The sequence below is a fragment of the Streptomyces sp. MP131-18 genome, assembly GCF_001984575.1.
In the GTDB taxonomy this organism is placed as follows: domain Bacteria; phylum Actinomycetota; class Actinomycetes; order Streptomycetales; family Streptomycetaceae; genus Streptomyces; species Streptomyces johnsoniae.
Genome location: NZ_LZNS01000001.1, coordinates 3,631,495 through 3,688,464 on the forward strand (window position 1 = coordinate 3,631,495; position 56,970 = coordinate 3,688,464).

51 protein-coding genes, 1 tRNA gene and 2 pseudogenes (2 of these 54 cut by a window edge) are annotated in these 56,970 nt (G+C 72.0%); 17 read left to right on the plus strand and 37 right to left on the minus strand.

The annotated features are described in order from the left end of the window. Nucleotides 1–964 carry the 3' end of a serine/threonine-protein kinase gene (locus tag STBA_RS16165; protein ID WP_079251959.1) on the plus strand. Its footprint begins 1,286 nt before the window's first position, so only the last 964 of its 2,250 coding nucleotides appear in the window; its start codon lies beyond the left edge, outside the window; its stop codon occupies nt 962–964. A gap of 74 nt (nt 965–1,038) precedes the next feature. On the opposite strand, the gene STBA_RS16170 is transcribed toward STBA_RS16165, so the two are convergent. Beyond that, entirely contained in the window at nt 1,039–2,331 is a 1,293-nt protein-coding gene (locus STBA_RS16170; protein ID WP_077059928.1) for an adenylosuccinate synthase, read from the minus strand. Nucleotides 2,332–2,462: 131 nt separating this feature from the next. Between STBA_RS16170 and STBA_RS16175 the strand changes: the two genes are divergently transcribed. Next, nucleotides 2,463–3,212 carry a diacylglycerol kinase family protein gene (locus tag STBA_RS16175; RefSeq protein ID WP_077059929.1) on the plus strand — a complete coding sequence of 250 codons (750 nt, stop codon included), beginning with the start codon at nt 2,463–2,465 and terminating at the stop codon, nt 3,210–3,212. 15 nt (nt 3,213–3,227) lie between these two features. Here the strand turns inward: STBA_RS16175 and STBA_RS16180 are convergent, their stop codons facing one another. Beyond that, a complete protein-coding gene (locus STBA_RS16180) occupies nt 3,228–3,743 on the minus strand; it encodes a MarR family transcriptional regulator (RefSeq protein WP_253194769.1) in 516 nt (171 codons plus the stop codon). 82 nt (nt 3,744–3,825) lie between these two features. Here STBA_RS16180 and STBA_RS16185 point away from each other — a divergent pair, with 82 nt between their 5' ends. The 4 genes from STBA_RS16185 to STBA_RS16200 all read left to right on the plus strand — a co-directional run bounded on the left by STBA_RS16185 (nt 3,826) and on the right by STBA_RS16200 (nt 8,175). After that, nucleotides 3,826–4,761, plus strand: coding sequence for an ABC transporter ATP-binding protein (locus tag STBA_RS16185; RefSeq protein WP_077059930.1), 936 nt, complete (start codon nt 3,826–3,828; stop codon nt 4,759–4,761). Beyond that, nucleotides 4,758–6,416 (plus strand): ABC transporter permease, encoded by a 1,659-nt coding sequence (locus tag STBA_RS16190; RefSeq protein WP_077059931.1) that lies wholly within the window; start codon nt 4,758–4,760, stop codon nt 6,414–6,416. Before STBA_RS16185 ends, STBA_RS16190 begins: the two co-directional genes overlap by 4 nt. Nucleotides 6,417–6,592: 176 nt before the next feature. Next, nucleotides 6,593–7,138 (plus strand): hypothetical protein, encoded by a 546-nt coding sequence (locus STBA_RS37810; RefSeq protein WP_077059932.1) that lies wholly within the window; start codon nt 6,593–6,595, stop codon nt 7,136–7,138. 11 nt (nt 7,139–7,149) lie between these two features. Beyond that, nucleotides 7,150–8,175 (plus strand): class F sortase, encoded by a 1,026-nt coding sequence (locus STBA_RS16200; protein WP_077059933.1) that lies wholly within the window; start codon nt 7,150–7,152, stop codon nt 8,173–8,175. A 48-nt stretch (nt 8,176–8,223) separates the two neighbouring features. Here STBA_RS16200 and STBA_RS16205 read toward each other — a convergent pair whose 3' ends face one another. The 11 genes and pseudogenes from STBA_RS16205 to STBA_RS16255 form a co-directional block, all read right to left on the minus strand. Next, nucleotides 8,224–9,060 carry a tryptophan 2,3-dioxygenase family protein gene (locus STBA_RS16205; RefSeq protein WP_077059934.1) on the minus strand — a complete coding sequence of 279 codons (837 nt, stop codon included), beginning with the start codon at nt 9,058–9,060 and terminating at the stop codon, nt 8,224–8,226. A gap of 96 nt (nt 9,061–9,156) precedes the next feature. After that, nucleotides 9,157–9,570 carry a DUF3151 domain-containing protein gene (locus tag STBA_RS16210; RefSeq protein WP_077059935.1) on the minus strand — a complete coding sequence of 138 codons (414 nt, stop codon included), beginning with the start codon at nt 9,568–9,570 and terminating at the stop codon, nt 9,157–9,159. 65 nt (nt 9,571–9,635) lie between these two features. Further along, nucleotides 9,636–10,658 (minus strand): class II fructose-bisphosphate aldolase, encoded by a 1,023-nt coding sequence (fbaA, locus tag STBA_RS16215; RefSeq protein ID WP_077059936.1) that lies wholly within the window; start codon nt 10,656–10,658, stop codon nt 9,636–9,638. Nucleotides 10,659–10,866: 208 nt separating this feature from the next. After that, nucleotides 10,867–11,409: an orotate phosphoribosyltransferase gene (gene pyrE / locus STBA_RS16220; protein WP_077059937.1), complete on the minus strand. Its 543-nt coding sequence runs from the start codon at nt 11,407–11,409 to the stop codon at nt 10,867–10,869. Nucleotides 11,410–11,420: 11 nt separating this feature from the next. Continuing rightward, nucleotides 11,421–12,236, minus strand: a complete 816-nt coding sequence (locus tag STBA_RS16225; protein WP_077059938.1) for an aldose epimerase — start codon at nt 12,234–12,236, stop codon at nt 11,421–11,423. Between the two features lie 64 nt (nt 12,237–12,300). Beyond that, the gene (locus STBA_RS16230) at nt 12,301–13,308 is read right to left on the minus strand and encodes a hypothetical protein (RefSeq protein WP_077059939.1); all 1,008 of its coding nucleotides are present in this window, start codon (nt 13,306–13,308) and stop codon (nt 12,301–12,303) included. 151 nt (nt 13,309–13,459) lie between these two features. Continuing rightward, nucleotides 13,460–14,194: pseudogene (locus STBA_RS16235) on the minus strand (spermidine synthase); the annotation flags it as partial. Beyond that, nucleotides 14,191–14,763 carry a DUF2617 family protein gene (locus STBA_RS16240; RefSeq protein ID WP_077059941.1) on the minus strand — a complete coding sequence of 191 codons (573 nt, stop codon included), beginning with the start codon at nt 14,761–14,763 and terminating at the stop codon, nt 14,191–14,193. The pseudogene STBA_RS16235 and the gene STBA_RS16240, both read right to left, overlap by 4 nt. A gap of 331 nt (nt 14,764–15,094) precedes the next feature. Beyond that, nucleotides 15,095–15,859 (minus strand): AfsR/SARP family transcriptional regulator, encoded by a 765-nt coding sequence (locus STBA_RS16245; protein WP_077059942.1) that lies wholly within the window; start codon nt 15,857–15,859, stop codon nt 15,095–15,097. Nucleotides 15,860–15,965: 106 nt separating this feature from the next. After that, on the minus strand, nt 15,966–17,900 hold the full coding sequence (locus STBA_RS16250) for a TOMM precursor leader peptide-binding protein (RefSeq protein WP_079251960.1): 1,935 nt from the start codon (nt 17,898–17,900) through the stop codon (nt 15,966–15,968). Next, entirely contained in the window at nt 17,897–19,903 is a 2,007-nt protein-coding gene (locus STBA_RS16255) for a hypothetical protein (RefSeq protein ID WP_077059943.1), read from the minus strand. The genes STBA_RS16250 and STBA_RS16255 overlap by 4 nt, the downstream gene beginning before the upstream one ends. A gap of 395 nt (nt 19,904–20,298) precedes the next feature. Here STBA_RS16255 and STBA_RS16260 point away from each other — a divergent pair, with 395 nt between their 5' ends. Further along, the gene (locus STBA_RS16260; RefSeq protein WP_077059944.1) at nt 20,299–23,211 is read left to right on the plus strand and encodes a BTAD domain-containing putative transcriptional regulator; all 2,913 of its coding nucleotides are present in this window, start codon (nt 20,299–20,301) and stop codon (nt 23,209–23,211) included. Here the strand turns inward: STBA_RS16260 and STBA_RS16265 are convergent. The 4 genes from STBA_RS16265 to STBA_RS16280 form a co-directional block, all read right to left on the minus strand. Beyond that, nucleotides 23,184–23,507, minus strand: coding sequence for an MTH1187 family thiamine-binding protein (locus tag STBA_RS16265; protein WP_077059945.1), 324 nt, complete (start codon nt 23,505–23,507; stop codon nt 23,184–23,186). The genes STBA_RS16260 and STBA_RS16265 overlap by 28 nt on opposite strands. Next, the gene (locus tag STBA_RS16270; RefSeq protein WP_077059946.1) at nt 23,504–24,148 is read right to left on the minus strand and encodes a YbjN domain-containing protein; all 645 of its coding nucleotides are present in this window, start codon (nt 24,146–24,148) and stop codon (nt 23,504–23,506) included. The genes STBA_RS16265 and STBA_RS16270 overlap by 4 nt, the downstream gene beginning before the upstream one ends. A 110-nt stretch (nt 24,149–24,258) precedes the next feature. After that, complete coding sequence (gene clpB / locus STBA_RS16275) at nt 24,259–26,853, minus strand: ATP-dependent chaperone ClpB (RefSeq protein WP_077059947.1); 2,595 nt, start codon at nt 26,851–26,853, stop codon at nt 24,259–24,261. A gap of 189 nt (nt 26,854–27,042) precedes the next feature. Then, a complete protein-coding gene (locus tag STBA_RS16280; protein ID WP_079251961.1) occupies nt 27,043–27,828 on the minus strand; it encodes a trypsin-like peptidase domain-containing protein in 786 nt (261 codons plus the stop codon). Between the two features lie 341 nt (nt 27,829–28,169). On the opposite strand from STBA_RS16280, the gene STBA_RS16285 reads away from it, so the two are divergent. Genes STBA_RS16285 through STBA_RS37165 form a run of 3 tightly spaced genes read left to right on the plus strand, consistent with a single transcriptional unit; the run spans nt 28,170 to nt 31,320 of the window. Then, on the plus strand, nt 28,170–30,062 hold the full coding sequence (locus tag STBA_RS16285; RefSeq protein ID WP_253195239.1) for a peptidoglycan recognition family protein: 1,893 nt from the start codon (nt 28,170–28,172) through the stop codon (nt 30,060–30,062). Nucleotides 30,063–30,115: 53 nt separating this feature from the next. Further along, nucleotides 30,116–30,673 carry a TetR/AcrR family transcriptional regulator gene (locus STBA_RS37160; RefSeq protein ID WP_077059949.1) on the plus strand — a complete coding sequence of 186 codons (558 nt, stop codon included), beginning with the start codon at nt 30,116–30,118 and terminating at the stop codon, nt 30,671–30,673. After that, entirely contained in the window at nt 30,670–31,320 is a 651-nt protein-coding gene (locus STBA_RS37165) for a phosphatase PAP2 family protein (RefSeq protein WP_077059950.1), read from the plus strand. Before STBA_RS37160 ends, STBA_RS37165 begins: the two co-directional genes overlap by 4 nt. Here the strand turns inward: STBA_RS37165 and STBA_RS16300 are convergent. Beyond that, a complete protein-coding gene (locus STBA_RS16300; RefSeq protein WP_077059951.1) occupies nt 31,298–31,831 on the minus strand; it encodes a TerD family protein in 534 nt (177 codons plus the stop codon). The genes STBA_RS37165 and STBA_RS16300 overlap by 23 nt on opposite strands. Before the next feature lie 184 nt (nt 31,832–32,015). Here STBA_RS16300 and STBA_RS16305 point away from each other — a divergent pair, with 184 nt between their 5' ends. Next, entirely contained in the window at nt 32,016–32,717 is a 702-nt protein-coding gene (locus STBA_RS16305) for a hypothetical protein (RefSeq protein WP_077059952.1), read from the plus strand. A 54-nt stretch (nt 32,718–32,771) separates the two neighbouring features. Here the strand turns inward: STBA_RS16305 and STBA_RS16310 are convergent, their stop codons facing one another. The 9 genes from STBA_RS16310 to STBA_RS16350 form a co-directional block, all read right to left on the minus strand. Then, entirely contained in the window at nt 32,772–33,224 is a 453-nt protein-coding gene (locus tag STBA_RS16310) for a helix-turn-helix domain-containing protein (RefSeq protein ID WP_077059953.1), read from the minus strand. A gap of 4 nt (nt 33,225–33,228) precedes the next feature. Beyond that, nucleotides 33,229–34,422: a molecular chaperone DnaJ gene (dnaJ, locus tag STBA_RS16315; protein WP_077059954.1), complete on the minus strand. Its 1,194-nt coding sequence runs from the start codon at nt 34,420–34,422 to the stop codon at nt 33,229–33,231. 42 nt (nt 34,423–34,464) lie between these two features. Next, nucleotides 34,465–35,163 (minus strand): nucleotide exchange factor GrpE, encoded by a 699-nt coding sequence (grpE, locus tag STBA_RS16320; protein WP_077059955.1) that lies wholly within the window; start codon nt 35,161–35,163, stop codon nt 34,465–34,467. Continuing rightward, on the minus strand, nt 35,160–37,031 hold the full coding sequence (dnaK, locus tag STBA_RS16325; RefSeq protein WP_077059956.1) for a molecular chaperone DnaK: 1,872 nt from the start codon (nt 37,029–37,031) through the stop codon (nt 35,160–35,162). The genes grpE and dnaK overlap by 4 nt, the downstream gene beginning before the upstream one ends. Before the next feature lie 85 nt (nt 37,032–37,116). Beyond that, on the minus strand, nt 37,117–38,220 hold the full coding sequence (locus STBA_RS16330; RefSeq protein WP_077059957.1) for a PP2C family protein-serine/threonine phosphatase: 1,104 nt from the start codon (nt 38,218–38,220) through the stop codon (nt 37,117–37,119). Nucleotides 38,221–38,227: 7 nt separating this feature from the next. Then, nucleotides 38,228–38,977: a peptidoglycan recognition protein gene (locus STBA_RS16335; RefSeq protein WP_077059958.1), complete on the minus strand. Its 750-nt coding sequence runs from the start codon at nt 38,975–38,977 to the stop codon at nt 38,228–38,230. A gap of 14 nt (nt 38,978–38,991) precedes the next feature. Beyond that, nucleotides 38,992–39,636 (minus strand): NAD(P)-binding domain-containing protein, encoded by a 645-nt coding sequence (locus STBA_RS16340; RefSeq protein WP_077059959.1) that lies wholly within the window; start codon nt 39,634–39,636, stop codon nt 38,992–38,994. Nucleotides 39,637–39,696: 60 nt separating this feature from the next. Next, complete coding sequence (locus STBA_RS16345) at nt 39,697–40,674, minus strand: LCP family protein (protein WP_077059960.1); 978 nt, start codon at nt 40,672–40,674, stop codon at nt 39,697–39,699. Between the two features lie 125 nt (nt 40,675–40,799). Then, entirely contained in the window at nt 40,800–41,396 is a 597-nt protein-coding gene (locus tag STBA_RS16350; RefSeq protein ID WP_077059961.1) for an NAD(P)H-dependent oxidoreductase, read from the minus strand. A gap of 233 nt (nt 41,397–41,629) precedes the next feature. Here STBA_RS16350 and STBA_RS16355 point away from each other — a divergent pair, with 233 nt between their 5' ends. The 3 genes from STBA_RS16355 (at nt 41,630) to dcd (ending at nt 45,094) form a co-directional block, all read left to right on the plus strand. Next, nucleotides 41,630–43,732, plus strand: coding sequence for a (Fe-S)-binding protein (locus tag STBA_RS16355; RefSeq protein ID WP_077059962.1), 2,103 nt, complete (start codon nt 41,630–41,632; stop codon nt 43,730–43,732). Between the two features lie 2 nt (nt 43,733–43,734). Beyond that, nucleotides 43,735–44,445 (plus strand): Yip1 family protein, encoded by a 711-nt coding sequence (locus STBA_RS16360; protein WP_077059963.1) that lies wholly within the window; start codon nt 43,735–43,737, stop codon nt 44,443–44,445. A gap of 73 nt (nt 44,446–44,518) precedes the next feature. Next, on the plus strand, nt 44,519–45,094 hold the full coding sequence (gene dcd / locus STBA_RS16365; RefSeq protein ID WP_077059964.1) for a dCTP deaminase: 576 nt from the start codon (nt 44,519–44,521) through the stop codon (nt 45,092–45,094). Here the strand turns inward: dcd and STBA_RS38835 are convergent. Continuing rightward, nucleotides 45,008–45,247: a hypothetical protein gene (locus STBA_RS38835; protein WP_077059965.1), complete on the minus strand. Its 240-nt coding sequence runs from the start codon at nt 45,245–45,247 to the stop codon at nt 45,008–45,010. The genes dcd and STBA_RS38835 overlap by 87 nt on opposite strands. 144 nt (nt 45,248–45,391) lie before the next feature. On the opposite strand from STBA_RS38835, the gene STBA_RS16375 reads away from it, so the two are divergent. Continuing rightward, a tRNA-Gly gene (locus STBA_RS16375) sits at nt 45,392–45,465 on the plus strand. 63 nt (nt 45,466–45,528) lie between these two features. Here STBA_RS16375 and STBA_RS16380 read toward each other — a convergent pair. From STBA_RS16380 to STBA_RS16395, 4 genes and pseudogenes are all read right to left on the minus strand, one after another. After that, a pseudogene (locus tag STBA_RS16380) lies at nt 45,529–45,918 on the minus strand (tyrosine-type recombinase/integrase); the annotation flags it as partial. A 73-nt stretch (nt 45,919–45,991) separates the two neighbouring features. Further along, nucleotides 45,992–47,518 carry a tyrosine-type recombinase/integrase gene (locus STBA_RS16385; RefSeq protein WP_079251965.1) on the minus strand — a complete coding sequence of 509 codons (1,527 nt, stop codon included), beginning with the start codon at nt 47,516–47,518 and terminating at the stop codon, nt 45,992–45,994. A gap of 26 nt (nt 47,519–47,544) precedes the next feature. Next, entirely contained in the window at nt 47,545–47,718 is a 174-nt protein-coding gene (locus tag STBA_RS16390; protein WP_077059967.1) for a helix-turn-helix domain-containing protein, read from the minus strand. Between the two features lie 56 nt (nt 47,719–47,774). Next, nucleotides 47,775–48,551, minus strand: coding sequence for a transposase (locus STBA_RS16395; RefSeq protein WP_107485235.1), 777 nt, complete (start codon nt 48,549–48,551; stop codon nt 47,775–47,777). A gap of 753 nt (nt 48,552–49,304) precedes the next feature. Here STBA_RS16395 and STBA_RS16400 point away from each other — a divergent pair. After that, nucleotides 49,305–49,550, plus strand: coding sequence for a hypothetical protein (locus tag STBA_RS16400; RefSeq protein ID WP_143659495.1), 246 nt, complete (start codon nt 49,305–49,307; stop codon nt 49,548–49,550). Between the two features lie 414 nt (nt 49,551–49,964). Here the strand turns inward: STBA_RS16400 and STBA_RS16405 are convergent, their stop codons facing one another. From STBA_RS16405 to STBA_RS16420, 5 genes are read right to left on the minus strand one after another with little or no spacing between them, the layout of a single operon-like run. Then, entirely contained in the window at nt 49,965–50,432 is a 468-nt protein-coding gene (locus tag STBA_RS16405; RefSeq protein WP_077059969.1) for a DNA phosphorothioation-associated protein 4, read from the minus strand. Beyond that, nucleotides 50,432–52,489: an AAA family ATPase gene (locus tag STBA_RS16410; protein WP_077059970.1), complete on the minus strand. Its 2,058-nt coding sequence runs from the start codon at nt 52,487–52,489 to the stop codon at nt 50,432–50,434. The genes STBA_RS16405 and STBA_RS16410 overlap by 1 nt, the downstream gene beginning before the upstream one ends. Continuing rightward, the gene (locus STBA_RS37170; protein WP_143659496.1) at nt 52,486–52,668 is read right to left on the minus strand and encodes a hypothetical protein; all 183 of its coding nucleotides are present in this window, start codon (nt 52,666–52,668) and stop codon (nt 52,486–52,488) included. Before STBA_RS37170 ends, STBA_RS16410 begins: the two co-directional genes overlap by 4 nt. A gap of 28 nt (nt 52,669–52,696) precedes the next feature. Continuing rightward, complete coding sequence (locus STBA_RS16415) at nt 52,697–54,850, minus strand: DEAD/DEAH box helicase family protein (RefSeq protein ID WP_077059971.1); 2,154 nt, start codon at nt 54,848–54,850, stop codon at nt 52,697–52,699. Continuing rightward, nucleotides 54,850–55,665 (minus strand): hypothetical protein, encoded by an 816-nt coding sequence (locus tag STBA_RS16420; protein WP_077059972.1) that lies wholly within the window; start codon nt 55,663–55,665, stop codon nt 54,850–54,852. The genes STBA_RS16415 and STBA_RS16420 overlap by 1 nt, the downstream gene beginning before the upstream one ends. 503 nt (nt 55,666–56,168) lie before the next feature. On the opposite strand from STBA_RS16420, the gene STBA_RS35730 reads away from it, so the two are divergent. Continuing rightward, a protein-coding gene (locus STBA_RS35730) for an IS5 family transposase (protein ID WP_253194771.1) occupies nt 56,169–56,970 on the plus strand; the annotation gives its coding sequence in 2 pieces (ribosomal slippage) (nt 56,169–56,502 and nt 56,502–56,970; 810 coding nt in all) (it continues 7 nt past the right edge of the window).

A 56,970-nucleotide genomic window follows, 5' to 3' on the forward strand; every position in this document is an offset into this window, starting at 1 on the left:
AGGTCCCGGCGGTCCCGGCGGGCACGGCCCGGGCGGACACGGCGGACACGGCGCGCCCGGCGGGCAGCGCAAGAACATCACGTGGATCATCGTCGCCGCGGTCGTGGTCTTCGCCGTCGCGGCGGGTGTCGCGGTCGTCGCCCTCGGCGGCGACGACGAGGACCCGGAGCCGCCGGGGCCGACGGCGACGGGCCCGACCGTCGACCCGACCACCCCGGAGCCGACCGATCCCGAGCCGTCCGATCCGCAGACCACCCCGCCAGGGGACGCCACGGTGGGCTCCGAGTTCGTGGGCGACTGGGAGGGCGAGGTGATGGAGAACGGTGAGCCGAAGGGCTGGTACCAGCGGCTGGAGCTCACCGACGGCTCGGGCGGCGACGTCGTGGCCACCCAGTGGACCCTGCTCAGCACCCTGCTGTGCACCGAGGAGTCGGAGCTGGTCTCGGCCGGGGACGGCACGCTGACGCTCAACGGCGCCGGCGTCACCGACACGGTGCCCGACGACGACCCGTCCCGGTGCGAGCCGTACGGGGAGCAGACCATCGAGGTGCAGAACGACGGCTCGCTGCTGTGGACCGCGGGCGCCCTGTCTGCGGAGCTCAGCTCGTCGTACCTGAGCGCCGGCGGCGACGGCATGCCGCTGGGCATCTACGACCAGGTCTACTCGTCCTCGGACTACGAGATCACCACCGCCTACTCGGCGTCCGCGGGCGAGTTGGCGCTCACCTACACCAACGGCACCTGCACCTGGGAAGCGCCGCTGGTCTCGGAGCGGGAGGACGGGGCCTCGATCCTGGTCGGTCCGGGCGACACGACGAGCGGGGACTGCGACCCGCTGCCGTCCTACCGCCTGGAGTGGGAGCCGGTCGAGACCTTCGAGGACGCCGAGTCGATCGAGTTCACCCCGTACGGCGGCGACGGCACCGGCGGCTTCACGGCCGAGTACTCGGGGAGCGCCGACTGACACCGGGCAGGAGGACGGCCGCGGGCCGGCCGCGTGGCGAACACGCGGCCGGCCCGCGGCCGTCGGACGGTCGATTAGGTTTTCTGGACGAACGCGTTGATCTGAATGGTCTCGTCGCGCCCGGGGCCGACGCCGATCGCCGAGATCGGGGCGCCGGAGAGGTCCTGGAGGGCCAGCACGTAGGACTGCGCGTTCTTCGGCAGCTCCTCGAAGCTGCGGGCCTTGGAGATGTCCTCGCTCCAGCCCGGCAGGTATTCGTAGACGGGCTTGGCGTGGTGGAAGTCGGTCTGGTTGTACGGCAGCTCCGTCACGCGCCGGCCGTCGATGTCATAGGCGGTGCACACCGGGATGCGCTCCCAGCCGGTCAGGACGTCCAGCTTGGTGAGGAAGAAGTCGGTCAGCCCGTTGACGCGGGTCGCGTAGCGGGCGATCACCGCGTCGAACCAGCCGCAGCGCCGGTCCCGGCCGGTCGTCACGCCGAACTCGCCGCCGATGCGCCGCAGCGCCTCGCCGTCCTCGTCGTGCAGCTCGGTGGGGAACGGGCCCGCGCCGACGCGCGTGGTGTACGCCTTCAGGATGCCGATGACGCGGCTGATGCGCGTCGGCCCGACGCCGGAGCCGGTGCAGGCGCCGCCCGCGGTCGGGTTGGAGGACGTGACGAACGGATAGGTGCCGTGATCGACGTCGAGGAGCGTGCCCTGGCCGCCCTCGAACAGCACGACCTTGCCCTCGTCCACCGCGCGGTTGAGCACGAGCACGGTGTCGCACACGTACCCGCGCAGGCTCTCCGCGTACCCGAGCAGCTCCTCGACGACCTGGTCGGTGACGATGGCGCGGCGGTTGTAGAGCTTGGCGAGCACCTGGTTCTTGTGGTCGAGCGCGGCCTCGACCTTCTGGCGGAGGATCGATTCGTCGAACAGGTCCTGGACCCGGATGCCCTGCCGGTTGATCTTGTCCGCGTAGGCGGGGCCGATGCCCCGGCCCGTGGTACCGATCTTGCGCTTGCCGAGGAAGCGTTCGGACACCTTGTCCAGCGTCTGGTGGTACGGCGTGATCAGGTGGGCGTTGCCGCTGAGCAGCAGCCGGGAGGTGTCGATGCCGCGGTCCGCGAGGCCGCTCAGCTCGGAGAGCAGCACCTTGGGGTCCACGACGACGCCGTTGCCGATGACAGGGGTGCAGTCCGGGGAGAGAATCCCGGAGGGCAGCAGGTGCAGCGCGTACTTCTGCCCGTCGACGACGACGGTGTGGCCGGCATTGTTGCCGCCCTGGTAGCGCACTACGTAGTCGACCGAGCCGCCGAGCAGGTCGGTGGCCTTTCCCTTGCCTTCGTCACCCCACTGAGCGCCGAGCAGCACAAGTGCGGGCACAGGCGTACACCCCTTTCGAGCGGGGCATCTACGCAAGGGCTGCCCCGGATCGACGAAACCCCTGGCGCAATCGCGACAGGGGCTCTTGCACAGAGAGCTTACGGGAGACGCAGCCGGGAGGCGAACAGTCAGTGCTCATCGTCATCGACCCGACGGCGCGGCGGACGGATGGGGAAGCGGTACGGATCGCCAGAGACGTCCTGTGCGCGGGTCCCGGCGAGGTCAAGGTGTGCGTCCTGGAGGGGCCGCAGGCGCTGACGCGGGTGCTGGCCAGGCGGCGCGGGCGGCGGCTGGTGATCGTCGGGGACGACGGGGCACTGCTGCGGGCCGTGAAGCTGCTGCACCGCAACGGGGAGTTGGACATGAGCCCGCTGGCCATGGTGCCGGTCGGCCCGGGGCCGACGGTGGCGGTGGCGCGGACGCTCGGCGTGCCGACGGACGCGGTGGCCGCGTCGCGCGCGGTGCTCACCGGCATCGACCGGCGGCTCGACGTGCTGACGGACGACGCGGGGGGCGTGGTGCTCGGCCCGCTCGGCATCCCGGCGCCGCGGGCCCGCCCCTCGGGGGCGACGGCCCTGTGGTGGCGGACGGTTCACCGGCCGCGGCAGCGGCTGCGCGTGGAGGCGGACGGGCGGGTGCTCGCGGACGTGGACCGGCCGGTGGCGGGGGTGTCGCTGCGGGCGGCGGACGGCCTGGCCGAGGTGGTGGTGCGGCCGAGGCCCGCGGGCGCGGACGTCTCCGCGCGCGCGACCTCGGTGACGGTGTCGGGACCGGCGTTCAGCTACCGGGCGGACGCGGTCGACCTGGGGCCGACCCGGGCGCGGACGTGGACGGTGCTGCCCGGCGCGCTGCGGCTGACGGTCCCGGCCCGGCCCGGCTGACCGGCGCCCGGCCGATCAGCGGCCGGCCCCGCGCTCCTTCCAGCGGGTCAGGATCGCGTCGAACTCGGACGCGAGGAATTCGAGGAACTCGGCGGTGTCGGTGAGCCGTTCCCCGGCGGGGCTGTGCTCGCCGACGACCTCGATGCCCGCGTGCATGGTGGCGATCCAGCGGGCCAGCGCGGTGTCCCTGCTGGCGATGGCCTCGTACCAGATGTCGCGGTGGAGGCGGTAGCGCTCGCGCCGTGAGCCGGGCTCGCGCTCGCGGCTGATCAGGTGCATCTGCGCGAGGTAGCGGACCGCGCCGGAGATGGCCGCGGGCGAGATCTGGAGCCGCCGGGCCAGCGCCGCCGAGCTGAGCGTCGGCTCGTGCGAGATGAGCAGGCAGGCGAAGACGCGGGAGGCCATCCGCTGCATGCCCGCCTGGGTCAGGTCGGCCGCGAGGCGCTCGACGACGGCCGCCATGGCCTCCGTGTACGGCTCGCCCGCGAGCCGATCATCCGCTTCCCCGACAGTCGTATGGTGCTCGATCACCGTGCCATCCTGCCACCCCGCCTACGGCGTATTGACACTTCCTTAGCTTCACAACATTGTGAAACAACTGTAGGTTCGAAACATGACAGAGGCAACCAACGCCATCACCGTCAGCGGCCTGGTCAAGACCTTCGGCAGGACGCGGGCGCTGGACGGGCTCGATCTGGAGGTGGCGTCCGGCGAGGTGCACGGCTTCCTCGGCCCCAACGGCGCCGGCAAGTCCACGGCCATCCGCGTCCTGCTCGGGCTGCTGCGGGCGGATGCCGGCACGGCCTCGCTGCTGGGCGGCGATCCGTGGCACGACGCGGTCCAGCTGCACAAACGGCTCGCCTACGTGCCCGGTGACGTCGAGCTGTGGCCCAACCTGAGCGGCGGGGAAGCCATCGACCTCCTCGCGAAGCTGCGCGGCGGCCTGGACCCGGGGCGCAGGGACCAGCTCATCGAGCGCTTCGACCTGGACCCGACCAAAAAGGGCCGGACCTACTCCAAGGGCAACCGGCAGAAGGTCGCCCTGGTCGCCGCGCTCGCCTCCGACGCCGATCTGCTGCTGCTCGACGAGCCCACCGCCGGCCTCGACCCGCTCATGGAGGTCGTCTTCCAGGACGTCATCGGCGAGGCCAAACAGGCCGGCCGGACCGTGCTGCTCTCCAGCCACATCCTGGCCCAGGTGGAGAAGCTGTGCGATCGCATCAGCATCATCAGGCTCGGCCGCATCGTCCAGTCGGGAACGCTCAGCGACATGCGTCACCTGACCCGCACCACGATCGAGGCCGAGACCGAGCGGCCGGTCACCGGCCTGGCCGAGCTGCCCGGCGTACACGACGTCGACGCCGCCCACGGCACGCTCCGGTTCAGCGTCGACGGCCGGCACCTCGACGGCGCCGTCCGCCGGCTCGGCGAGTTCGGCATCCGCAGCCTGATCAGCCACCCGCCCACGCTGGAGGAGCTGATGCTGCGGCACTACGGCGACGAGCTGAAGGCCATGGAGAGCAACAACGGCGCGGGAGCGGCCCGATGACCGCCACCGCGACCAGGCCGCCCGCGGTGGCCGCGCCGCGCGGGCCCGGCCACGGCAACGCCCTCGCCGGCACCGGCACCCTCGTCCGCTTCAACCTGCGGCGCGACCGGATCAGGCTGCCGGTGTGGATCGGCTCCCTGCTGCTGGTCACGCTGGCCTCCGTCTCCAGCTTCACCTCCCAGTACCCCGAGGCCGAGGACCGCGCCTCGGTGAAGGAGACCCTGGAGGGGCCGGCCGGGCTCGCCATGACGGGCCCCGAGCACTACCTCGCCGGCGACTACACCTACGGCGCCATGACCGCCCACCAGATGATCGGCTTCATGGGCATCGCCATCGGCATCATGAGCGTCCTGACGGTCGTCAGGCACAGCAGGACCGAGGAGGAGACCGGCCGCGCCGAGCTGCTGCGTTCCAGCGTGGTCGGCCGGCACGCCCACATGACGGCCGCGCTGATCGTGGCCGCCGCCGCCAACGCCGTACTCGGCCTGCTGCTCGCGGCCGCGCTGACCGGGCTCGGCGTCGACAGCATCACCGCGAACGGCTCCCTGCTCTACGGCGCGGGCAGCGCCGCGGTCGGCATCACCTTCGCCGCCGCCGCCGCCCTGACCGCGCAGATCACCCCGTTCGCCCGCGGCGCCGCCGGGCTCGGCATGGCCGCGGTCGCCGTCGCCTACACGCTGCGGGCCGTCGGCGACGTCGGCACCGGCGCGTTCGCCTGGCTCTCCCCGATCGGCTGGGCGCAGCGCACCTACCCCTACGTCGACGACCGCTGGTGGCCCCTCCTGCTGAACGTGGCGCTGGCCGCCGCGGGCGTCGCCGCCGCCTTCTGGCTCAGCACGCGCAGGGACGTCGGGGCCGGGTTGCGCCCGCCGCGCCCGGGCCGTGCCGTCGCCGGCGGGACGCTCACCACGCCGCTCGGCTTCGCGGTGCGGCTGCACCGCGGGGTGCTGACCGGATTCGCCGCGGGCGGGCTGCTGTTCGGCCTGATGTACGGCTCGATCCTGGGCGACGCGGAGGACCTGCTGGCGGAGAACGACCAGCTGCGGCGCACCGTGGAGCAGCTCGGCGGCGACCTCGTCGAGTCCTTCGCCTCCGTCATCATGAGCCTCCTCGCCGTCGTCGCCGCCGCGTACGTGGTGATGGCGACGCTCAGGGCCCGTTCCGAGGAGACCGCGGGCCGGGCGGAGCCGGTGCTGGCCACGGGGCTCTCCCGGGCGAGGTGGCTGGGCGGGCACCTCGCCGTCGCGCTCGTCGGCGGCACGCTGATCATGGTGCTCGCCGGGGTCGGCTTCGGCGTCTCCGGCGCCGCGTCGGCCGACGACACCGGCCTGCTGGGCAGCCTGACGCTGGCCTCGCTCGCCTACGCCCCCGCGCTGTGGACGACGGCGGGCATCGCCGCCGTGCTGTTCGGCTGGTTCCCCTCGGCGTCGGCGGCGGCCTGGGCCGTACCGGCCTACGGCTTCTTCGTGACGGCCCTCGGTGAGGTCGTCGACCTGCCGGACTGGCTGTACAACCTCTCGCCCATCGGCCACGTCCCGCAGGTGCCCGCCGCCGACCTCAACTGGGCACCGCTGGTCGTCCTGACGGCGCTGGGCGCGGTGCTGATCCCCATCGGCCTGCTCGGCTTCCGGCGCCGGGACCTGGACACCAAGTGACGGCCGTCGGCTGAAGACCCGTCAGCCACGGCCGGCGGGCCGCGTTCCCCTCGTGCGGAGCAATGCGGCACCCGCGGGGACGCCTTCCGGATGCGCTTCTCGTCACACACTGTTCGCATGGGTGACAACCCGTCACGCCACCCCGCGTGCGGCAGCCGACCGGAGGTCAGTCACCCATGAAGCCCCTGCACCGTTTCGCCAGCCGCCTCACCGCGACCGCGGTCCTGTCCCTGCTCCCCCTCGGCGTCGCCGCCGCCCCGGCCGCCGCCCACGACGACGCCAGACCCGGCTGGGACCACGCCTCGCCGCTGACCATCTCGCCCAGCGCGGGCGGCTCCGGCACCTCGGTCACCGTCAAATCGTCCTGCCACCCCAGCGGCCCGGCCACCTCGGACGCGTTCGAGCGGCACATCACGCTGCGGAAGGCCCACGAGAACAAGTGGGTCGGTACCGGCCGCATCAAGCGCAGCGGCCTCCAGGTCGGCAGGAGCTACCCCGTGACCGTCCGCTGCACCGACGGTGTGACGCTGAGCACGTCGTTCACCTTCACCGCGGGCACCCCGTCCGGCGGCGCCTCGGCCGGCTTCGGCGGCTCCGGCTCCTCGGACAGCGGCGGCACCCAGGCCACCGCGCTCGCCATCGGCGGCGGCGTGACCGTCGCCGGCGCCGCCGGTTACGTGTTCCTCGCCCGCCGCCGCCGCGCCGCCGGCACCCACTACTGAGGGCCGGGCGCGTGACCCGCCCCCCACGGCCGGCCCGGCTCGCGGCGCTCGCCCGCACCCGGCAGCTGACCGGCGCGGCCCGCCGCGCCGGCGAAGTACCTGCGAAGATCCGCCGCCGCGCGCCGCGGCTCGCGGCGGCCGGCCGGACCCTGGCCCAGCGCGCCGTCGCGGCCGGCCGCGGCGCCGTCGCCGCACGCCGCCGCCCGCGGCCGGCCGCGCCCGCACCGGGCCGCCCCGCGGCGCGGACTCGGCAGCAGCGGCTGTCGGTGCGCAGCCGGCGGCTGGAGGTGGCGGCCGCGGTCGCCGCCGTCGCCATCGGAGTGGCCGCCGGGGTGCTCGCGCCCGGCTCAGGCGACGACGTCCGCGAGGCGCGCGCCTCCAGCAGCATCGCCGAGGGAGTGTCCCGGCCCGGCGCGGTGGACGCGCCCGCCGCGGCGCCGGACGCGGGATCGACCGCGGACCTGGACGCCTCCATATCGGGCCAGCCCTCGGACGTGGTGGCCGCGCCGCTGGCGCGGGCCGACCCGACGCGGGTCCGCATTCCGCAACTCGCCACCGACGTCGAGGTCTTCGGCGCCGACCTGGCACCGGACGGGGCGCCGCCCTCGCCCTCGGTCGAGGATGCGATGCGCGCCGCCTGGTACGCGGGAGGCGTCGCGCCGGGTGAACGCGGCGCCGCCATCCTCGTCGGCCACCTGGACACCTACGACGGGCCGGCCGCCTTCGCGGGGCTCGGCTCGCTCCGGCCGGGCGAGAACATCGAGATCGACCGCGCCGACGGCCGAACGGCCGTGTTCACGGTGGACTCGGTCGAGCAGTACCCGAAGTCCGACTTTCCCGACCAGCGGGTCTACGGCGCGGTCGGCACCCCGCAGTTGCGGCTGATCACCTGCGGCGGCCGGTGGACGCAGGACGGCGGCTACGACTCCAACATCGTCGCGTACGCCCGGCTGACCGCCACTGCCGGCCAGGACACCGCCGCGCCGCCCACGCCCGCGCCGGAACCGGTGCCCGTGCCCGGCGTTCCCGCCGGGTGAACGGCCCCCCGCGCCGCGGCCCCGACCGGGCCGCGGCGCCGCACGCTTTCACACCCGGCCGCGCGCCGTCCACAGTTCGGGGAACACCCACCTGCGGGCCCGCTTCTCCAGCCACTCCACGCCGGACGAACCGCCGGTGCCCGCCTTGCCGCCCATCGCGCGGCGGGTCGCCACCAGGTGGTCGCACCGCCAGCGCCACACCAGCTCGGCCACCTCGGTCAGCGCCTCGCCCAGCCGCAGCGGTCCGCTCTCCGCACCGGTCCCCCGGCCGCCGTCGCCGCCGGCCGCGTAGATCCGCCGCCACGCCGCCTCCACCGCCGGATGCGGCTCGTACCGCCCGGTGCGCTCCCGGTGCAGCACCTCGTCGGGTATCGCCGCGCCGTGCCGGGCCAGGTACGCCAGCGCCTCGTCGTACAGGCTCGGCGCGCGCAGCGCCCGTTCCAGCTCGGCGTGCGCCCGGGGCGTGCCCTGGTGCGGGACCAGCATCGAGGGCGACTTCTCGCCCAGCAGGAACTCCACGTGCCGGTACATCGCCGACTGGAACCCCGAGCCCTCGCCGAGCGCGGAACGGTAGGCATTGAACTGCCGCGGTGTCAGCTGCGCCAGCGGCTCCCACGAGGCGTTCAGCGCCCGCAGCTCGTGCGCCGAGCGGCCGAGCGCCGCCAGCGCCGCGGGCAGCCGGTCCGCGCGCAGCGCGTCCACGGCGGTGCGCCACTCGTGGACGAGCACGGTGAACCACAGCTCCATGACCTGTGTCGTGACCAGGAACGCCATTTCGCCCGGATCGTCGGTCAGCGGTCGTTGGAGGTGGGTCAGCACGTCCGCCTGGACGTAGCGCTCGTAGGGGGTTTCGTTCTGTCCGAAATCGGTCACCGGTTGCGACATCGTTGTCTCCTCACGGCTTGGTCGCCGTCAGGGTACGGGTGCCGACGGACAAGGCGCCCCGCTTCGTCACGGGGCGCCCTCGGTGGGAGATCTCCGTCAGGACAGGGTGTCGGCCGCCGTCGGGGAGCTGTCGCGGAGGAACTGCGCGCAGCGTTCGTACTCCTCCTGCTCGCCGATGGCCGCCGCGGCACGGGCCAGCGCATGGAGTGCGCGCAGGAAGCCGCGGTTCGGCTCGTGCTCGAACGGGATGGGGCCCTGGCCGCGCCAGCCGCTGCGCCGCAGCGCGTCGAGGCCACGGTGATAGCCGGTGCGCGCGAAGGCGTACGACTCGATGCTGCGGCCCTCGGCGAACGCGTCGTCCGCCAGCTGGGCCCAGACCAGCGAGGACGCCGGGTACTTCGCGGCCACCTCGGCGGGGGCCGTACCGGCCGCGAGCAGCTCGCGGGGCTCCGGATCGTCGGGCAGGTGCGTCGGGGGCGGGCCCCCGAGCAGGTCTTCGTGAATGGCCATGATGTCCAGTCTGCCGGGTCCGCGGTGGAAGGCCCAGTTGCTTCCTGTGCCTCCTGGCGGACGCGTTACTTGAGCCGGGTGCCCGTGGAGCGCAGGTCGCCGCACGCCTGGGTGACCCGCTCGGCCATCCCGGCCTCGGCAAGCTTGCCCCAGCTGCGCGGGTCGTACGCCTTCTTGTTGCCGACCTCGCCGTCCACCTTCAGCACGCCGTCGTAGTTGCGGAAGGCGTGGTCGACGATGGGCCGGGTGAACGCGTACTGGGTGTCGGTGTCCAGGTTCATCTTCACCACGCCGTTGCCGAGCGCGGTGGCGATCTCCTCGCGGGTGGAGCCGGAGCCACCGTGGAAGACGAAGTCGAACGGGCTCGCCTTGCCGTGCTTCGCGGCCACGCCCTCCTGGAGGTCCTTCAGCAGCTCGGGGCGCAGCACGACGTTGCCCGGCTTGTACACGCCGTGCACATTGCCGAAGGAGGCGGCGAGCAGGTACCGCCCGCGCTCGCCGAGGCCCAGGGCCTCCGCGGTGCGCAGGGCGTCCTCGACGGTGGTGTACAGCTTGTCGTTGATCTCGTGGGTGACGCCGTCCTCCTCACCGCCGGTCGGGGTGATCTCCACCTCCAGCACGATCTTGGCGGCGGCGGCCCGGGCCAGCAGCTCCTCGGCGACCTCCAGATTGTCGCGCAGCGTCTCGGCCGAGCCGTCCCACATGTGGGACTGGAACAGCGGGTTCTCGCCGCGGGCGACGCGCTCCTCGGAGATGGCGAGCAGGGGGCGCACGTAGCCGTCCAGCTTGTCCTTCGGGCAGTGGTCGGTGTGCAGCGCGATGTTCACCGGGTACTTCTGCGCGACGACATGCGCGAACTCGGCCAGCGCCGTGGCCCCGGAGACCATGTCCTTGCTGTACTGGCCGCCCAGGAACTCGGCGCCGCCGGTGGAAATCTGAACGATGCCGTCGCTCTCCGCCTCGGCGAAGCCGCGCAGCGCGGCGTGCAGCGTCTGCGTCGAGGTGACGTTGATGGCCGGGTAGGCGAACTGGCCTGCCTTCGCCCGGTCGAGCATCTCGTTGTAGACCTCGGGGGTCGCGATGGGCATGTCCGCTCCTTGTGTTCTTGCCGTGTGCGTGGCGTTCGACTGCCCGAATATCCTCCCAGACGCCCGCAGCCACCGGGACAGCGCGCGACAGTTTCACGTGAAACAATCACGCAGGGTGATAATCGCTGGCCGGGGCGGCCACGTCGCACCGCGCGCCCGGCGCGCCGCGGGGCCGCAAGCCGGGGGCAGGCACGAGCCAAGCCGCGCTTCAGGCGTCGGCGAGCCCCAGATCGTCCAGCGTGAACGCGGAACGGTAGGCGAGCCCCGTCCGCGCCACGGCCGCCGCCGCCCCGCGGTCGACGATCACCGCGACGGCCACCACCTCGGCCCCCGCCTCGCGCAGCGCCTCCACGGCCGTCAGCACGGAACTGCCGGTGGTGGAGGCGTCCTCGACCGCGAGCACACGGCGCCCGGCCACGTCGGGGCCCTCGATCCGGCGCTGGAGCCCATGGGCCTTGCCCGCCTTGCGCACCACGAACGCGTCCAGCCGCCGACCGGCCGCCGCGGCGGCATGCAGCATCGCCGTGGCCACCGGGTCCGCGCCCAGGGTGAGCCCGCCGACCGCGTCGTACTCCAGGTCCGCGGTCAGGTCCAGCATCGTCCGGCCGACCAGCGGCGCGGCCTCGCCGTCCAGGGCCACCCGGCGCAGATCGACGTACCAGTCGGCCTCCCGCCCGGAGGAGAGCACCACCCGGCCGTGCACCACGGCCTTGTCCTTGATCTGCTGCAACAGCTCGTCACGCACGCTCATGGCACCCGACCCTACGGCAGCGTCCGCCAGGTCCAGGTCGTGGAGATCTCCAGCGGTTCCAGCGGGGTGACCAGGCGCGGGTGTGTGTTGAGGCCGTTGGGTGGCCCCGACTGCGGCTCCACGCACACCGCCTCGGCCTGCTCGTCGTAGATCACCGCCCACGGGCTCCGGCTGCGGACGTTCAGCTCCAGGTGCCCCGGCCAGGTCAGGGTGACGTCCACCCCGTCCGGCATACCGAAGCAATCGTCCCAGGGGCCGGGCCCGGGCGCGGTGCGCCGGCCGGTCGGCAGGTGGTCGGCGCCCCGTTCCTCCTGCCACTCGGCGTCGAAGCCGATCTCCACGCCGGGGCCGCCGGGGCGCAGGCTGCGCAGGAACCACGGATGCCAGCCGGCCTGGGCCGGGAAGGAGTCGCCGTCGGTCTCCACGCCGAGCGTGCATGTCAGTCCGCTGCCGTCCTCGGCCAGCTCGACCAGCTGGGTGACGCGGCCGGCGTACGGCCAGGGCTCCGCCAGTTCACAGATCAGCGCCGCCGAGGTGTCATCCGCCCGGACGGTGCGCCAGGGGCGGCGGCGGACGGTGCCGTGAATGGCGTGCGGGGCGGCGTTCAGCGGCAGTTCGTGCGCCGTGGCGCCGTTCCTGAACCGCCCTTCCCTGGTCCTGCCGCACCAGGGCGCCATGATGAAGGAGCCGAACCGTTCGCCTTGGCGCAACAGCTCGGTACCGCCGACCCGCAGCGAGGAGATACGGCCGCCCTGATCGGGGCGCAGCGTCAACTCGGCGTCGGCGGCGCGGAGTCGTACTCCGCGATCGGAGTCGTGGGTGGTCACCCCATGACGATAACGATTCGATGTACGTAAATCATAATGGCGCCCTTGTGTGGGGCGCCCTGCGTCACCGGCGGCGGCGAATGGCCCGCGTCAGCACCACGGCCGTGGCCACGGCCAGCGCGGCCGCCGGGGCCGCCCAGCGCAGCGCCGCCGCGGGGCCGGGGGCGCCGCCGGGCGTGGGCTCGGGGGCGTACCGGCCGCGCGGCGGGGCGTGATCCACCTCTTCCGCGCTGCGGCCGATCATGGTGCGCCGGGCGAAGTCCGCTTCGGGCTCGTGCACCGGAAGATCCTCCTCGTCATCGAGACCCGGGTCGAGGTCACGGTCGAGACCGGAGTCGAGGTCGGCATCGAGGTCGCCGCCGTCGAACCCGCGGTCGGACCCCAGACCCGCGTCGGCGACCGCGTCGGCGTCCGGATCGCGGCCGGGGCCGGGCTCCGCCCCCAGCACGGCGTCGAAGGCGGCGTCGTGGTCGGACTCGGCGCCGGCCCCCGTCTCGTTGCCGCCCGCGCGCGCCGCACGCCCGGACCCGGCGCCGGGCTCGGGCTCCGGCTCGGGGGCGGACGGAATGCCGGGAATGACCCGCTCGTTGTCGTCCGGCTCCCCGATGCCGCCGGCCGCGGGGGCGGGCTCGTCGGCCCGCGCCAGCTCCTCGGCCAGCGCCTCGGCGAAACGATCCAGCAGGCGTCGGCCCGCCGCCTGCCGCTGACCTGCGTCGAAGGTGCCGATGCGCCCCTTCCCCTCGACGGTGCCGTGGAAGGTCAGCGCGGTGCCGGAGCCGTCCTCGACCTCGCGCGGCACGACGCTGAGCATGAGCGCCGCCTCGCCGGCGCCCCTGGCCTCGGTGCCCTGCGCCTCGACGGTGAGGCGGTCGCCCCGGGCCGTCACCGACATGGAGCCGCGGTAGGTGATGCTGGAGGAGCCGATGCGCACCCGCAGCCTGCCCTCGGGTGCGGCCGGGTCCGCGCCGGGCTCCAGATGGAGCCCGGGAACGCACCGGACCACCCGCTCGGGCGCGGCGAGCGCGCTCCGCACGGCTTCGGCGGAATAGGGCAGGAAGACCTCGTGCTCCATGGCGCGGAGCCTACCCACTGCCCGGCACATAAGGCACCGGTCGCGCCAAATGCCACCGCCCGCGCCGTGGCGCTCACGGTGGGGTCACGGCGAGGGCCGCGGCGCGGGCGTGCTGCGACTCGGGCGCCGGGCTCTCGCTGATCCGCTCGGCCGCCGCCCGCTCCAGCGGATCGACGGCCGCGGAGCAGGACACCAGGACGGCGATCACCCCCGCGTTCAGCAGCATGAGCCGGCGCCGCGCGGCGCGGGAGAGGTCTCCGCGGAACAGCCACAGGACTATGACCGCGCCGGCCAGCGCGTTGACCACGCCGGTGCACAGCGCCGCGCTGAGCTGCCCGAGCAGCGGCAGCAGCAGGAACGGGAAGGCGAGGCCGCCGAGCAGCGCGCCCACGTAGTCGGCGGCGGACAGGTCGGCCACCGCGCGGCCGGCGTCCTGCTCCCTGATGCGCTGGATCAGCGTCATCAGCAGCGGCATCTCCGCGCCGATCAGCACGCCGATGGCGAGGGAGAACGCGAGCAGCGCCGGTCTCGCCTCGCCGAACAGCAGGAAGGAGACATACAGCACGGTCGCCGAGCAGCCCCCGACCAGCGCGAGCAGCGACTCGATCAGCCCGAAGTTGAGCGCGGCGTGCTCCCGCAGGCGCTTGGCGGCCAGTGAGCCGATGCCCATGGCGAAGACCATGAGGGACAGCACGATGGAGGTGTGGGTGACGGTGTCGCCCACCAGGTAGTCGGCGAGCGCGATGAGTTCGAGTTCGTACACGAGGCCGCAGGCGGCGCAGACGAAGACGGCGACGAGGACCACGAGGCGCCCGGCGCCCGCCGATACGGGGAGCACGGCGGTCGCTGAGCGCGGGGCGGCCGCCTGCCCGGTTGTATCGATCATGAACCGAACGTTACGTCACACTTCGGGTTGGCCTTGTCACCCACAGGAGTGGACTTGGGGTGATCCGTCGCACCGCTCACCCGGGTTCTCGTCGCCACCAGACACCGCTCCTGCGGGTACGCGTGCCAGGTCCGCCAGTGGAACTGACCGCCCCTGCGCTGGACCAGAAGCGCGGTGAACGCGTTCGGATCACCGGGAAAGAGGCCCGCGAGGCCGTACGGGTGTTCGGCGACCAGGGCAAGCAACTCCTGGGCGCGGCCCGCGAACGAGCCCACGCTCAGGCTCTCCACGCGGGCCGCGAACTCGTATTCGAAGTTTCCCAGGCGCTTGGACACACCGAGCGGCAACGGGGTGTTGCTGCCCGGCATGCAGGCCACGGTTTCTGAGCAGGTGCCCTCGCGGCAGTCGAGCAGCACCTGATGGGAGGCGCCGAGCACGCGCAACTGGATGTGTGCCCCGGCAAGTTCGACGTCGAGAGTGGCGAGCGAGGGCAGCGGCTCCCGGCCGAGGGCCCAGGCCAGGTCGCCCGCTCGGGTGTCGGTGAAGGCGGTGTAGATCGTGGTGAGCATGGGTCGGCTCCCGCATGCGCGCAGTTGAGGGCGGCGCGGACCGACCCTCCGGAGACAACGGGACCACCGAATCACGTAACACGCCGCCACCACAGCGTTTTTACCCAACTTAGCCAGGTTTCCATCCCGTCGGGGACAGGGTGGTCAGGTGTTCACCCCGCACCCGCCCGCCATACGAACAGTTGAGCCAGGCCGTCCGCGAACTGCTCGTATCGTCCCCGCGGTTGATTCACACATCACACGGAACGCCGACTTCGCGCCCCCCTCCTCCACATCTCGACCGCACCCCGCCCGCCGCGGCGCGCGCCCCCGCCCCCGGACCGCCGGCGGCTCAGCAGGTGGGCAGCGGCAGATGGCTGAGGATCGCCTGCTGCATGCCCCGCAGTTGAGGCCCGGGAAACAGGCCGTGGTCCACCAGCCGCCGGTTCGCCTGCTGGTAGACGGCCAGGGCCGCGCTGCTGTCGCCCGCGCCGTGCAGCGCCCGCATCAGCAGCTGGTACGCCGCCTCATCGGTCGGGCTGCCCACCAGGTGCTGCCGCAGAACGTCCTGCGCCCTGGCGTACTGCCCGGCTTCCAGGGACAGTTCGGCGACCTGGAGCAGCGCGCGCCGCCGGTGGCCGTTCATCCGCTCCACCCAGCTCTCCAGCAGCGGACCGTGCTCGATGCCGCTGAGCGCCGGCCCGCGCCACAGGCCGAGGGCGCCCTCCAGCAGCTCCCGGCGCTGCCGCGGGCAGGCCGTCACCTCGGCCCGGTCGACGAGCCCGCGGAACTCCTCGGCGTCCACGCGCGCTTGCGGCAGGGCCAGTTCGTAGGCGCCGAGCCCGGTCCGCACCGCGGCGGCCCCGACCTCGCGGCGCAGCAGCCCGATGTAGCCGCGGATATTGGCGACCGCGGAGTCTGGCGGCCGGCCCCGCCACAGTTCCGCGCCGATCCGTTCCAGCGTGACGGGCCCCTCCGCGACGAGCAGGAGCGCGAGCAGCGCCCGGGGCTTGGGCCACATGGGCCGCGGCAGGGCGCCTTCCCTGATGAAGGTGAAGGGCCCGAGCAGCCGGAATGCGTGCGCCCTGGTGCCGGGGAGCGCAGTGGGCGTGGACACCTGAATCCCCCGTTCCGAAGTCTCCGAACATGCAACGGGGTTCAGCCTGCCGCCCGCGGCTGAGCGAAAGCTTGACGGAAGCTGACCGCCGCCGTTCAGCGCGGATTCAGGCGCCGGGCGCGCTCCCCCGGCCGCCGAACGGGTGCGGGTGCGGGTTCACGTCCGCGGGCGGCAGCGGGCTGGTGCGGTGCCCGAGCCGCACCGGCACCTCGGCGAGGCGCGGCAGCCGGTCCATGCGCCGGCGCGCGTGCCCGTAGGTCAGCGGCACCGTACCGGGCACCAGCACGTTCACGCAGGCCAGGCCGCCCGCGGCGTGCTCAGCCGCGGTCTGGTCGACCACCACGACGTCCATACCGCCCGCGGTGTAGCGGCCGACGGCCTCGAGCAGGTGGCCGAGCAGGTCGTCCCCGGCGAACCCACCGCGCTCCGCGCCGATGTCGACCGGCTTGCGGCTGGGCGCCGCGCTGGTGAGGAAGCGCAGCCTGGCCGCGGCGCCCGGGTCGCCGTACAGCAGCGCGTGCTGTTCGGCCGTCCGCACCAGCTCGGGCGCCTCGGCCATGCGGCGGGCCAGCTCCGCCGCGCCCGCCTCCGCGTAGCCGTCGAGCAGGGCGGCGAGTGCCGGGCCGAGGTCGTGCAGCGCGCGGCGGATCGCCTTCTCCGGGTCGGGGTGGGCGCCCCCGGCGCACGCCACGGCGGGCCCGCCGTTCCCCGCGGGGTTCTCGGCCAGCGCCCACACGCAGGGGATGCCCTGCTCCGCCGAGACGTCGAACGCCCGGACGCGGTAGCCCGTTTCGGCGCGAACGGTGGCGGCGAGCAGCGGAACGGCGCGGTCGGCCGCCGCCGCCAGGTCTATCTCGGCGGCGGCGAGCCTGGCGTACCACGTCATCAGCAGCGCGTCCCGCCGGGCGACCTGGAGCAGGCCGTGGAGGATCGCCTCCTCCAGGCTGCCGCCCACCGCGCTGCCGCCGGGCCCCTCGGCCTGCCCGCCCGCGGCCGGGTCGCGGTAGGCCAGGGACTGCGGCACCAGCACGCTCTCGCGCCTGGCGAACGACCAGCCCCACACCCAGGCGAGCGGGCGGTCCTGACACGGCTCCGGCGCGAACGGGTCGGCGGCGCGCGGGTCGAGGGCCCGGTCGCCCAGCTCCCGGAAGGTGGCCGTGACGGCGGCGGACCGCCCGCCGGGCGCGTTCCCGTACCGTTCGACGGCGCCGAGCAGGGCCGACAGCCGGCTGGTGCGGGCCGTCGGCGCGTGACCGCGGCCCGCGGTCACGCGGCCGGTGCGGAAGCCGACCGGGGCGGACGTCACGACCAGGCCGCCGACCCGGTGGCCGTCGAGGGAGGCGATGAGGCCGACCTGGTCGTCGACGTAGGCGTCGGTCAGCTCGCACAGGGCGTCGCGCAGCGGCCGGGCGCGGAAGCGGCCAGGACGGTGGGCCGACCGGGCCGTGAGGGCGGGGACGGCGCCTTCCGCGGTGTCCGCGGGCACGTCGCCGCACACCTCGCACAGCGGCTCGGGCAGGAAGGGGTGCCGGGTGACGGACAGATCGTCCAGCGCGACGCGCAGCAGCGCCTTGCGGGTGCGGGGCGCGCCCGGCTCGGCGCCCGACAGGCGTTCCGCCTCCTCGGCGACGAGCCCGGCGACGAGCCCGGCCGCGGTGCCCGTCAGCCACGAGGGGGCGGTGGCCGCGAGCGCGCGGCCGTGCCGCCGCCGGACGGCGTCGCGTTCGTCCTGGTCCGGGCGGATGCGGCGGGCGCGGGCCGTGGCGCAGTCGGCGCAGCCGGTGCCGCCGGGGACTTCGAGCGGGCCTACGACGGCGTGGCTCAGCTCGGTGCGCACCGGCAGCCAGCCGATGCCGTGGTCGGCGGCGGTGCGCCGCGCCGTGTCGTGCAGGGCCGTGTCCCAGCCCTCGTGCACGGCCACGAGCAGCGTGCGCGGCCCCGCGGTGCCGCCGCTTCTGGCGAGGACGGCGTCGTACAGCGCGCCGCCGGAGCCGAGCACACAGATTCTGGCGCGGGTGGGCATGGCCTCGGGGCTGGTCACAGCACCACCACGTGAACGAGATAGGGCATCAGTTCCGCGACCGCGGGGTCGTGGTCGAGCGGCACCGCGACCGCGGTGTGGCCGAGGGCGTCGAGCCGCGCCGCCACCGCGGCGACGTCGAGCGGCGGGTTGACGGCCGGGGTGTGCGCGTCCCGCGAGCGCAGCGCGTGGGGCAGCCCAGGCACGACGGGGAACGGCGCGTATCCGGTCTGGAGGTGGGCGCGCGCCTGCACGCCGAGCAGCACCTGGCGCAGCCCGTCGGTCAGGGCGGCGGCGGCGGTGAGCCCGGCGGCGCAGGCGACGGTGACGGGCCCGCGGCAGAACGCGTAGGTGGGCACGCCGAGTTGCCCGGTGACGTCGTAGGTCTCCGGCAGTTCGTCCAGCTCGGCGAGGATGTCCCGGCAGCGGGCGCCCTCCCGGCCGAGCGGCGCCTCGTCGAGCGGCACACGCGGGTAGGGCCGCGTGGTCTCCCGCATCCGTACCAGTGTCAGCAGGCGGCAGTGCGCGAGGAGTCCCGCGGTGACGGCCTCCTGCCAGTCCTGGCCGCCGACGACGGGCGAGAACGGGTCGTCCGAGGGGCGCCAGGGCCGCAGCCCGGGGAACGCGTCCGCCACCGGTACGCGGTGGACGCGGCCCGGGTCGGCCAGTTCGTAGCCGAGCACCGCGGGCCCCTGCGGCTCGTCGGGCCCCGCGGCGCCGGCCCCGTGCTCCCCGTTGCCGCCGTCGGCGTGCCCCGGCAGTCTCCGCGCGTCGAACTGGCCTGCGGCGTACCGGGCCAGGGCGGAAAGCGCGGCCTGGTGGCGGGCCTGGAGTTCGCCGAAGCCGAAGCCGATGGCGCTCAGTTGCGGGCGCCGCGTCACCACGGCGCGGGCGACGTGCAGCGGGGACTGCGCCCAGTCGGTGTCGACGAAGCGGAAGATGCCGAGCCGGTCGTCGGCACAGCTCGCGGCCCGCTGCGCGAACGCCTGCCCGCTCAGCCGCGGGCCGCGGCGCAGCGCGCGGATGCGTTCGGCGAAGCGGGGCCGGTCGGGCGCCGGGGCGGGCAGCGCGACGGGGTGCGGCAGGAACGGCCGGCGCCGCCCGGCGAGCGTGGCGAGGTCGATGGTGATCAACTCGCTCCGGTCCGGGGCCGGTTCGGCGCCGGTGACGACGTGGAACACGCTCTGGACGAGGCGGGCGGCCACGGCGAGACGGGCGGCGGGTCCAGGGGCGGCGGTCACCGTCTCGGCGGGCGCGGCGAGCCGGGGCAGCGCGGCGGCCCAGCGGCCGGGCGCGCCGCCGGTTCCCGTCCAGCGCTGGAGGGGGATCAGCCACGCCTCGGGCCCGCGCACGACGGCCTGGGCGAGCGGCACCCCGGTGCGCGCGGCGCACCGTTCGACCAGCAGGGCGCGGTCGGCGGGGCGGCTGGTGACGTGCAGCACCAGGTCGGCGCGGTCGAGCAGCGCCGTCATCGCCTCGGCGTCGCGCGGCTCGGGATGCCGTTCCCACGTCAGCCGCTGGCCCGAGTCCCGCGGCCGCGGCCGCGGCCCGCCCCCGTCGTCGAACGCGACGACGCGCACGGTGCGCAGGCCGGAGGCGACGGCGGCGCCCGCGACGGCCTCGAGCAGCGGCCCCTCGCCGGCGACCAGCGTGCGCTGGGCGCGGTGGCGGACGAACGCGGCGGTGGCGTCGTCCTCGGTGAACCCGGTGATGTGCGCGATCTCCTGGGCGTACTCCTCGGCCTCGGCCGCGGTCAGCTCCGCGTGCCGCGTGGGCGCGGCGTCGCGCACGACGCCGGCGGCGCGCAGCCGCCGCAGCATCCGTTCGACGAACTCCTGCTGGTCGGGCGGCAGTCCTTCGGTCAGCTCCGCGACGGTCCTGCTGCCGTCGAGGCTCGGAAGCAAACGGTCGAGCCAGGGGCCCACGGCCTCGCCCGCGAGCCGGACGGCTCCCCTCGGGGTGAGCAGGTACGCGCCGTCGCCGGTGGCGGCGTGGTAGACGTCGTGTCGCACGATCGGCTTCATGACGGGGCTCCCTCGTCCCACGCGGCCTTCGCAGTGGTGTGCATCATCTGACAGAGAACTCCAACGTCCTTGAGTACCGCTCTGGTCCCGACGGACGACGCTGCCCTACGGACGCCCGGGCGACACCCCCCTTTTTCAAGATCCGTCACGTGCGGCGTGATCTGCGTACTGCCTGCACGAGATCGACTCCTTCTGGCCGAGCGGCGAAGAAACCCGACCGCAAGCATCGGCGAACAGGCTTGTCGGATACCTTGACAGGTTCTGAAACGGCGCTTCAGCCACCCCCGCGCCGTTGCTTCCGCACGCGCGTCCCCGACGGTATACAGCCGGGAACCTCCCGGGGGATGCGCGCGCCGGCACGCCGGAACGCGCCGAGGGATGGGGACGGATGACGCATGGTTGAGATAAGGCTGCTCGGCTCCGTGGAGCTCAGGGCGGCGAACGGCGCCCGGCTGGACCCGGGCCCTCCGCAGCAGCGGTGCGTACTGGCCGTACTGGCCATGTCGCCCGGCCGGGCGGTGACCGCTGAGACCCTGATCGACCGGGTCTGGCCGCGCCAGCCGCCGGAAAACGTCCGCGACGTGCTCTACACCTACATATCCCGGCTCCGCCGGGTGCTGCGGCGCCTGGGGGACGGCGCCGGGAGCCCCGTGCTGCGCCGGGGGGACGGGGGATACCTGCTCGACGTTCCGCAGGACGCCGTCGACCTGCACCGGGCGCGCCGCCTGGCCGCGCAGGCCGCGCACGTCACGGGCGACCAGGGCGGCACGGCCGGCGCGGGCGGCGCGGACGCCGAACGCGCCGCCGAACTGCTGGCCGAAGCCGCCGCGTTATGGCGCGGTACACCGCTGTCCGGGCTGCGCGGTGAGTGGGCGGAGGGCGTCAGGGGCGGCCTCGAACGCGAGCTGGTCACCCTGCTCACGGACCGGTTCGCGCAGGAACTGCGGCTCGCCCGGCACGCCGACGTGGTGCCCGCCCTGTCGGCGGCCGTGCTCGACCACCCGCTGGCGGAGCCGCTCGCGGAACAGCTGATGCTGGCGCTGTACCGCTCCGGGCGGCAGGCGGACGCCCTCGCCGCCTACACCAGGACCAGACAGCGGCTCGCCGCCGAGCTGGGCGCGGAGCCGGGCGCCGCGCTGCGGCGGCTGCACCAGCGCATCCTGCGCCGCGACCCCGGTCTCGGGGCCCGGGCGGCGGCCACGGACGCGCGGCCCAGTCAACTCCCGCCGGACGTCACGTCGTTCACCGGCCGCGCGGCGGAGATCCGCGAGCTCGACGGGCTGCTCCCGCGCGAGGGCGAGGGCGGCAGGAGCGCCGCGGTGATCGTCACCGTCAACGGCAGCGCGGGCATCGGCAAGACGACGCTCGCGGTCCACTGGGCCCACCGCGTCGCCGCGCACTTCCCGGACGGCCGGCTCTACGTCGACCTGCGGGGGCTCGGCGCGACCGGGGAGCCGCTCGACGCCTCGGACGCGCTGCGCGGCATCCTCTCCGCGCTCCGGGTGCCGCCGCAGCGCGTCCCGGCCGATCTGGACAGCCAGGCCGCGCTCTACCGCAGCCTGCTGGCGGGGAAGCGGATGCTCGTCGTGCTGGACAACGCCAGGGACACCGCGCAGTGCCGCCCGCTGCTGCCCGGATCGCCCGGCAGCCTGGCCGTCGTCACGAGCCGCAACCGGCTGCTCGGCCTGGTCGCCTCGCTCGGCGCGCGGGCGGTCAACCTGGACCTGTTCACCCGGGACGAGGCGTGGCAGATGCTCGCCGACCGGCTCGGCCCGCGGCGGCTCGCCGCCGACGCGCGGGCCGTGGACGGCATCATCGACACGTGTGCGCGGCTGCCGCTCGCCCTGGCCGTGGTCGCGGCGCAGGCCGCCGCCGCCCCCGAGCGCCCGCTCGCCGAACTGGCCGACGGCCTCCGCGGTCCCGAGCCCCTGAACGCACTCGCGGGGGAGGCGGGGGAAGCGGCCGAGGAGGCCGGGGCGGCCGGGGCGGCCACGGACATCAGGGCGCTGTTCTCCTGGTCCTACCGGGCGCTGAGCCCGGCAGCGGCCCGCCTGTTCCGGCTCGGCGGGCTGCATCCGGGCCCCGACCTGACGCCGGTCTCGGCCGCCGCGCTGACCGGGCTCCCGCCGCGTTCCGCGCGGGCACAGCTGGCCGAGCTGAGCCGCGCGCAGCTGCTGACCGAACGCGAACCGGGCCGGTACGCCATGCACGACCTGCTGCGGGCCTACGCGCGCGAGCTGACGGCGGCCACCGACGACGCGGCGGAACGGCGCGCCGCGACGCGGCGGGTGCTGGACTACTACCTGCACTCGGCGCACCGCGCCCACCAGCAGCTCGGCCCCTCCTGGCGGCAGCCCACCGACCTCGGCACACCGCGGGACGGCATCGCCGTCGAGACGTTCGCGGACGAGGCCGCGGCGGTGGCCTGGTTCACTGCGGAACGGGCCTGCCTGCTGGACGCGTTCGAAGGGGCGGCGGCCGAGGAGTTCGACACGCTGGTCTGCGCGCTGGCGTGGGTCCTGACCGGCCTCCTCGACCGGCAAGGCCACTGGCACGACCTGGCCCGCGTCCAGGACACCGCCTTCGACGCGTCCCTGCGCCTGGGCGAACTCGGCGAGCAGGCCCGCGCGTTGAACAACAAGGCGCGGCTGAGCACCAGGTTCCTGCACTACGACGAGGCGCTGAGCCTGCTGCGGGACGCCCTTGACCTGCTGGAGGCGATCGACGACCGGCAGGGGCAGGCGGAGACGCATCAGCATCTCGGCTTCGTGCTGGAGAACCGCGGACGGCTGCCCGAGGCGCTCGGCCACGAGCGCCGCGCGCTCGCGCTGTACCGCGCGGCGGGCAACAGGCCGGACGAGGCACGTTCGCTGAACGTCGTCGGCTGGCTGCTGGCCCGCCTGGGCGAGCACCGGGAGGCGCTGGACTACTGCCGCCAGGCGCTCCGGCTCCAGCAGGAGGGGGACGACGCGCTCGGCCTCGCCGCGACGCTGGACTCCCTCGGCTACGTCCAGCACCACCTCGGCGCGTGGCCGGACGCCCTGCGCGCCTACGAGCGGGCCCTGTCCCTGCTGCGCGGCCCCGGGCTCGGGGACCGTTCCCTTGAGGCCGCGCTGCTCCAGCGGCTCGGCGACACGCACCGCGCGCTCGGGAACGACGCGGCGGCGGGCGAGGCGTGGACCGACGCGCTCCGCATCATGGAGGAGCTCGGCAGCCCGGACGTGGCGGAGGTGCTGACCCGGCTGCGCGATCTGGGCGTGGGCCCCGAACGGCTGCGGGCCTACCCCTCCTCGCGGCCGCCGGGCTGATCGGGCGCGGCAAGCAGCTGTTCGACCCGCTCGACCTTGCCGGTGAGGCCGTCGGTGACACCGCTGCGCAGGTCGGCCTTCAGCACGAGGCTGACCCGGCCCGCGCGGGCGGTGACGGCCTCCACGGCCTGCTTCACCACGGCCATCACCTCGTCCCACTCGCCCTCGACACTGGTGAACATCGCGTCGGTCCGGTTGGGCAGCCCGCTCTCCCGGACCACGCGGACCGCCTCGGCGACCTCGGCCCCGACGTTCTCACCGGTGCCGATGGGCGTCACGGAGAACGCGACGATCACGGCGCGGTCCCCGTGCCCTCGCCCGTGGGGCCTCCGGCGGTCCCGGCGTCCCCCGAGTCCCCGGAAGCCGCGGGGTCCCCGGCGCCCTCGGCGTTCCTGGCGTCCTCCGTGGGCTCGTCGTCCTCGTCCTTGGCCAGCCCGAACCGGTCGACGAGCCACTTGTCGAACTCGCCCGCGGCCCGCACCCAGCTGACCACGCTGGCCACGAAGTGGTCGAAGCCGACCCCGGCCCCCAGCAGCAGCTGGAAGTCGCCGACGAGCCGGACCGTGCCGTCGTCGCTGGTGTGCGTGTAGACCTTGGGCCAGAGCGTCGAGTGGTTCCACTCGTCGATGGCCTGGAGCAGCCGCGGCTTGTCGTCGACGGTGTGCTGCCGGTCGTAGAAGGTGCGCACCGTCAGCACCCGCTGCCGCTCCTCGCCGCGGAACATGAAGTACACGCGGTAGTGCTTCCACGGCGCGAGCAGATCACCCGACTTATCCACGGTGTGCTTCAGCTTCATACGGTCCAGCAGCTGCTTGACCAGCTCCTGGTTCGGCATGATCGGCCCTGTGGGCCTGCCCGCCTGCTGCGGCTGGCCCTGCTTGTCCGGCTTGCCCGGCTTACCCCCGAAATTCGGGATGGCGGACGGATCGACAGACACAGGTGAGTCCCTTCGTGCGGATGGGGAAGCCTCCCCATCCTCTCCCACACCCGCCCCGGTCTGGCAACCGCGGGAACGGCGCCGTCCGGGGCGGGGGCGGGCGCGGGCCGCTACTCCCGGCCGTCCGCCGTTATCACCAGGCCGCCGTCCAGGGCCGCGTCCACGCGGACCGTATCGCCGTCCCTGACCTCGCCGGCCAGGATCTTCCTGGCCAGCGGGTCCCCGATCGCGGTCTGCACCAGCCGCCGCAGCGGCCGGGCGCCGTAGGCCGGGTCGTTCCCCTCGTCGGACAGCCAGCGCAGCGCCGGCTCGGTGACCTCCAGGGCCAGCCGCCGGTCCGCGAGCCGCCGCTGGAGCGCGTCGGTCTGGAGCCGCGCGATGCGGCTCAGCTCCGGGCCGGTGAGCGCGGAGAACACCACCAGGTCGTCGAGCCGGTTGAGGAATTCGGGCCGGAACGCGGTCCGCACCGCCGCCAGCACCTCCTCGCGCTGCTGCTCCGGCTTGGTCAGCGGGTCGATCAGGTGCTGGCTGCCGAGGTTGGAGGTGAGGACGAGGATGGTGTTGCGGAAGTCGACCGTGCGGCCCTGCCCGTCGGTCAGCCGCCCGTCGTCGAGCACCTGGAGCAGGATGTCGAAGACCTCGTGGTGCGCCTTCTCCACCTCGTCCAGCAGCACCACCGTGTACGGGCGGCGCCGCACGGCCTCGGTGAGCTGGCCGCCCTCCTCGTAGCCGACGTAGCCGGGGGGCGCGCCGACCAGCCTCGCCACCGAATGCTTCTCGCTGTACTCGCTCATGTCGATGCGGACCATCGCCCGCTCGTCGTCGAAGAGGAAGTCCGCGAGCGCCTTGGCCAGCTCGGTCTTGCCGACGCCGGTCGGGCCGAGGAAGAGGAACGAGCCGGTGGGCCGGTCCGGGTCGGCGACGCCGGCCCGGCTGCGGCGCACCGCGTCCGAGACCGCCCGCACGGCCTCGTGCTGGCCGATCAGCCGGCGGCCGAGCTGCTCCTCCATGCGCAGCAGCTTCTCCGTCTCGCCCTCCAGCAGCCGCCCGGCGGGGATTCCGGTCCAGGCGGACACCACGTCGGCGATGTCGTCCGGGCCGACCTCCTCCTTGACCATCGTGTCCCGCTTGGCCTCCCGCTCGGCCTCCGAGGCGGCGGCCAGCTCCCGTTCGAGCGCGGGGATCTCCCCGTACAGCAGCTTGGAGGCGGCCTCGAAGTCGCCGTCGCGCTGCGCGCGCTCGGCCAGGCCCCTGGACTCGTCCAGGCGCTCCTTCAGCTCGCCCACCCGGTTGAGCCCCTGCTTCTCCTTCTCCCAGCGGGCGGTCAGGCCGCGCAGGTCCTCCTCGCGGTCGGCCAGCTCGCGCCGCAGCCGGGCCAGCCGCTCCTGGGAGGAGGCGTCCGACTCGTTGGCCAGGGCCAGCTCCTCCATCTTCAGCCGGTCGACCGAACGCTGGAGCTCGTCGATCTCCACCGGCGAGGAGTCGATCTCCATGCGCAGCCGGGACGCCGCCTCGTCGACCAGGTCGATGGCCTTGTCGGGCAGGAACCTGGAGGTGATGTAACGGTCGGACAGCGCCGCGGCGGCGACCAGCGCGCCGTCCGCGATCTGCACCTTGTGGTGCGCCTCGTACCGCCCCTTCAGGCCGCGCAGGATGGCGATGGAGTCCTCCACGCCCGGCTCGGCGACCAGCACCTGCTGGAAGCGGCGCTCCAGCGCGGCGTCCTTCTCGATCCGCTCCCGGTACTCGTCCAGCGTCGTGGCGCCGACCATGCGCAGCTCGCCGCGCGCCAGCATCGGCTTCAGCATGTTGCCCGCGTCCATGGCGGAGTCGCTGCCCGCGCCCGCGCCGACGACCGTGTGCAGCTCGTCGATGAACGTGACGATCTGCCCGTGGCTGTCCTTGATCTCGCCGAGCACGGCCTTCAGCCGCTCCTCGAACTCGCCGCGGTACTTCGCGCCCGCCACCATCGCGCCCAGGTCGAGGGCGACCAGCCGCTTGTTCTTCAAGGACTCGGGGACGTCGCCCTTGACCATCCGCTGCGCGAGCCCCTCGACGACGGCGGTCTTGCCGACGCCGGGCTCGCCGATGAGCACCGGGTTGTTCTTGGTGCGGCGGGAGAGCACCTGGACGACGCGGCGGATCTCGTGGTCCCTGCCGATGACCGGGTCAAGACGGCCCTCGCGGGCCGCGGCCGTGAAGTCGGTGCCGAACCGTTCCAGCGCCTTGTAGGTGCCCTCCGGGTCGGCCGTCGTGACGCGCTGGCCGCCGCGGCTGGCCTCGAAGGCGTCGAGCAGCTTGCGGTCGGCCGCGCCCTGGGCGGCCAGCAGCTCGGCGGTCTGCCCGCCCTTGGCGGCCAGGCCGATCAGCAGGTGCTCGGTGGAGACGTAGGAGTCGCCCAGCTCCTTGGCGCGCTGCGCGGCGTCGGCGACGACGGCCAGCAGCTCCCGGTTGGGCTGGGGCTTGGCCACGGACGCGCCCTGCACGCTGGGCAGCCCGGTCAGCAGGCGCTCGGCACCGGAGCGCAGGGCCGCCTGGTCGGCGTCGACGGCGACGAGCAGGTCCTGGATGTTCTCGTTGTCCTGGCCGGTCAGCAGGGCGAGCAGCAGATGCGCCGGGGTGATGTCCGGATGCCCGCCGGTCAGCGCGCGGTCGTTGGCCGCGCTGATCGCGTCCCGGCTCCTGTTGGTCAGCTCGGCGTTCACTTCAGCGGTACTCCTCCGTAGGTCCCGTGTGCGTGCGCATGCATGAGTCTGCCAGACGCAACGTGCGATAAGTTGAGTCTATTCCACTCAAGCCGGTTTCGGGGCCGCACCGGGCACGGAAGACGGCGGAGCGGCGGGACCGCGGCGCCTCGGCCGCTCGGCCGCTCGGCCGCTCGGCCGTTCAGCCACTCAGCCGCCGCCCGCCGCGGCGAACAGGCTCCGCGCCCCCTCCGGATACGGACGGCCCACGACGTGACCCTGCCCGCTGCCCACCGACATCACGGCCACGAGCGTGCCGGACCCGGTCGCCGGGTCGTAGTCCGTGAGCCACGGGCCGCCGCTCGACCCCGCGGTCAGGTCGCAGCCGGACAGCAGCAGTCCCCCCAGATTCGGCTCCTCGGCCTCGCCCGCGGTCAGCACGTCCGTCTCGCCCGCGCAGTAGTGCAGCGTCTCCCCGTCGTAGGGCTCGACCGCCGGATAGCCGAGGACGGCCACCCGACCGCCCTCGGCCACCGGCTCGAACGCGAGGCGGTTCGCGCCGTGCACCTCCTGGACGGTGCGCCCGTCCCGGCGCCCGAGCGTGAGGAACGCGTAGTCGTGCGGCAGGATCGCCGAGGTCTCGCGCGTCACGTCCCAGCCCTCGGGCGTGTGGAAGCCGGTGACGAGCCAGCCGTCCTCGCGGTAGGTGTCGCGGCCGTGGTGGTAGCCGGGCACGAACCACACCTCCTTCGGAGGCTCGGGACCGGCCGCGGTGCGCACGCAGTGCGCGGCCGTCGCGACGACGCTGCCGTTCGGCGCGTCGACGACGGCCCCCGAGCAGAGACCGAGCCGCCCGCCGCCCGCGTCCCACATCAGCTTGCCGACCGTGCCGACGGGCCCCTCGGCCCACGGCTGCGCGGCGGCGGCCGGGCGGGCACCGAACGCGAGCAGCACGGCGGCGAGCGCCACGGGTATCGGGGAACGCGCAATTCTCATGAGCCCACCCTGTGTTCACGGAACGGACATGTCCAGCTACCGTCCGCCGATCGAGTGGGGTCGCGGCCGGGGTTGACGACGGCCCCGCGGCGTAAAGTCCCGGCAAAACCCGGGGACTTCAGCGGTGTGGACCAGTGCCGCACCGCAGGCGGCGACGGGGCGCGCGCGAAAGCCGCGTCCGGGCTTCCTCCCGCGCATTGACGCCGCCGTCCGCGGCCATCAACATGATCATGCCCATGGCGACCCAGCCGTGCCCCGGGAGGCCCGCCTTGCGACGCACCCGTCCCCCCGTCCGCCGTTCCGCCGTGGCCGCCGCCACCGCGCTGGCCGCCGCCCTGCCGCTGCTGACCACGGCGGGACCGGCCGGCGCCGACTCCGACGCCACGGGCCTGGCCCGCGCGTTCGCCGACGCGGCGGAACGTCACGGCGTGCCCGAGAGCGTGCTGCTCGGCGTCTCCTACCTCACCTCCCGGTGGGACGGCCACGACGGCGCGCCCAGCGTCTCCGGCGGCTACGGGCCGATGCACCTCACCGACGCGGCCACGGCCCTCGCCGCATCCGAGCCGACCGGCGGGCACCACGCGCACGGCACCGAGGACGCGCGCGGCGACACCTCGCGGCCGCTCCCGCCGCCGTCCCCAGGACCGCGGGACGCCCCCGACACCCGGGCCGTCCCGGCGGACCTCCGCACCCTGGCCGAGGCGGCCGAGCTGACCGGCCTCGACCCCGCGGAGCTGCGGACCGGCAATGCGGCGAACGTCACCGGCGGCGCCGCGCTGCTGGCCGCCGCGCAGCGCGACCTCGGCCACCCCGCGAGCGGCGACCCCGCCGACTGGTACGGCGCGGTCGCGGCCTACGCGGGCGCGGGCACCCGCGAGGCCGCGGAGTTCTTCGCGGACGAGGTGTACGCCGTCATCAACGAGGGCGCCTCCCGCGTCACCGACTCCGGCGACCGCGTCACGCTCCCGCCGCGCGCCGTCGTCCCCGACACCCGCACCGCCGACGCGCTCGGCCTGCCCGCCGCCCCGCGCGACCCGCGCGTCGAGTGCCCGCGTTCCGTCTCCTGCGCGTGGCTGCCCGCCCCCTACGAGGAGCTGGCCGGCGGCGGCTACGGCAACCATGACCAGGCGCGGCGGCCCGCCTCGCAGTCCGTCGACTACATCGTCATCCACGACACCGAGGCCACCTGGGAGACCACCCTCGACCTCGTGCAGGACCCCGAGTACGTCTCCTGGCACTACAGCCTGCGCTCCCGGGACGGGCACATCGCGCAGCACGTCGCGGGCGAGGACGTCGGCTGGCACGCAGGCAACTGGTACGTCAACGCCAAGTCCATCGGACTGGAGCACGAGGGCTTCCTGACCGACCCCGACGCCTGGTACACGGAGGCGATGTACCGCACCTCCGCGCGCCTGGTCCGCCACCTGGCGCGGGAGTACGACATCCCGCTGGACCGCCACCACATCCTCGGCCACGACAACGTCCAGGGCCCGACCGACGCGAGCGTGCCCGGCATGCACACCGACCCGGGGCCCTACTGGGACTGGTCGCACTACTTCGACCTGCTGGGCGCCCCGTTCCGCGCCACCGCGGGCCCGCGCGGCGGCCTGGTGACCATCGCGCCGGACTACGAGACGCACACCCCGGCGTACGAGGACTGCGAGGGCGCCGGCTCCCCCTGCGCGCCGCACGGTTCGGCCGCCGTCCGCCTGCACACCGCGCCCGCGCACGACGCGCCTCTGGTCCGAGACCCCGGCACGCACCCCGGCGACGGCGAGTCCTCCACCGGCGTGAACGACGTGGGCGCCCGCGCCTCCGCGGGCCAGCAGTTCGCCGTCGCCGAACGCCGCGGCGCGTGGACGGCGATCTGGTACCTCGGGCAGAAGGCGTGGTTCCACAACCCGGCGGACGCGCCGACCGCGGTGAACGCCCGCGGCTGGGTGGTCACCGGCAAGGACGGCGCCGCGACCATCCCGGTCTACGGCCGCGCCTACCCGGAGGCCGGCGCCTACCCGGCGGACGTCCCGGTACAGCCGGTCGTGCCGCTGTCGTACGAGATACCGGCCGACCAGGAGTACGCGGTCGGCCTGCGCACGGACAGCGAGTACTACCGGGCCGTCACGTTCGACCCGGTCGGACACCAAGTCGTGCGCGGCGAGGAGTACTTCCAGATCCAGCTCGGCCACCGCATCGCCTGGGTACGCGCCGACGACGTCGAACTGCGCCGCTCCTGACGCCAGGTCGATCCTTGAGCTGCGCGGCGTGGGGCGCAAGTACACTCACGCCGATGAGCAGGAAGCCGGTCCTCGGGGACCACCTCGCGACCTCCGTGCTTGACGCCGCCGCCACCGTGCTGACCGAGCGGGGCGCATCGGCCTCCATGGCCGACATCGCGAGCGCCGCCGGCGTCGGGCGCGCCACGCTCTACCGGTACTTCCCCACCCGCGAGGCGCTGCTCGCCGCGCTCTGCGAGGCCGCGCTCGACGAGCTGGCGGAACGTATCGCCGCCGCGCGCCTGGACACCGTACCGGTCGCCGAGGCCCTGGCCAGACTCACCCGCGCCTTCCTCGGCACGGGCAGCCGCTACACCGCGTTCCTGCGCTCGGGCGGCGGCTCCGTGCCCCGCGACGAGGTGGACCGGCGGCTGGGCACGCCGGTGCTCAACCTCTTCAGGCGCGGCGCCGCCGAGGGCACGCTGCGCGGCGACGTGCCGCCCGAGGTGCTGCTCGCGCTGTACGCCGGCCTGATCGAGGCGGCCGTGCCGCTGGCCTCGCGCGGCGGCCTCGGCGTCGAGCGGACCACCGAGGCCGCCACGGGCCTGTTCCTGAACGGCGCGGTGGTGTGACCGTGCCGCGCCGCCACCTCTTCGCGTCCGTGGCCGCCACGCTGCTCGCCGCGCTGATCCTCTTCGCCGCGGTCCGGGACGGTGCGCCGTTCGGCCCCGACACGGCTCTGCACCGCTGGGTGCTCGACCACCGCACGTCCGCCGGCATCGACGTGGCCACGTTCGTCACCGACACGGGGAACCGGGTGGTCCCGCACCTCCTGGCCGCCCTGGCCGGGGCGCTCACCGTGCCGCGGGCGTGGTGGCTCGGCGCGGTGGCGGGCTTCGCGGCGCTGCTCACCGGGCAGTTGCTGCGCCTCCTCCTCGTGCACGCGCTGGACCGGCCGCGGCCCCCGGCGGAGAGCTGGACCGCGCACGTCAACAACCCGTCGATGCCGTCGGGGCATTCGACGACGGCGGCGCTGACGGCCATCGGCCTGGCCGCCGCGCTGCTGCCGTACTGCCACCGCACGGCGACCCGGGCGCTGGCCATCGCGGTGCCCGCGGCCTGGGGCGCCTCGGTCGGGCTCACCCGCGTCTACCTGGGCGTGCACTGGCCCACCGACGTCCTGGCGGGCTGGCTGTTCGCCGCCGCCCTGACCCTGCTGGTGCTGCCGCCGCTCGGCCGCCGCCTGCGGCGCTCGGTCAGGCCGGCGGAGCTCCCATGACGCGGCTGAACTCCTCGGGCCCGGAGACGTCGAAGCCGCGCACGTCCTTGCGGAACGCCCAGCCGGCGGAGCCGTCGCGGGCGAACTCGGCGACCGTCGCCGCCGTCGCGCCCGCGACCGACGCGAAATCGTCCTCCGCCAGCTCGATGTAGCCCTCCACGACGCGCACCCGCGTGCCCGCGACGTCGCCGAACGTCGTCCGCCCGCCGCGCTGCTGGATCACCACCCCCACGACCACCCGGCCGTAGGACTCGGCCAGCCGCTCGAACTCGAAGCTCATGATCTCGTCGAAGCCGAAGCCCTGACCCGTGGTGCTGTCCCGGCTCAGCGTGATGGTGCCGTCCGGGGAGCGGCTGTCGAAGTGCACGAGGTACACCGGCGCGCCGTGCGGGTCGTCCGCGCGGTAGGTGGCGGCGATGATGTCGAGGTCGTGGGCCGCCGCACCGGACGGGCTCGGGTCCCACTTGATCTGTACGTCGGCCTTCTCGATTCCCTTGCTGGGACCGCTCACCTGACATCCCCTCCAACTGCCGCAGCCGATGACTCCCTTGTCATCGTCCCACGCTGAAGCGGCCGACAAGCAACGCTTGTTACGTCCTGAGCCAGAGCGCAAGCCCCGGGGCACACGCCCGGCGCTCGGCCCCGCGCACCGACGTTCGCGAGGGGGGCGCAGCCCCGGAGGGGAAGCGGCATGAGTGACAACGAGGCGGACCGGACGGCGGCGACGGCAGACGGGGCAGGCGGACGGGCCTGATCACCGTGGCGGCGGGAACGGGGGCACCGCGGAGCAGGTCGGCGACACGGCGGGCCAGGACGCCGGGCAGGAGACGGGCCAGGACGCGGAGGAAGGCGCCGCGGACGGTACGTACGAGCTGGTGCTGCCGGAGACGAGCGGGGACTTCTCGCTGACGGACGCCGAGGCGGCGCCGCCCGAGCTGCCCGAGGCGCAGACGGCGGCCCTCGGCATCACCCTCGCCGGGGCCGCCGCCGGCATCTGCACCACGGCCGGTCCCCTGGGCGGCGAGGAGGGCGAGTCGATGATCGTCACCGGTCTGTGGGGCGAGATCGCCGACCCGGAGGCGGCCATCGCGGGCATCCACGCGATGCACGAGCAGCTGCACGCCGCGAGCGGCACCACGTCGACGGTGAGCGAGCCGGAGCGCGTCACCCCGGACGGGCTCGGCGACGCGATCACGGAGTGCCAGATGTTCGACCTCGGCGAGGGCTCGGAGGAGGGGCAGAACGGTCTCGCGCCGATGTGCGTGTGGACCGACGGCAGTTCGGTGGGCACGACGATCTTCGACAGGTTCCCCGCGGCGGACGTGGCCGGGGCTCCGCGGACGTCACCCCCGAGGAGGCCGCGGCCCACGCGGCGCAGATCCGCAACGACGCCATGACGCCACGTCGCAGGGCGGCTGACGCCACCCGCACGCCCGGCGGACCGCCGCCGGTCAGCGCCCCCGCTCGGGGCGCCAGACCACGATGGCGGCGGACTGCCGAACGTCCTGGTAGGGCACCAGGTCGCGGCGGTAGGACGCGTGGACCTGCGCCTCGCGCTGCCGCATGGCGACCGCGGCGCCCTCCACGGCCTGCTGGAGCTCGACCACCTTCGCCTGGAGCGCGGCGACCTGCGTCTGGAGCTCGATGATCCGCTTGATCCCCGCGAGGTTGATGCCCTCGTCCTGGGACAGCCGCTGCACCTCGCGCAGCAGCTGGATGTCGCGCGCCGAGTACCGGCGGCCGCGGCCCGCGGTCCGGTCCGGCGAGACCAGACCGAGGCGGTCGTACTGCCGCAGCGTCTGCGGGTGCAGCCCGGAAAGCTGAGCCGCGACGGAGATGACGTAAACCGGAGTTTCTTCGGTCAGTTCGTAGGGGTTGCTGCTCTGTCCGTTCCGGCCGTTCATCTCATTACTCTCCCTTCGCGGCCTCGAACAGCCCCGCCCTGGGGTCCTCGCCCTCTGCCGCGGCGCGATAGTCCTCCAGGGCCTTCTTCGCCTCGTCGCCCAGATCGCGCGGTACGGCCACCTCGATGGTGACCAGCAGGTCGCCGAGGGTGCCGTCCTTGCGCACCGCCCCCTTGCCGCGCGCCCGCATGGTCCGGCCGCCCGGCGTGCCGGGCGGCAGCTTCAGCGTCACCGGCGGACCACCCAGCGTCGGTACCTTGATCTCACCACCGAGCGCGGCTTCCGGGAAGGTCACCGGCACGGTGATCGTGAGATTGTCCCCGCGCCTGCCGAACACCGGGTGCGCGTCGACGTGCACCACCACGTACAGGTCGCCGTGCGGCCCGCCGCGCTCGCCCGGCGCGCCCTTGCCGCGCAGCCGGATGCGCTGCCCGTCGTCCACGCCCGCCGGGATGCGCACCTGCATCGTCCGCGAACTCGTCGCACGCCCGCTGCCCTTGCACACCTGGCACGGGTCCTGGGCGATCAGCCCGCGCCCGCGGCAGTCGACGCAGGGGTCGGTGAGCGAGAAGCCGCCCCCGCCGCCGCGGCTGACCTGCCCGGTGCCGACGCAGGTCGGGCACACGCGGGGCGTCCCGTTCTTGTCGCCGGTGCCGGAGCACGCCTTGCACGCCGCGCTGGAGGACATCCGCAGCGGAACGGTCGCGCCGGAGACGGCCTCGGTGAAGCTGAGCGTCACCTCGGACTCGATGTCCTGGCCGCGGCGCGGCTGGGTGCGCGTACCCGGCCCGCCGCGGTTGAACAGGCCGCCGAAGACGTCCCCGAGCCCGCCGCCGAACCCGCCGGCCCCGGCAGGACCGGTACCGGCAGGACCGCCGCCCGGCTGGCCGCCGCCGAACAGGTCGCCCAGGTCGAAGTTGAACTGGCCGCCCCCGCCGGGGCCCTGCCGGAAGGCACCGTTGCCGAACAGCGCGCGCGCCTCGTCGTACTCCTTGCGCCGCTTCGGGTCGCCGAGCACGTCGTACGCCTCGGACACGTCCTTGAAACGGTCCTCGGCCTTGGCGTCGCCCGTGTTGGCATCGGGGTGGTTCTCCCGGGCGAGCTTGCGGTACGCCTTCTTGATCTCGGCCTCGGTGGCGTCCTTCGGGACGCCGAGAACCTTGTAGAAGTCCTTCTCGATGAAGTCCTTGGTGCTCATCCCCGGCGCCCCTCCTTCCGCGTCGGCCCGCTCACCGCGGCGTCAGCCCTCGTCCGGGCCACCGCCGTCGTCCTTCTCGGCAGCGCTCTCCTCCTGCTCGGCCGGCTTGCCCGGCTGCGGCTCCGCGACGCCGACCCGGGCGGGACGGATCGTGCGCTCGCCGATGCGGTACCCCGGCTGGAGGATCTGCACGCACGTCGTCTCGGTGACGTCCGGCGAATAGCTGTGCATCAGGGCCTCGTGCACGATCGGGTCGAAGGGCTCGCCCTCCTTGCCGAACTGGGCGAGGCCCATCTTCGCCGCGACCATCTCCAGCGACTCGGCCACCTGCTTGAAGCCGCCGAGCAGCTCACCGTGGTCCCGCGCGCGGCCGATGTCGTCGAGCACCGGCAGCAGCTCGGTCAGGAGATTGGCCACGGCCACCTCCTTGACCGCGACCCGGTCGCGCTCCACGCGGCGGCGGTAGTTCTGGAACTCCGCCTGGAGCCGCTGGAGGTCCTGCGTCCGCTCGTGCAGCGCGGTGCGCGCCTGGTCCAGCTGGGCCGTCAGCGCGACGTCCTGCAGGATCTGGGGGTCCTGCGCCGAGGGCTGCGGGTCCGGCGTGCCGCCGTCCCCGCCGGGGGCGGCCTCGCCGCCCGGCTGTTCCTGGGGACCGGTGGCCCCTTCGGGCACCTCCGGGGTCGCCGCCTCGGCGTCGGGGACCTCGGGCTCCTTGTCGAAGCCCTGCGGGTCCTGGGTCACGCCGCACCGCCCTTCGGCTTGTCGTCGTCCACGATCTCGGCTTCCACGACGTCGTCGTCAGCGGCCCGGTCGCCGCCCTGGCCGGGCGCGCCCGCGCCGTCCCCGCCGGGGGTGCCGCTCGGGCCTTGCGCCGACTGGGCGTCGGCGTACATGGCCTGGCCGAGCTTCTGGCTGGTGGCCGCGACCTTCTCGGACGCCTCGCGGATGGCGGCCGTGTCCTCGCCCTTCAGCTGCTCCTTCAGATCGGCGATGGCGGCCTCCACCTCGGTCTTCACCTCACCGGGAACCTTCTCCCCGTTCTCCTTGAGGAAGTTTTCCGTGGTGTAGACGAGCTGCTCCGCCTGGTTCCGCGTCTCGGCGGACTCGCGGCGCCTGGCGTCCTCGTCGGCGTACTGCTCGGCGTCGCGCATCATGCGCTCGATGTCGTCCTTCGGCAGCGCGGAGCCGCCGGTGACGGTCATCCGCTGCTCCTTGCCGGTGCCGAGGTCCTTGGCGGAGACGTGCATGATGCCGTTCGCGTCGATGTCGAAGGTGACCTCGATCTGCGGCACGCCGCGCGGCGCCGGGGGCAGCCCGGTCAGCTCGAACATCCCGAGCTTCTTGTTGTACGCGGCGATCTCGCGCTCGCCCTGGTAGACCTGGATCTGCACCGACGGCTGGTTGTCCTCCGCCGTGGTGAAAATCTCGGAGCGCTTGGTCGGGATCGTGGTGTTGCGCTCGATCAGCTTGGTCATGATGCCGCCCTTGGTCTCGATACCGAGGGACAGCGGGGTGACGTCGAGCAGCAGGACGTCCTTGACCTCGCCCTTGAGCACGCCGGCCTGGAGGCTGGCGCCGATGGCGACGACCTCGTCCGGGTTGACGCCCTTGTTGGCGTCCTTGCCGCCGGTCAGCTCGCGCACCAGCTCCGCCACGGCGGGCATCCGGGTCGAGCCGCCGACCAGCACCACGTGGTCGATCTCGGACAGGTGGATACCGGCGTCCTTGATCACATTGTGGAACGGGGTCTTGCAGCGCTCCAGCAGATCAGAGGTGAGCTGCTGGAACTGCGCACGGGACAGCTTCTCGTCCATGTGCAGCGGGCCCTCGGCGGAGGCCGTGATGTAGGGCAGGTTGATCGTGGTCTCGGTGGACGAGGACAGCTCGATCTTGGCCTTCTCGGCGGACTCGCGGAGCCGCTGGAGCGCCATCTTGTCCTTGGACAGGTCCACGCCGTGCGCGTTGGCGAACTGGCGGACCAGGTGGTCCACGATGCGCTGGTCCCAGTCGTCGCCGCCGAGGTGATTGTCACCGTTGGTGGCCTTGACCTCGACCACGCCGTCGCCGATCTCCAGCAGCGACACGTCGAAGGTGCCGCCGCCGAGGTCGAAGACCAGGATGGTCTGGTCGTCCTTCTCCAGGCCGTAGGCGAGGGCGGCGGCCGTCGGCTCGTTGACGATGCGCAGCACGTTGAGCCCGGCGATCTCGCCGGCCTCCTTGGTGGCCTGCCGCTCGTGGTCGTTGAAGTACGCCGGGACGGTGATCACCGCGTCGGCGACCTTCTCGCCCAGGTAGGACTCGGCGTCCCGCTTCAGCTTCTGGAGAATGAAGGCGCTGATCTGCTGGGGGTTGAAGTCCTTGCCGTCCAGGCCGATCTTCCAGTCCGTGCCCATGTGGCGCTTGACGGAACGAATCGTCCGGTCCACGTTGGTAACGGCCTGGCGCTTGGCCACCTCGCCGACGAGCACTTCGCCGTTCTTCGCGAAGGCGACGACGGACGGCGTGGTCCTGGCGCCCTCGGCGTTGGTGATGACGGTGGGCTCACCGCCTTCGAGAACACTGACGACGGAGTTCGTCGTGCCCAGGTCGATGCCGACCGCACGTGCCATTTCGGTATCCTCCAGCTACTAGCTTGAGTGCAACTGACTCAAGACTGCCGCAGGCGGCCGCCCCCGTCAAATACCCTGAGCCGGGTCAGCTCAACTCTTGTCGTCGGCAGAGGCTCAAGGCCAGCAGCGCCACGTCATCCTGGATCGCACCGGCGAACTGGGTCACGTCCCGCCACACGAACTCCACAAGACCCGAGGTGGGCACCCGCCCCGCGGGCCACTCCCGCCCCACCGCCCCCGTGAGGCGGCCCGTCAGCGAGTAGAACGCACCCGCCGCGTCCCGCGCCTCCGTCACACCGTCCGTGTAGCCGAGCACCACGTCCCCGGGGCGCAGCGCCGCCGACGCGGCCCGCGGCGGAGCGGTCCCGGCCACCCCGAGGCCGAGCGGCGGGCCCGGCTCGGCCGGCAGCTCCCGCGCCCGCCCGTCGCGGATCAGCAGCGGCAGCGGATGCCCGCAGCTCAGCAGGCGCACCTCCCCGCCGGCCTCGGGGAACTCCAGCAGCAGCGCCGTCGCGAACAGCTCCGTCGGCTCGCTCGCGTTCTCCGCGTCCACGAGCAGCCTGCGGTCCATGCGCGCGGCCACCGCGCCGAGGTCCGCCTCGTCGAGCACCGCCTCCCGGAACGCGCCGAGCAGCGCCGTCACCGTACCCACGGCCGCGAGCCCGTGCCCCTGCACGTCCGCCACCAGGGCCCGCACCCCGTACGGGCTGGTCCGCACGTCGTACAGATCGCCCCCGACCAGCGCCCCGACCTGCGCCGCCCGGTAGAGAGCCGCGCACCGCACCCCGTCCACCCGTTCCGGCAGCGGCGGCAGCACGGCGCGCTGCACCTCCTCGGCGACGTTGCGCACCACGACGAAGTCCCGCACGTACCGCGTCCTGATCCAGGACACCACCACGCCGCCCACCGAGATCGCGCCGACCGCCCCCAGGTCCGCGTCGCTGACGTGCGGCGGCCTGGTCGCCGGCAGCACGAGCAGCAGCAGGGCGAGCACCGACAGGAGCGTCGTCATGCGCGGCCCGTACACCAGTCCTGTCAGCGGCGGCAGCGCCGCGAACAGGAACGCCAGCTGCACCCAGCCGGGCGCCAGCCACTCCGCCACGCCCACCCCGGTGAGCAGCACGAGCGGCAGCACGCGCAGCCAGCGGGGCTGGAGGCCGTCGGCGCTGCGCGCGGCGGGGCTCGCCATCGAAACGTCAGCGTCCGGCCGAGATCCGCAGCGCCGCCGCCTTCGCGCGGATGGCGGGCAGCTCGGCGTGCAGGGCGTCCCCCGGGCAGTGGGTCTGCACGATGTCCCGGTGCCCGGAGACGACGTGCAGCTCGGCCGGGTCCCCCTCGGGGACGCGGCTGTCGTCGTTCGTCGAGACCATCTCCACCCGCCCGCGCGGGTCGGTCCCCGGGCGCAGCTTCCACGCCGCGATGCGGGCGATGGCGGTGACCAGTGCGGCCGGCACGTCGCCCGCGTCGCCGAAGTCGCCGAGCGCGGCGATGCCGACGCTGTCCATGTTGAAACCGGTGGTGTGCGCCCCCAGCACGAAGCGGTCGAGGCCGCCGGAACGGCCCTCGTAGATCTTCCCGCACTTGTCGACGACGAAGTTGTAGCCCAGGTCGTCCCAGCCCATCCGGTGCACGTGGTCCGCCTGCATCCCGCGCAGCATCTCGGGCACGTCCGCGCAGTCGTAGTCGTCGGGGTGGCTGGTGTGGTGCACGAAGACCGCGCGGGCGGGGCCCGTGTAGGTGACGGCCTCGTGCCGCAGGTCCTCGTCGGCCCCCCAGGCGGAACGCGTGACCACGGCCGGCGCGGCGGCGGCCCGCTTCACCGGCGGCCAGCGGTGCTCGGCGGCGGGCGGTGCGGGCGTGGCCGCGGTCAGCTGCGGGGCGTCCCAGGTGACCACGGCTGCCACCGGCAGGATCGCGGCCCACAGGGCTATTCGGCGTGACCACACGGCGCCTCCCCGGCTCAGGGCAGGATCTTCACGGCGCTCGACCAGCCCAGGCCGAGTCGCTCCTGGGCGGCCATGTGGAGGAACTGGAAGCCCTCCAGCTCGCGGGCCCGGCGCAGCGGCCCCACGTCGAGCGGGCGCAGGCCCCCCGCGGCGGCCAGGTCGGCGACGGCGCCCTTGCCGTCCTCGTCGTCCCCCGCGATCAGCACGTCCAGCGGCTTGCCGTCGACGCGGCCGGCCAGCAGCGTGGTGGCGAAGGTGGTGTTGAACGCCTTGACCACCGGCGTTCCCGGGGCCGCGTCGGCGGCGATCTGCTCGGCGGCCGAGGTGCCGGGGGGCACCGCCAGCGAGTCGAAGGTCGAGAAGTCCACGGGGTTGCTGATGTCGACGACGACCGAGCCGGCGAGCGCGGTGCCGTACTCGGCGACCGCCTCGCGCCCGGCCGGCCAGGGCACGGCCAGCACCACGAGGTCGGCGTCCTCGACGCCGATGGCGTCGGACGCCGTGATCTCGCCGTCCGGCGCGGCCTCGCGCAACTCGTCCGCGAGCCCGGCCGCCTTCCGGGGCGTCCGGTCGATCAGCCGCACGGTGTGCCCGCCGGCCAGCGCGATGGTCGCCACGCCGCGGGCCATGGCGCCCGCGCCCACGATCGTCACAATCATTTCTCCATGCCAGCACGCCCCCGAAAGCCCCGCATCTCGGTCGGCGGCTCAGGCGGCGGCTCAGGCGGGGTGCGGCAGCGCCCGGTCCTGCCGCAGCGCGGCGAAGAGGCGGCCGGCCGGGGCGGCGTCGAGGGCGAGGCGGTCCGGCCGGGTGGGATGCGGAACGGTGGGCACGGTGCGGAACGTCACCCCGCCGTCGGGGACGGCTCGGACGTCCTTGACCAGGCCGTGCAGCTCGTCCAGCGAGTCGAGCCCGGGGTCCGCGGTGATCGCCGAGGTGACGGCCTTCAGCAGCGGGTACAGCTGCGCCGGTTCTGTGACCGTGCCCTGTGCGGTGATGCGCTCGTGGAGCAGGCCGAGGAGGTGCTGCTGGCGCTGGAGCCGGTTGAGGTCGCTGCCGTCGCCGACGTGCACCCGGGCCCTGGCGTAGGCCAGCGCCCGCTCGCCGTCGAGGAGGTGCCGCCCGGCGGACAGGTCGTGGCCCACGTTGGGGTCGCGTTCGTCCTCGGCCAGCTCCACCTCGACGCCGCCGACCGCGTCCACCACATCGGCGAACCCGTCGAAGCCGAGCACGAGGTGATGGTCGACGCGGATACCGGAGAGCCGTTCGAAGGTGAGGATCGTGCAGGCCGCGCCGCCGTGCTGGAACGCCCAGTTGAACTGGTCCCGGGCGGCCTCGCTCCGCTCGCCCCCGGCCGTCCGGCAGGCCGGGATGTCCACGACGATGTCACGCGGCACGTGCACCGCGTCCGCCCGGCGCCCGTCGCCGGAGAGGTGCAGCAGCAGCACGGTGTCGGACCGCGCGTTGCCGGTGCCGGAGCCCCGGTCGTGCCCGATCACCAGGATGTTCCTGCCCTCGCCCGGCTCCGCGGCGGGCCGCCCCGCCGCGTCCCGGTCCAGCGCCTCGGCGGCGGCGTGGTCGGTGCGGATGTTCCCGTTCAGCTTCTGGTACGCCCACAGCGCCGTGCCGGCCGTGATCGCCAGGAGCGTCCCGAAGGCCAGCAGCAGCCACCACAGGATTTTCTGACCGCGCGTCATGCGCCCATCCTGCGCGGCCCGCCGGACGCCATAAGACATTTGGGATTATTTGTCGATGGCTTCCTCCGAACGGACGCGCGGCACGACGCCAATCGGCCGACCCGCCGCGCCCTGCACGCGGGCGTTCACGAGGCGTAGGGGCGGCTCGCGCGGGCGGTGCGGAGCGCGTGGCCCCACCAGGCGAGCTGGTCGAGCATGGCCTTGGCGGCGCCGTTGCAGCCCGCGGGCTCCAGCGGCAGGCCCTCGTCGTCGAAGCGCGACCAGGCGTCGTGGAAACTGACGGTGTCCCGGACGGTGACGGCGTGCAGTTCCGCGAAGACGGGCCGCAGGTGCTCAACGGCCCGCAGGCCGCCGGAGAGCCCGCCGTAGGAGACGAAGCCGACCGGCTTGGCCTGCCATTCGCCGTGGTGCCAGTCGATGACGTTCTTGAGCGCCGCCGGGTAGCTGTGGTTGTACTCCGGCGTCACGACGGCGAACGCGTCGGCCGCGCCGAGCCGTTGCGCGAACGCGGTGTGCGCGTCGCCCGGCTCGCCCATGCCGAGCGGCAGGGCGGCGGCCGGCTCGGCGAGGTCGACGAGATCGACCGTCATGTCCTCGCGGGCGGCGGCCCGTTCGGCGAACCAGCGGGAGACGGTCGGCCCGAAGCGTCCCTCGCGGACGCTGCCGATGATCACGGCGAGGCGCAGCGGCCGTGCGTCGTGGGTGTCGTGGGCGATGGACATGGCGTATCCCTTCGGTCGGGGCGCGACGGAATGGCGCGACGGGATACAGCCTGGAACTTAAAGCTATGTTGAAGTCAAGCCCCGCCCGCGGCACCGCCACCTCACCGAGGGCATGGGCCCGGCGGGAGCGGGCAAGTTACTGTCCAGTAAGATGGCGCTGGGCTATCTTGCCAGCACGCCCGTCAGCCGTCCGCCCGCACGTCAATGAAGATCCGCAGGTTCGAGGAGCCGCCATGCAACTCGCCGCCATCGTCGTCTCGCTGGTGCTCACCGCGGTCGCCGTCGCGCTGCTCGGCCGGGCCGTGCTGCACCTCTTCCGCACCCTGCGGCTCGGCCAGCCCGTCCCCGCGGGCCTGCGCACGGACGCGTGGAAACGGCGCAGCGCCACGCTCGCCAAGGAGTTCCTCGGCCACACCCGGATGAACCGGTGGGGCATCGTCGGCGTCGCCCACTGGTTCGTGGCGATCGGCTTCTTCACCCTCATCCTGACGGTGGCCCAGGCGTACGGGCAGCTCTTCGAGGCCGACTGGACGCTGCCGCTGCTCGGCGGCTTCCTGCCGTACGAGATGTACATCGAGTTCATCGCCGCCATGACGGTCGTCGGCATCGTGACGTTGATCACCATCCGGCTGCTGAGCCTGCCGTCCCGGCTCGGCCGCAAGTCCCGTTTCGCCGGGTCCACGCCCTGGCAGGCGTACTTCGTCGAGTACGTCATCCTCACCATCGGCGTCGCGATCCTCGTGCTGCGCGGCCTCGAAGGCGCGCTGCACCACGCCGACGGCTACCAGGCGTCGTACTTCCTCAGCTACCCTCTCGTCGCCGCGTTCGACGGCCTCGGCACCGGCACCCTGCAGAACCTGGTCTACCTCGTCGCCATGATCAAGATCGGCGTCTCGATGACCTGGGCCATCACCATCGGCCTGAACACCGCCATGGGCGTCGCCTGGCACCGGTTCCTGGCGTTCCCCAACATCTGGTTCAAGCGGAACGCCGACGGCGCCGCCTCGCTCGGCGCGCTGCTCCCCATGACCTCCGCAGGCAAGCCGATCGACTTCGAGGACCCCGACGAGGACGCGCAGTTCGGCGTCTCCCGGATCGAGCACTTCTCCTGGAAGGGCCTGCTCGACTTCTCCACCTGCACCGAGTGCGGGCGCTGCCAGTCCCAGTGCCCCGCCTGGAACACCGGCAAGCCCCTCTCGCCGAAGCTGCTGGTCATGTCCCTGCGCGACCAGGCGCACGCCGCCGCCCCCTACCTGCTGGCGGGCGAGACCGGCGAGGTCACCGAACGCCCGCTGATCGGCACCGCGGCGGAGCAGGGCGTCATCGACCCCGACGTGCTCTGGTCGTGCACCACCTGCGGCGCGTGCGTCGAGCAGTGCCCCGTCGACATCGAGCACGTCGACCACATCGTCGACATGCGCCGCTACCAGGTCATGATCGAGTCGTCCTTCCCCAGCGAGGCCGGCACGATGCTGAAGAACCTGGAGCGCAAGGGCAACCCGTGGGGCCTGGCCAAGAAGAAGCGCCTGGAGTGGACGAAGGAGGTCGACTTCGACGTCCCCGTCGTCGGCACCGACGTCGAGGACCTCACCGACGTCGACTACCTCTACTGGGTCGGCTGCGCCGGCGCCCTGGAGGACCGCGCCAAGAAGACCACCAAGGCGTTCGCGGAGCTGCTGCACATCGCCGGCGTCGAGTTCGCCATCATGGGCGGCGACGAGGCGTGCACCGGCGACTCCGCCCGCCGCCTCGGCAACGAGTTCCTGTTCCAGCAGCTCGGTCAGCAGAACGTCGAATCCCTCGACGCGGCCGGCGCCAAGAAGATCGTCACCACCTGCCCGCACTGCTTCAACACCATCGCGAACGAATACCCGCAGCTCGGCGGCACCTACGAGGTCATCCACCACACCCAGCTGCTCCAGCACCTGATCGACGCGGGCCGGCTGATCCCGGTCACGCCCGTCGAGGGCCTGATCACCTACCACGACCCCTGCTACCTGGGCCGGCACAACAAGATCTACACCCCGCCCCGCGAGATCATCGGCCGCGTCCCCGGCCTGCGGAACGAGGAGATGCACCGCCACAAGGAACGCGGCTTCTGCTGCGGCGCGGGCGGCGCCCGCATGTGGATGGAGGAGCGGATCGGCAAGCGCGTCAACGACGAGCGTGTCGACGAGGCCCTCTCCCTCAACCCCGACATCGTCTCCACCGCCTGCCCGTTCTGCCTCGTCATGCTGTCCGACTCGGTCAACGGCAAGAAGAACGACGGCGCCGCCAAGGAGGACCTGCGCGTCGTCGACGTGGCACAGCTGCTGCTGGAATCGGTACGTTCATAGGCGTGGCCGTATTCAGAAGAAGGCGCGACGAGGGCAACCCGCCGCCGACGCCGTACGCCGGCGCCCCGCAGCCGTACCCGCAGGACCCGCAGTACGCACCGCACCACGGCGACCCGCACTACGGCGACCCGTACGCCCCCGGCGCGCCGGCGGCTGCCCCGCAGCCGCCCCCGCCGCCGCTGCCCTGGCGGGAGCTGCTGACCGGCGTCGTCTTCCGCCCCAGCCGCACCTACTGGCACATGCGCGACTACGCCATGTGGTGGCCCGCGCTGATCGTCACGTTCCTCTACGGCCTGGTCGCCGCCTTCGGCCTCGACCAGGCCCGCGAGGAGATCCTCGACACCACGGCCTCGACGGTCGCGCCGTACCTGCTGGTCACCGGTCTCGCCATGGTCCTCGGCGCCCTCGTCCTGAGCACCGTCACACACAATCTCGCCCGGCAGTTCGGCGGCAACGGCCTGTGGGCGCCCACCGCCGGGCTCGCCATGCTGATCATGACCCTGACGGACGTGCCCCGGCTCGCTCTCGCCATCTTCCTCGGCGGCGCCGACCCGGTCGTCCAGGTGATCGGCTGGGCGACGTGGCTCGGCGCGGGCGTGCTGTTCACCATGATGGTCAGCCGCTCCCACGAGATCGCCTGGTCCCGCGCCCTGGCCGCCTCCACGATCCAACTGCTCGCCCTGCTGATGCTGGTGAAGCTCGGCACGCTGTAGCCGCGCGGTGGTGGCCGGCCGGCCGCCCGGCGGGCGGGCGGCCGGCCACCAGCCCCTCCGGTAGCCTCGGGGCGTGCTTCTGTCAGACAAGGACATCCGTACGGAAATCGACGCCGGCCGCGTACGGATCGAGCCTTACGATCCGACCATGGTCCAGCCGTCGAGCATCGACGTCCGGCTGGACCGTTACTTCCGCGTCTTCGAGAACCATCGCTACCCCCACATCGACCCCGCCACCGAACAGCCCGACCTCACCCGCGTGATCGAGCCGCCGGGCGACGAGCCGTTCATCCTGCACCCCGGCGAGTTCGTCCTCGCCTCCACCTACGAGGTGATCACCCTCCCCGAGGACGTCGCGTCCCGCCTGGAGGGCAAGAGCTCCCTCGGCCGCCTCGGCCTGCTGACCCACTCCACCGCCGGCTTCATCGACCCCGGCTTCTCCGGTCACGTGACCCTGGAGCTGTCCAACATGGCCACGCTGCCGATCAAGCTCTGGCCCGGCATGAAGATCGGCCAGCTCTGCATGTTCCGGCTGACCTCCCCGGCCGAACACCCCTACGGCTCATCGCGCGCCGGCTCCCGCTACCAGGGCCAGCGCGGCCCGACCCCCTCCCGCTCCTACCTCAACTTCCACCGCACCCGCATCTGACCCCACCGGCACCGCACTCCGCAGCCGGGCACACCGCGGACACCGCAACAACCGCCCCGGCCCGATCCGCTCCCGCCCCAACTGCCGCAAGGGAAACCGAGCCGCAACAAAGACATGCCCCTCGGCACAACGCACCACGGTGTTGGTCTGCAACGCTTGCCTCTCCCATGCGACTTGACAACGGCGAACGCCACATTAGAGGAAGAAGCACCCCCCACCACGACGGCACTCCGACGTACACGGAGCCCACCGAGATGAGGTAGGCTACAACCCAAGACCAGCCCCCGAGCCGGTCACGCGGGCGTAGTTTAATGGTAGAACATGAGCTTCCCAAGCTCAGAGCGCGAGTTCGATTCTCGTCGCCCGCTCCAACGGTCAAGGCCCAGGTCAGAGGCAGTCTCTCCGACCCGGGCCTTCATGTTGTCCAGACCAATTTACGAGCCGCGTGCCAGATCCGTGCCAGATGCTCCGTCGCCGCGCTTCCTGGCAGCGGCTTCACGCTGCGCCCGCACCCGGGCGTCGATCCCCTCGGCCACCTCGCGCTGTCGCTCACGGTTGGAGTGCTGATAGATCATGGCCGCCTTCTCCGAGGACTGGCCCGCGCGGACCATCGTGTCCTTGAGCGTGGCACCACTCTGCGTAGAGAGGGTGTGCCCGGTGTGCCGCAGGTCGTAGAACCGGAAGTCGTCCGGCATGCCCACCCTGGCCCGCGCCTTGCGCCACTTCCGCCCGAAGGTGGACCGCCGGAACGGCTTGCCCTTCTCCCCCACGAACAGCAGGCCATCCGGCGCCTTCTCCGCGTACCAGGCCAAGTGCCTTCTAAGCACTTGGCCGCAGGTTCGAGTCCTGCCGGGGGCACACCTTCCTTCGCCCGTCCTCCCACTCCGTTTGCCCAGGTCAGCGGCCATGCCGCCGGGTGATTCCGGGGGGCGGGGACGAGCCTGCCGGAGGCCGTGCAGGTCCGGCCGCGTCCGGCTGGTACCGGGTTTTTGCGGGTGGCCGCGACGAATACGCGGCAAAGTTTTGGGCGCCCCGCATCGGCACGGGATCGAGTCCGGTGAGGTCTTGGGCGGCCTCGATGCGGCTCTGGAGGTCCTTCAGCTGTCCGGACAGGCAGCGGGCGTAGGTGGCGAGCAGAACCGGGACGCTGTTCCCCGCCCACTCGGCAGCCTGGGCCGGCGGTATGCCGTTGTTGAGCCAGGTGGTCAGGCAGGTGTGGCGCAGGTCATAGACCCGTCGACCCAGTGGGGAGGCATGCTCCGCCTCGGTGAGTTCACTCTTCCGGGCACCGGCCCAGGCCCGGCGGATCACCGAGCCGGCCAGGGCGCCGCCGCTCTCCCCCCGGAAGAGACGGTCGCCGGGCTCGAGGCCCTCCCGCTCGATGTGTTCGCGCAGGATCTTCACCAGCGCCGGATGGCAGGGTACGGGGCGTGTGTCGCCCGCGGCCCTGCCCTTCAGGTGCCGCCTGTCATGAGTGTGTCCGGAGTCGGTCCACTGTTTTCCCACTTCCGGGGTGGCGGTGTGGAACAGCAGTTCGCCCCACTGATCCGCCGCGTCCTGGTCCGGCAGCCGGGCGTCGCGGACGTGCACGGCCACGGCTTCTTCCGGCCTGGCGCCGGAGTAGTACAGGGTCGCGAAGAAGGCGTGAAGCCGTTCGCCGCCCCTGGGGCGCCTGCGGACCCAGCCCAGAAGGCGAGCGGCCTGTTCGGGGTTGATCAGGCACCGTTTGTCCACCGCTGTGGACGTCTTGGGGCTGCTCCCCCGGCCTTTGGGCAGCGGGTTGGCAGGCAGGATGCGTCGGCGAACGGCGTACTCCATCGCCACGTTGAGGATGCGGCGGGTGCGCTTGACCGTCGATGCGGCGCTCGGTGTGCCATCGAGCTTCAAGGCCAGGGCATCCAGCACGTCTTCGACCTGCTCCGGGTCTTCCCAGGCCGCCATCGTTCGGGTATTTCGCTTCACCCAACGCAGTGTCGCTGCTACCTCGGGTGGGGCCTTCTCCCGCTGATTGCGGTTGAATGCGTACTCCCGCAGCGCGGTGCGGACTTGGACATCCTCGAACTGCGTCGGCTCCTTGTGCAGCAGAGCCACGGTGGTAGCCGTGAGCGCCTTGGCGAGGTTTTTTCGGTTATTCCCAGAGGCGTGTGGCCATTTGGTATCGACGAACTGGACGGCGAAGTCGTACCAGCTGACGGAGGCCGCCTTCGACTGATGCGAAACGGGCAGGCCCGTGGTGATGCTGAACCCGACGCCCTTGCGGGTGGCCGTCATCAACTCCGAGCGGAACGCATCAGCCTGGGCCTCTGTCGTAAACGGCTGGCGGAACGCCCTTCCATCCACTACCCATCGAACGGAGTAGGTCGTCCGACGCTTTCCTTTATACGCGGAGAGCTTCCAGATCCGGACGTTGTATGTGGTCTCCATCAGGCGCTGTCCTCGCGGCTGCGGAGTCAGTCGTCGAGGTCGTCCCGCCGGACCCGCAGATCTCCGTTGGGCAGCTTGACGCAGCGGGGTGCACGTCGCTTCTGGCGCCAGTCGTAGAAAGTCGAACGGGAGATCTGCAACTCATCGCACACCTGGGTCAAGGTCAGGATCGACCGAGCGCTCCGGACAGCCGCAGTCATCGGGTGGCTCCATATCCGAAGCGCAAGGCCCGGGCTAAAGGTTGTCTCGTAAGGGGTCAGCCGTGGGCGAGGTTGTGCATGTGGGCGACGCCGATGGCCGCCCAGTAGACACCGTTGCCACGGCGGCGGCAGTCACGGAGGATCTTCCAGGTCTTCATCCGGGCGAAGACGTGCTCCACGCGGGCTCGTACCCGGCGGTGGGAGGCGTTGTGCTCCTCCTTCCAGTCCGGAAGGTGCTCCTGTCCGGCTCGGCGGCGGTGCGGAGTGATCGCGCTGGTGCCCTGGTAGCCGCCATCGGCAACCACCATCGCCTCTCCGCAGGCGGCTTCGGCGCCCGAGGCGGGGAAAGCGGTGCAGTCGTTGCGGTTGCCCGGCAGCGGGTCGCCGACGGTGAACACCAGACGGGTGTCCGCCTGGATGACGACCTGGAGGTTCGTCGAGTAGCGGTAGTTCTTCGACGGCGCTGCCACGGTGCGATCGCGGGTGGGCACCAGGGTGCCGTCCACGATCAGTACCTCATCTCGCTTCGGGCGTCGCCGCAGCGGCTGGAGGGCCAGCCAGGGCGCGTGACGGTCGATGATCCGGCCGACCGCGGCCACCGAGATGCCGAACAGCGGTGCGAGCTGCCGCATGGTGAGGTTGGTGCGGCAGTACACCGCGACCACCAGCACCCGGTCGGCCAGCGGCAGCGACCACGGCCGCCCCGGCCTGCTCTCGGCCAGCTCAGCCCCGCCGGCCTTCTCCACAGCTGTCACCAGCCGCCGGAAGCGGCCCGGCGCCAGACCGGTGAACACCTCGATCGCGTCACGACGTTCCGCACTCAGCACCTGCACGATCAGCCCAACGCACACCAGCCACAACAGTTACGAGACAACCTTTAGCGCGCAGTTGCTCGGCGGCTTCGGGACCAATGCGACCAGTTCAGCTGGGTAGCGTACGACTGGGAGCAGCCGAGGGCGGGCCTGAGCGGCCAGCCGTGAGGGGGGAGCTGTGGAACTGGTCGTCGTTATCCAGAATTTCGCTCGGGGCGGGTTGAAGACCGGGGCTGGCGTGCCCGAGAACAGATGGCCGCTGCTGGTTGAGCGCATGACTGCGGTTGAGCTAGACCTGGTGCTCGGTCAGGAGGCCGAAGACTGGGCTGCGAACAGCCACGGTCAGTTGATTCGGGCGGAGAACGACCTGGGCATGGACGGGTTGCTGCCTCCCTCGCGCTCCGGGCTGGGGCCGGTGACGCTGTACCGGCTGGGGCGCCGCTGCGGCTGGAACTACGATTTCGCCCGGGACGAGACCCATCACGGGCTGGGGGTGGCGGCCTTCGATGTCGGGCTGCCGGCGCCGCCGGCGGCGGTTTCCGTACACCTGACGCCTTACAGCGCGAGCAAGGCGTGTGCGGAGGCGGACTTCGCAGCTTCCCGGGCCTACAAGTTCGGCCCGTACGCGATGGTTGCGGGCGACGTGAACTTCAGCCCGCCGGGCCTGACCCTCGGTATGAGGAGATGCGACCGTACAACCTTGGGTCGCGGACCGTGCACACTGATCCGGCGCTCGGGCTGCCCAGATTTCCGAACCGGCAGGTGGCGTGGACCTTGGCAGCAAACGGACTCGTTGACGCGGCCTGGTGGCTCTATCAGCAGTCCGGGGACGAGGAACTGCTGCGGCCCACCTGCCTGGAGGAGCGCATCGACCAGGTCTGGGTCAGCGCGCCACTCGCTCCTGCCCTGGTCGCCTACCACCTCCTCGACACGCCCGTCGGCGCGTCCGACCACCACGGCGTGGCCATCACACTGGACCTCGGCCGCGTGGTAAAAAACGACCCGTGGGACTACCGCTGAGGCAATCCGACCATCGCGGAAATAGCGCCTTGTCAGGGCAGCGTGCCCCAATCCGTTGCCCCACTTCATCATCGTGCTGCCGCGGGGCTGCTCCGGGGGTCTCTATTCTGGTGGGGCGGGTGCGCGCCGCGCTACAACGACCCAGACCGCGTCCGGGCCACCCTCAGTCCAGCACCTACTGCGCCGGGCATGCCGACGAGACCGTCCTGCAGGTGCTGATGACACCTGCCAACCAGGAGCGCACCCGTTTCGAGAGTCCCGGAAGGTGACGGATACCTGCCGGGTACCGCGCTGATGATGTCATCGTGCTCGTCGAATGGGCGTAGAAGTTCGGGCGACTGAACCCCAGTTGTCTACGTGCGGCTCAGGGCACGCCGCCGCTCAACCCACTTCGAAACACGCTTTATCGGATTCCTACCAATCCAGGTCGCCTGTGGTGAGGATCGCCGTGGTGACGTCCGGCTGCTCGTCCGGAGACTCCAGCAAAGCTTCCATGACGAGCAAGTTGAGGACGCCGGTGAGGTCCCGCCCCCCGCTGGCGTTGAGCTCCCCTCGAATGTAGTTCAGCCCGCCGTTCGCGTACTCCTCGAAGATCCGAATGCGCTCCTTGAGCCGGTCGTCTGCGAGGATCTTGGCGTCGTCCGGGACCTCGACCGCGGCGAGGAGATCGAGAAGCACGTCGCCGAACGAGCGGTTCTCCACACGGGAGAGGTTGATGGGCTCTTCGTGCTTGTCGAACGACTCGCGGCGGCCCTTGCGCATGCCCAGCGCTGCGGCGAACATCATCACCTCGTACATGGCCGTGAAGGGGCCACTCTTGCCAGCTAGGGCAGCCATGAGCTCTTCGTGCTCGGCGGGGCGCCGGAACCGCTCCTCGGCCATTAGAGGGTCACCTCTTCCAAGACGGTGTGCTCGAAATCGCCGCGGGTTACGTACGGTACGGCCCGGTCGCCAATCGTGATCGTCTGCTCCTTGGCGTCTTCCTTGGAGGTGACCGAGCGCAGGACGTACACGCGAGAGGCTGCCGACTGGAGGTGCTCCAGAACGCGACCTCGCGCCTGGGACTGGGAGAGCAGAGTGACGATCTGCGAGGTCAGTTGGGGTAGGGATTCGGCAACCTGGTCTTGGTACTCGATGTCGAGGTTACCGAAGGGCGCGTCCATGACGACGGGGTAGATCCCGCCCTCGTCAAGGTTCGCCTCGTCGGCCTTCTGCTTGCGGTTGTGGATCTGCTTGGCCATCTCGGAGACAGCACCGACGAACGACAGGCCGAGGATCTGGTTCTCACCCGTGCTTCGGATCGCGGCGGGGCCTGCAGCGGTGGCATGGAGTTTCAGCTCGAAGTCGGGAGTCAGCTCAGGGGTGAAGGGCTTGATACAGATCCGGGAGAAGACCCTTTTGACCCTGGCGTCGAGTTGCTGACCCACCTCGGCCGTGCGTACGTCGAGAATGCGACGGAATGCCTCCAGCACCTCGTCTACCAGCGCCACCTGGCGCTGCAGGCGCTGGGCCTCGGCATCTTCGACCTTCGCGGCGTGGAACTGCCGGCGCAGGCGGGTGATCTCTTCCTCCAGACGTTCCTTGTCCCGTTGTGCATCCCGGTGAGCTCCGAGCGCCCCGACGCGCTTGTCGTCGTACTCCTTGCGCCGGTCTTCCAGCTTCTGGACGTCGACGACGTCGACGCCTTTCAGCTGTCGGGCGATGTCGCTCTCCTCGGCGTCGAGGTCGTTGATTTTGGCCTCGGCTGTCTGGAGGTCCGCGCTGATCTGGCGCAGTTCTTCCAGGAGGGCCTTGCGGGCGTCGATGAGTCGCGCCGCGTTGCCGCGGAGGTTCATCCAGCGGGCTTGGACGTCGGCCAGTCCAGCGTTCTCCAGGCGTTCGAGCAGAGCGGTGTGGCCGGCGGAGTCGGGTGGCACGGGAGTGCCACACATGCAGTAGCCCTCTTCCAGGAGCCCGGTGATGTAGTCGCGCTGGATCCCAGCGGGGAGTTCCTGGCGTTTGCGCATGCCCTCGGCGAGGTCGATCACGGTCTGGTCGACGCCGGAGGTGAAGGCGATGAAGCCTCGCTCGGCCAGCGCTCGTCGTTGCTTCTCCTGGAGCTCTTGGTAGCGGGTCTTCTCCTGCTCCAAGTCCTTGGCCAGCCGCACTCTACGCTGCTGGAGGGGCGCTGCTTGGCCGTTTTCCAGTAAGGCCTTACTGGCCGCGTCAACCTCGCGCTGGTAGGCGGAGATGTTGGCCGATAGTTTGAGCAACTCGTTGTCGATGGCGAGCTTCTGGCCTTCGAGTTTCTCCTGCGCCTCGGCCAGCTGCTGGAGGCGCCCACCGCCGAGCTTTTTGGCTGCGGCGGTGAGCTTACGGGACGCTGCCGGCAGGTGATCATCGATAGCTCGTTCGATCATCTCCAGACCCATGAGGGTCTTGATGGCGTCCTGAACGTCACCGGTACCGTCTCCGGTGAACATCCGTTCCATGCGTTCGCCGTTGAAGAAGAAGAACCGACGTAGCCCCTCTGGGAGGATCTTCTCGATCCGGTCCTGGCCGTTCAAGACCTCGAGGCTTTCGCCGTGCCGAGTCTCGTTCACGGTGAGGGTGGGGCGCGGCAGGTCCTGGGCGTCCGAGTCCTTGATCGCCCGGACCTCTCGCAGGACCGTGAACAGCGCTCCCTCATGCTCGAACTCCACTCTCACGGCTGCGTGTACTGATGCGCCGAAGGCCGCGTCCCCCCAGGCGCGGTCGTTGATGATCCGGTCCTGGTGCTCAACATCGTTCGTGAACGTGCCGTACAGGGCCCAGGTGAAGGCGTTGAGCAGCGTGGTCTTGCCAGCGCCGTTCATGCCGAAGATCAGCACGGCTGGTTTATCGTCTGTGACGTCGAGCTTGAGCACGTGCCGACTGTGGAAGACACGGAAATTCTCGACGGTGAGCTTCAGCAGCTTCACTTGGCGTGCTCCTTGGCCGCCTCGATGATCTTGTTGGTGAGCAGGGTCGGGGTCTTCACGTGGAGGTACTCGCGCTCCAGTTCCAGTACACGTTTGGCCAGTATCCGGGCCTCCGGCGACAGTTTGTTCAGGATCTCCTTCGCTGTCTCCTGAGCGTTCATCGCCCTCTCCTTGCTCACTCGCTCGTTCATCGGCTTGTCTCAATGATCAGGTGTCCATGAGCCCGTAGTGCTGGCGCAGCGGGCGCAGGACGTCCAGGGTGGCAGCTTCGTTGTCCGCCAGGCGGGCGAACTCCGTGACTCGGCTGAGCTCGCGGGCGATCATCCGGCGCTCGGTTTCGCGGTGTAGGGCCTCGATGCCGTCCGGGGGGACGACGATGAAGTCCACAATGTCGGCCATGTCTTTACCCGGTGCGCGGCGCAGGACGCGTCCACGGCGTTGGATGAACTGCCTCGGGTTGGACGAGCTGGCCAGTAGATAGGCGGTGCGGGCGGCGGGCACGTCCACGCCTTCGTCTAGGCAGCGCATGGACAGCAACGCCTGGAGGTCGTTGCCTGTGCTGAACCGCCGTAGGATCGCGCGCCGCTGCTCTCGTGGAGTCTCGGAGATGTACTTGGCCGCGGGCATGCGCAGCTCCTGGCCCACCATGTGCAGGGCCTGGTCGAGCTGGGTCGGCTCGTCGAGATCGCCGTTCACTCCGTCGGCAAGCGGGTGTCGCCCCTCCGCACAGTACAGGAGCTGAAACCAGCCGTCCTGACGCGCGGCGATCTCCCGGCGGAGAGCCGGCAACTTGGCTCGCGCGTGCCCCAAAATGTTGGCGCGCTTGCGCAGCAACCTGCCCAGCGGGCTGTCGTCCTCGGAATCGTCGGCGAAGTGCTGCGAGGCGAGTGCTCTGGCGATCTTTTCGGTGACCTCGGCGTACAGCTCGGCCTCCTCAGCGTCGAGCTCGACCAGTACTGGAGCGTAGGTGTAACGGCACAGCGCTCCGGCCTTGATGGCGTCGCCGATACCCATCTCGAAGACCACATCGCCGAAGTATTCCTGCAGAGCAGCGGTGCCGTCGTCATCGAACCAGCGCTCGGGCGTGGCCGAGAGGCCGAGTCGGTAGGCGGCAGCACCGGGCAACTTGCCTCGCACTCGCCGGGCGCCCAGATTGTGAACCTCGTCGCCGATGACCAACAGGTGCCCCCGGTAGCGGTCCAGCAAGGCCTGGAGGCCGCCCCTGCTCAGGGTCGCGTTAGTGGTCACGATGACGCCGCCGTGAGCGGCGCCGAGGGTGAGAGCGTCCATGAGGTAGGACGCTCGGCGATACCACGCATCGGTTGACTCGTACGCGCGGATGGCGGGGATGCCGAATCGATCAATGTCCTGCGCCCACTGGTCAACGAGGTGCTGGTAAGGAACCACGATGACGGTCAGCAAGGGAAGGTCGGCTTTCCGCTTCAGCCGCTTCGCGAGTTGCGCGGCGGCTGACAGCGCGGTGAGCGTTTTACCGGTGCCGGTCGCCATCCGCAAGATGCCGCGCAGCCCCTGGGCGAACCAGCGCCGAACTGCCTCCTTCTGGTAGTCACGAACCTGCAAGTCCGGGGGGATCGTGAGCATGCCGTCGGCGTCCGGCCACGGCAGAGTGATGGTCGCGCCTTCGGTCGGTACCTGAGGGGCGGTCTGTCCCTTGGTCCGGAGTTCATGCTCCTCGATCAGGGGGCGCGCCGCGTCAGTAAAGTCGAACACCCGCAGCAGCGGCGTTCGATCCTCCCAGAGGTCTTCGAAGTCCCGGCTGATCCGAACGGCTCGTTCGCTGTCGCTGGCGTGCCAGCTACGGAAGACCTCAACGGATTCGAAGTTGCCGGCCAAGCCAGGCAGGGTTTCATTGGCGCTGCCCTTGAATGCGACGACGTCCCGGCCGTCGCAGAACACGCCGATCTTCTCGTGGTAAATGCCGATCCGGTTGTCCGCCGAGATGTAAGCGAGCTTGATGTCCAAGCGGCCCTCTGCGACCAGGGCACCAAGCTGCCCTAGCCCGTGGGCCGCCACGGGGTCCTGGCACGCGTCCTCGATGTTCCGCAGGGCAGCGCGCTCCAACACGGCGCGCAGCGCGTACCCGGCTCGTATCTGCGCAACATCCTCCTGGTTGAGCTGAGGAGATGCCACGATGCGCAGTTGCCCGCCGCGGGAAGCGAAGCCATCCAGCCCTTGGCCAAGGACGGCCAGGACCGACGCGCTGAAGTAACCCACCGCCCGGTCGTAGTGCGTCGACACAGCCAAGGCGGGGACATAGAAGTCCTCCACCAAGTCCGCGCGATCACTGCGATAGTCGCTCTCCAGATTGAGCATGCACAGCGCTCGGCGCTCGCTAGTCATCAAAGCCCCATCAGACCCATGATCTCGTCCGCAGAGGCGTCTTCAACCCCCAGCTGAGCACTGCTGCCACCTCGCACCGGCGCCTCGCCCTCGGGCAGCGATGCCGACTGGCCCGAGGCATCGTTCAGTCGCCGAACGAGACCACCACTTACCGTGAAGGGCGCCGTCGAGGCCACCTGGCGCAGCGTAGGCGCCTTGATCGTGAAGTCCCGGGCTAGGTTTCGTTGGAGATCGTCCAGCGACATCGATCCCCCAGCTCCATCGACTTCCTCGGAAACCAACTCTCTGACGGACGTATACCGGCGCATCCCCCAACACCGGAGCGCCCACTCACTCACGTCGCTCCGAATGAAACGATCATCCGAGAAGAGCTGGACTTTGAGGGACTCCACGTTCACGTCGCCTCCCATCCGGTCAACCAGCGCCTGGAGAGTAAGGGGATGCCCAGCCTCCGTCAGGCACAGCTCCGCACGGTCACTCAGCGGTCGGCGACAGCGCCCCTTCTTCGCCCGTGCATTCGCAGCCGGCACGTCGAACAACTGCAGCTCTTCCGCAGATTCCGCCGGGGCGAGGGTCCATCCTCCGCCAGCCATGACGATACGACTGTCGGAGAGGAGTTCGCGACGGATCTCGGTCACATCACCGCCCTCCGGCAGGTACTGAACGATCTCTGCCTCAGTGAGGGGCCCGGACTCCGCCAACACCGCGACGACCCGGTCGCCTAGCGAGACAGGCGCCAGCGAGCCGAACGGCGACTGGTCGTCGGCGAGCAGCCAGCCTTGCTGGCTCGCGCGCGCCCGCTGGATTCGTGACACGAGGCGACGAAGGTCAGGGGGAAGTTGGTCAGCCTGAGTAAGAAGCTCCCCCAGAGTGACACTTCGCCCTAGTCGTTCCACCACATAAGTAGCGAGAGCCCCCAAAGCAGACACCAGCGAAGCTGACGGAGCATCTGGTGAACTCCATTCAGATTCATTGTCACCCAGCGCCATCACCCGCCGAGCATACGACCTCACAGGCGCACTCGGCTCCCAGCGAAGGTGCTCCCGGCGCTGGAGGGCCACCGGTTTACCCGCGCATCACGGCGGCAAGGACCTCCTCGACAGCAGTCTGCATGCGCGCGTCAACACCTGATGTGTGCCATCAGATCGTATGCACTGCAGCCCATACGCTGCGAAGGCACTCCCTGCGGAGGTTCTCGTCCAAGGGGGAGCGCCCCGGTCCGGCAGTCGACTGACGGCGTTTAGAGCTCGTAACACGATCTTGTTGAACTGCCCTGGTAGGCCGTGACCGGTGTGACGATTCGGCCGTTCGAGATGGTGTGACTACCCGGCCGTGGATCGTGGACGATGACCTGTGGGCGCTGATCGAGCCGCTCCTGCCGCCCTGGCCCGAGAAGGCTCCCGGTCCACAGCCCGTGCCGGACCGGCTGTGCCTGCAGGGCATCCTCTATGTCCTGTACAACGACATCGCCTGGCAACTGCTCCCCCTTGAGCTGGGGTTCGGCTCTGGCCAGACCTGCTGGCGGCGCCTCGAGCGCTGGCAGCAGGCCGGAGTCTTCGACCAACTGCACCGCGTCCTGCTCGCCAGGCTGCACGCAGCCGGCGAGCTGGACTGGTCCAGAGCATGCGTCGACGGTTCCCACGTCCGCGCCAAAAAGGGGGAGCCGACACCGGTCCGTCGCCGGTCGACCGGCGGAAGACGGGCAGCAAACACCACCTGATCTGCGACGGACGCGGCACCCCGCTCAAGGTCATCACCACCGCGGCCAACGTCAACGACGTCACCCAGACCCTCGCCCTGGTCGACGGAGTCCCGCCCGTCGCCGGCCGCCCGCGCCGACCCCGCCGGCGCCCCGAGGTCCTCCTCGGAGACAAGGGCTACGACTCCAACCCCAACCGCCGCGAACTGCGCAAACGCCGGATCCTGCCGGTCATCTCCCGCAAGGGCAGCCCGAACATCAAGGGCCTGGGCAAGCTCCGCTACGTCGTCGAGCAGACCTTCGCCCTCCTCCACCAGTTCAAGCACCTCGCCGTCCGCTGGGAACGCCGCACCGAGCTCCACGACGCCTTCGCCTCCCTCGCCTGCAGCCTCATCTGCTGGAGACGCTTCAAGAAGGCCAA

Excerpts from the sequence above, each read along its gene's own strand:
- STBA_RS16185 (WP_077059930.1), top strand. The coding sequence starts at position 3,826 with ATGACAGAGGCAACCAACGCCATCACCGTCAGCGGCCTGGTCAAGACC.
- STBA_RS16190 (WP_077059931.1), top strand. The coding sequence starts at position 4,758 with ATGACCGCCACCGCGACCAGGCCGCCCGCGGTGGCCGCGCCGCGCGGG.
- STBA_RS37810 (WP_077059932.1), top strand. The coding sequence starts at position 6,593 with ATGAAGCCCCTGCACCGTTTCGCCAGCCGCCTCACCGCGACCGCGGTC.
- STBA_RS16205 (WP_077059934.1), bottom strand. The coding sequence starts at position 9,060 with ATGTCGCAACCGGTGACCGATTTCGGACAGAACGAAACCCCCTACGAG.
- STBA_RS16210 (WP_077059935.1), bottom strand. The coding sequence starts at position 9,570 with ATGGCCATTCACGAAGACCTGCTCGGGGGCCCGCCCCCGACGCACCTG.
- fbaA (WP_077059936.1), bottom strand. The coding sequence starts at position 10,658 with ATGCCCATCGCGACCCCCGAGGTCTACAACGAGATGCTCGACCGGGCG.
- pyrE (WP_077059937.1), bottom strand. The coding sequence starts at position 11,409 with ATGAGCGTGCGTGACGAGCTGTTGCAGCAGATCAAGGACAAGGCCGTG.
- STBA_RS16230 (WP_077059939.1), bottom strand. The coding sequence starts at position 13,308 with ATGGAGCACGAGGTCTTCCTGCCCTATTCCGCCGAAGCCGTGCGGAGC.
- STBA_RS16240 (WP_077059941.1), bottom strand. The coding sequence starts at position 14,763 with ATGCTCACCACGATCTACACCGCCTTCACCGACACCCGAGCGGGCGAC.
- STBA_RS16255 (WP_077059943.1), bottom strand. The coding sequence starts at position 19,903 with ATGAAGCCGATCGTGCGACACGACGTCTACCACGCCGCCACCGGCGAC.
- STBA_RS16260 (WP_077059944.1), top strand. The coding sequence starts at position 20,299 with ATGGTTGAGATAAGGCTGCTCGGCTCCGTGGAGCTCAGGGCGGCGAAC.
- STBA_RS16280 (WP_079251961.1), bottom strand. The coding sequence starts at position 27,828 with ATGAGAATTGCGCGTTCCCCGATACCCGTGGCGCTCGCCGCCGTGCTG.
- STBA_RS37160 (WP_077059949.1), top strand. The coding sequence starts at position 30,116 with ATGAGCAGGAAGCCGGTCCTCGGGGACCACCTCGCGACCTCCGTGCTT.
- STBA_RS16310 (WP_077059953.1), bottom strand. The coding sequence starts at position 33,224 with ATGAACGGCCGGAACGGACAGAGCAGCAACCCCTACGAACTGACCGAA.
- dnaJ (WP_077059954.1), bottom strand. The coding sequence starts at position 34,422 with ATGAGCACCAAGGACTTCATCGAGAAGGACTTCTACAAGGTTCTCGGC.
- dnaK (WP_077059956.1), bottom strand. The coding sequence starts at position 37,031 with ATGGCACGTGCGGTCGGCATCGACCTGGGCACGACGAACTCCGTCGTC.
- STBA_RS16330 (WP_077059957.1), bottom strand. The coding sequence starts at position 38,220 with ATGGCGAGCCCCGCCGCGCGCAGCGCCGACGGCCTCCAGCCCCGCTGG.
- STBA_RS16340 (WP_077059959.1), bottom strand. The coding sequence starts at position 39,636 with ATGATTGTGACGATCGTGGGCGCGGGCGCCATGGCCCGCGGCGTGGCG.
- STBA_RS16345 (WP_077059960.1), bottom strand. The coding sequence starts at position 40,674 with ATGACGCGCGGTCAGAAAATCCTGTGGTGGCTGCTGCTGGCCTTCGGG.
- STBA_RS16350 (WP_077059961.1), bottom strand. The coding sequence starts at position 41,396 with ATGTCCATCGCCCACGACACCCACGACGCACGGCCGCTGCGCCTCGCC.
- STBA_RS16355 (WP_077059962.1), top strand. The coding sequence starts at position 41,630 with ATGCAACTCGCCGCCATCGTCGTCTCGCTGGTGCTCACCGCGGTCGCC.
- STBA_RS16385 (WP_079251965.1), bottom strand. The coding sequence starts at position 47,518 with ATGGAGACCACATACAACGTCCGGATCTGGAAGCTCTCCGCGTATAAA.
- STBA_RS16390 (WP_077059967.1), bottom strand. The coding sequence starts at position 47,718 with ATGACTGCGGCTGTCCGGAGCGCTCGGTCGATCCTGACCTTGACCCAG.
- STBA_RS16405 (WP_077059969.1), bottom strand. The coding sequence starts at position 50,432 with ATGGCCGAGGAGCGGTTCCGGCGCCCCGCCGAGCACGAAGAGCTCATG.
- STBA_RS16415 (WP_077059971.1), bottom strand. The coding sequence starts at position 54,850 with ATGACTAGCGAGCGCCGAGCGCTGTGCATGCTCAATCTGGAGAGCGAC.